The 55,945-nt window shown below is 67.6% G+C and carries 60 protein-coding genes (1 of these 60 cut by a window edge); 32 read left to right on the top strand and 28 right to left on the bottom strand.

Going from position 1 to position 55,945, the window contains the following annotated elements:
* The coding region (locus tag AC1DTF_RS15550) for a hypothetical protein (protein ID WP_477474713.1) at positions 1-822 on the top strand (822 nt) is incomplete at its 5' end.
* 691 nt (positions 823-1,513) lie between these two features.
* The gene (locus AC1DTF_RS15555) at positions 1,514-2,566 is read left to right on the top strand and encodes a hypothetical protein (RefSeq protein WP_477474714.1); all 1,053 of its coding nucleotides are present in this window, start codon (positions 1,514-1,516) and stop codon (positions 2,564-2,566) included.
* A gap of 223 nt (positions 2,567-2,789) precedes the next feature.
* Here the strand turns inward: AC1DTF_RS15555 and AC1DTF_RS15560 are convergent, their stop codons facing one another.
* On the bottom strand, positions 2,790-3,908 hold the full coding sequence (locus tag AC1DTF_RS15560) for a serine/threonine-protein kinase (protein WP_477474715.1): 1,119 nt from the start codon (positions 3,906-3,908) through the stop codon (positions 2,790-2,792).
* A 24-nt stretch (positions 3,909-3,932) separates the two neighbouring features.
* Entirely contained in the window at positions 3,933-4,955 is a 1,023-nt protein-coding gene (locus AC1DTF_RS15565; RefSeq protein WP_477474716.1) for an oxygenase MpaB family protein, read from the bottom strand.
* 70 nt (positions 4,956-5,025) lie between these two features.
* Here AC1DTF_RS15565 and AC1DTF_RS15570 point away from each other — a divergent pair, with 70 nt between their 5' ends.
* The 5 genes from AC1DTF_RS15570 to phoU all read left to right on the top strand — a co-directional run bounded on the left by AC1DTF_RS15570 (position 5,026) and on the right by phoU (position 10,927).
* Positions 5,026-5,610 carry a TetR/AcrR family transcriptional regulator gene (locus tag AC1DTF_RS15570; protein ID WP_477474717.1) on the top strand — a complete coding sequence of 195 codons (585 nt, stop codon included), beginning with the start codon at positions 5,026-5,028 and terminating at the stop codon, positions 5,608-5,610.
* A gap of 131 nt (positions 5,611-5,741) precedes the next feature.
* Positions 5,742-6,746 (top strand): acyl-ACP desaturase, encoded by a 1,005-nt coding sequence (locus AC1DTF_RS15575; RefSeq protein WP_057167954.1) that lies wholly within the window; start codon positions 5,742-5,744, stop codon positions 6,744-6,746.
* Positions 6,731-7,912: a tRNA dihydrouridine synthase DusB gene (dusB, locus tag AC1DTF_RS15580; protein WP_268766305.1), complete on the top strand. Its 1,182-nt coding sequence runs from the start codon at positions 6,731-6,733 to the stop codon at positions 7,910-7,912. Before AC1DTF_RS15575 ends, dusB begins: the two co-directional genes overlap by 16 nt.
* A gap of 214 nt (positions 7,913-8,126) precedes the next feature.
* A complete protein-coding gene (locus tag AC1DTF_RS15585; RefSeq protein WP_477474718.1) occupies positions 8,127-10,172 on the top strand; it encodes an LCP family protein in 2,046 nt (681 codons plus the stop codon).
* Between the two features lie 86 nt (positions 10,173-10,258).
* The gene (phoU, locus tag AC1DTF_RS15590; RefSeq protein ID WP_477474719.1) at positions 10,259-10,927 is read left to right on the top strand and encodes a phosphate signaling complex protein PhoU; all 669 of its coding nucleotides are present in this window, start codon (positions 10,259-10,261) and stop codon (positions 10,925-10,927) included.
* Positions 10,928-10,929: 2 nt separating this feature from the next.
* Here the strand turns inward: phoU and AC1DTF_RS15595 are convergent, their stop codons facing one another.
* Positions 10,930-11,442 (bottom strand): MarR family winged helix-turn-helix transcriptional regulator, encoded by a 513-nt coding sequence (locus tag AC1DTF_RS15595; RefSeq protein ID WP_477474720.1) that lies wholly within the window; start codon positions 11,440-11,442, stop codon positions 10,930-10,932.
* A gap of 83 nt (positions 11,443-11,525) precedes the next feature.
* On the opposite strand from AC1DTF_RS15595, the gene AC1DTF_RS15600 reads away from it, so the two are divergent.
* Positions 11,526-12,500: a quinone oxidoreductase family protein gene (locus tag AC1DTF_RS15600; protein WP_477474721.1), complete on the top strand. Its 975-nt coding sequence runs from the start codon at positions 11,526-11,528 to the stop codon at positions 12,498-12,500.
* Positions 12,501-12,503: 3 nt separating this feature from the next.
* Here the strand turns inward: AC1DTF_RS15600 and pstB are convergent, their stop codons facing one another.
* From pstB to AC1DTF_RS15630, 6 genes are all read right to left on the bottom strand, one after another.
* Positions 12,504-13,280, bottom strand: a complete 777-nt coding sequence (gene pstB, locus AC1DTF_RS15605; protein WP_057167917.1) for a phosphate ABC transporter ATP-binding protein PstB — start codon at positions 13,278-13,280, stop codon at positions 12,504-12,506.
* 18 nt (positions 13,281-13,298) lie between these two features.
* Complete coding sequence (gene pstA, locus AC1DTF_RS15610; RefSeq protein WP_477474722.1) at positions 13,299-14,213, bottom strand: phosphate ABC transporter permease PstA; 915 nt, start codon at positions 14,211-14,213, stop codon at positions 13,299-13,301.
* Positions 14,210-15,283, bottom strand: a complete 1,074-nt coding sequence (pstC, locus tag AC1DTF_RS15615; protein ID WP_477474723.1) for a phosphate ABC transporter permease subunit PstC — start codon at positions 15,281-15,283, stop codon at positions 14,210-14,212. Before pstC ends, pstA begins: the two co-directional genes overlap by 4 nt.
* A gap of 48 nt (positions 15,284-15,331) precedes the next feature.
* Complete coding sequence (gene pstS / locus AC1DTF_RS15620; protein WP_162264233.1) at positions 15,332-16,465, bottom strand: phosphate ABC transporter substrate-binding protein PstS; 1,134 nt, start codon at positions 16,463-16,465, stop codon at positions 15,332-15,334.
* Positions 16,466-16,557: 92 nt separating this feature from the next.
* On the bottom strand, positions 16,558-17,415 hold the full coding sequence (gene mshD, locus AC1DTF_RS15625; protein WP_082614206.1) for a mycothiol synthase: 858 nt from the start codon (positions 17,413-17,415) through the stop codon (positions 16,558-16,560).
* Positions 17,412-18,215: a winged helix-turn-helix transcriptional regulator gene (locus AC1DTF_RS15630; protein ID WP_162264234.1), complete on the bottom strand. Its 804-nt coding sequence runs from the start codon at positions 18,213-18,215 to the stop codon at positions 17,412-17,414. Before AC1DTF_RS15630 ends, mshD begins: the two co-directional genes overlap by 4 nt.
* Before the next feature lie 182 nt (positions 18,216-18,397).
* On the opposite strand from AC1DTF_RS15630, the gene lmeA reads away from it, so the two are divergent.
* The 7 genes from lmeA to AC1DTF_RS15665 all read left to right on the top strand — a co-directional run bounded on the left by lmeA (position 18,398) and on the right by AC1DTF_RS15665 (position 22,281).
* Complete coding sequence (gene lmeA / locus AC1DTF_RS15635; protein ID WP_477474724.1) at positions 18,398-19,195, top strand: mannan chain length control protein LmeA; 798 nt, start codon at positions 18,398-18,400, stop codon at positions 19,193-19,195.
* Positions 19,192-19,614 carry a thioredoxin family protein gene (locus tag AC1DTF_RS15640; RefSeq protein ID WP_477474725.1) on the top strand — a complete coding sequence of 141 codons (423 nt, stop codon included), beginning with the start codon at positions 19,192-19,194 and terminating at the stop codon, positions 19,612-19,614. Before lmeA ends, AC1DTF_RS15640 begins: the two co-directional genes overlap by 4 nt.
* A complete protein-coding gene (locus AC1DTF_RS15645) occupies positions 19,614-19,736 on the top strand; it encodes an Ms5788A family Cys-rich leader peptide (protein WP_370517663.1) in 123 nt (40 codons plus the stop codon). The genes AC1DTF_RS15640 and AC1DTF_RS15645 overlap by 1 nt, the downstream gene beginning before the upstream one ends.
* An 86-nt stretch (positions 19,737-19,822) precedes the next feature.
* Entirely contained in the window at positions 19,823-20,287 is a 465-nt protein-coding gene (locus AC1DTF_RS15650) for a DUF4395 domain-containing protein (RefSeq protein WP_057167911.1), read from the top strand.
* Positions 20,288-20,322: 35 nt separating this feature from the next.
* Positions 20,323-21,156, top strand: a complete 834-nt coding sequence (locus tag AC1DTF_RS15655) for a sulfurtransferase (protein ID WP_057167910.1) — start codon at positions 20,323-20,325, stop codon at positions 21,154-21,156.
* A 1-nt stretch (position 21,157) separates the two neighbouring features.
* Positions 21,158-21,460 carry a DUF1416 domain-containing protein gene (locus AC1DTF_RS15660; RefSeq protein WP_057167909.1) on the top strand — a complete coding sequence of 101 codons (303 nt, stop codon included), beginning with the start codon at positions 21,158-21,160 and terminating at the stop codon, positions 21,458-21,460.
* 164 nt (positions 21,461-21,624) lie between these two features.
* Positions 21,625-22,281 carry a heme-binding beta-barrel domain-containing protein gene (locus AC1DTF_RS15665; RefSeq protein WP_057167908.1) on the top strand — a complete coding sequence of 219 codons (657 nt, stop codon included), beginning with the start codon at positions 21,625-21,627 and terminating at the stop codon, positions 22,279-22,281.
* Positions 22,282-22,578: 297 nt separating this feature from the next.
* Here AC1DTF_RS15665 and AC1DTF_RS15670 read toward each other — a convergent pair whose 3' ends face one another.
* Positions 22,579-23,376, bottom strand: coding sequence for an aminodeoxychorismate lyase (locus AC1DTF_RS15670; RefSeq protein ID WP_477474753.1), 798 nt, complete (start codon positions 23,374-23,376; stop codon positions 22,579-22,581).
* A gap of 36 nt (positions 23,377-23,412) precedes the next feature.
* Between AC1DTF_RS15670 and ygfZ the strand changes: the two genes are divergently transcribed.
* The gene (gene ygfZ, locus AC1DTF_RS15675) at positions 23,413-24,492 is read left to right on the top strand and encodes a CAF17-like 4Fe-4S cluster assembly/insertion protein YgfZ (RefSeq protein WP_477474726.1); all 1,080 of its coding nucleotides are present in this window, start codon (positions 23,413-23,415) and stop codon (positions 24,490-24,492) included.
* Between the two features lie 131 nt (positions 24,493-24,623).
* Positions 24,624-24,818, top strand: a complete 195-nt coding sequence (locus tag AC1DTF_RS15680) for a DUF3073 domain-containing protein (protein WP_057167905.1) — start codon at positions 24,624-24,626, stop codon at positions 24,816-24,818.
* Between the two features lie 28 nt (positions 24,819-24,846).
* Here AC1DTF_RS15680 and purM read toward each other — a convergent pair whose 3' ends face one another.
* On the bottom strand, positions 24,847-25,923 hold the full coding sequence (gene purM, locus AC1DTF_RS15685; protein ID WP_149445007.1) for a phosphoribosylformylglycinamidine cyclo-ligase: 1,077 nt from the start codon (positions 25,921-25,923) through the stop codon (positions 24,847-24,849).
* A gap of 141 nt (positions 25,924-26,064) precedes the next feature.
* Between purM and AC1DTF_RS15690 the strand changes: the two genes are divergently transcribed.
* Together AC1DTF_RS15690 and AC1DTF_RS15695 are read left to right on the top strand one after the other, a co-directional pair.
* On the top strand, positions 26,065-26,502 hold the full coding sequence (locus tag AC1DTF_RS15690) for a cupin domain-containing protein (protein ID WP_477474727.1): 438 nt from the start codon (positions 26,065-26,067) through the stop codon (positions 26,500-26,502).
* Between the two features lie 73 nt (positions 26,503-26,575).
* On the top strand, positions 26,576-27,556 hold the full coding sequence (locus AC1DTF_RS15695; RefSeq protein ID WP_057167903.1) for an NAD(P)H-binding protein: 981 nt from the start codon (positions 26,576-26,578) through the stop codon (positions 27,554-27,556).
* Between the two features lie 26 nt (positions 27,557-27,582).
* Here the strand turns inward: AC1DTF_RS15695 and purF are convergent, their stop codons facing one another.
* The gene (purF, locus tag AC1DTF_RS15700) at positions 27,583-29,133 is read right to left on the bottom strand and encodes an amidophosphoribosyltransferase (protein WP_477474728.1); all 1,551 of its coding nucleotides are present in this window, start codon (positions 29,131-29,133) and stop codon (positions 27,583-27,585) included.
* Positions 29,134-29,280: 147 nt separating this feature from the next.
* On the opposite strand from purF, the gene AC1DTF_RS15705 reads away from it, so the two are divergent.
* Positions 29,281-30,591: a DoxX family protein gene (locus AC1DTF_RS15705; RefSeq protein ID WP_477474729.1), complete on the top strand. Its 1,311-nt coding sequence runs from the start codon at positions 29,281-29,283 to the stop codon at positions 30,589-30,591.
* Here AC1DTF_RS15705 and AC1DTF_RS15710 read toward each other — a convergent pair.
* Complete coding sequence (locus AC1DTF_RS15710) at positions 30,588-30,968, bottom strand: sterol carrier family protein (protein ID WP_057167900.1); 381 nt, start codon at positions 30,966-30,968, stop codon at positions 30,588-30,590. The genes AC1DTF_RS15705 and AC1DTF_RS15710 overlap by 4 nt on opposite strands.
* Before the next feature lie 17 nt (positions 30,969-30,985).
* Between AC1DTF_RS15710 and AC1DTF_RS15715 the strand changes: the two genes are divergently transcribed.
* Positions 30,986-32,200, top strand: coding sequence for an MCE family protein (locus AC1DTF_RS15715; protein ID WP_477474730.1), 1,215 nt, complete (start codon positions 30,986-30,988; stop codon positions 32,198-32,200).
* 41 nt (positions 32,201-32,241) lie between these two features.
* A complete protein-coding gene (locus AC1DTF_RS15720) occupies positions 32,242-32,664 on the top strand; it encodes a PPOX class F420-dependent oxidoreductase (RefSeq protein ID WP_477474731.1) in 423 nt (140 codons plus the stop codon).
* On the opposite strand, the gene AC1DTF_RS15725 is transcribed toward AC1DTF_RS15720, so the two are convergent.
* From AC1DTF_RS15725 to AC1DTF_RS15735, 3 genes are read right to left on the bottom strand one after another with little or no spacing between them, the layout of a single operon-like run.
* Positions 32,661-34,385, bottom strand: coding sequence for an alpha/beta hydrolase (locus AC1DTF_RS15725; RefSeq protein ID WP_477474732.1), 1,725 nt, complete (start codon positions 34,383-34,385; stop codon positions 32,661-32,663). The two genes, AC1DTF_RS15720 and AC1DTF_RS15725, sit on opposite strands and share 4 nt — an antisense overlap.
* A complete protein-coding gene (gene purL, locus AC1DTF_RS15730) occupies positions 34,382-36,679 on the bottom strand; it encodes a phosphoribosylformylglycinamidine synthase subunit PurL (RefSeq protein WP_057167896.1) in 2,298 nt (765 codons plus the stop codon). The genes AC1DTF_RS15725 and purL overlap by 4 nt, the downstream gene beginning before the upstream one ends.
* A 37-nt stretch (positions 36,680-36,716) precedes the next feature.
* Positions 36,717-37,064 carry a VOC family protein gene (locus AC1DTF_RS15735; protein ID WP_057167895.1) on the bottom strand — a complete coding sequence of 116 codons (348 nt, stop codon included), beginning with the start codon at positions 37,062-37,064 and terminating at the stop codon, positions 36,717-36,719.
* 77 nt (positions 37,065-37,141) lie between these two features.
* Between AC1DTF_RS15735 and AC1DTF_RS15740 the strand changes: the two genes are divergently transcribed.
* On the top strand, positions 37,142-37,528 hold the full coding sequence (locus tag AC1DTF_RS15740) for a nuclear transport factor 2 family protein (RefSeq protein ID WP_477474733.1): 387 nt from the start codon (positions 37,142-37,144) through the stop codon (positions 37,526-37,528).
* Between the two features lie 13 nt (positions 37,529-37,541).
* Positions 37,542-38,147, top strand: a complete 606-nt coding sequence (locus AC1DTF_RS15745; RefSeq protein WP_477474734.1) for a hypothetical protein — start codon at positions 37,542-37,544, stop codon at positions 38,145-38,147.
* On the opposite strand, the gene AC1DTF_RS15750 is transcribed toward AC1DTF_RS15745, so the two are convergent.
* The gene (locus AC1DTF_RS15750; RefSeq protein WP_477474735.1) at positions 38,144-39,394 is read right to left on the bottom strand and encodes a M18 family aminopeptidase; all 1,251 of its coding nucleotides are present in this window, start codon (positions 39,392-39,394) and stop codon (positions 38,144-38,146) included. The genes AC1DTF_RS15745 and AC1DTF_RS15750 overlap by 4 nt on opposite strands.
* Before the next feature lie 50 nt (positions 39,395-39,444).
* On the opposite strand from AC1DTF_RS15750, the gene AC1DTF_RS15755 reads away from it, so the two are divergent.
* Together AC1DTF_RS15755 and AC1DTF_RS15760 are read left to right on the top strand one after the other, a co-directional pair.
* Complete coding sequence (locus tag AC1DTF_RS15755; protein WP_477474736.1) at positions 39,445-40,455, top strand: Dyp-type peroxidase; 1,011 nt, start codon at positions 39,445-39,447, stop codon at positions 40,453-40,455.
* Entirely contained in the window at positions 40,452-41,249 is a 798-nt protein-coding gene (locus tag AC1DTF_RS15760; RefSeq protein WP_477474737.1) for a family 1 encapsulin nanocompartment shell protein, read from the top strand. The genes AC1DTF_RS15755 and AC1DTF_RS15760 overlap by 4 nt, the downstream gene beginning before the upstream one ends.
* A 3-nt stretch (positions 41,250-41,252) precedes the next feature.
* Here the strand turns inward: AC1DTF_RS15760 and purQ are convergent, their stop codons facing one another.
* Entirely contained in the window at positions 41,253-41,927 is a 675-nt protein-coding gene (purQ, locus tag AC1DTF_RS15765) for a phosphoribosylformylglycinamidine synthase subunit PurQ (protein ID WP_057167890.1), read from the bottom strand.
* Positions 41,924-42,163: a phosphoribosylformylglycinamidine synthase subunit PurS gene (purS, locus tag AC1DTF_RS15770; protein ID WP_057167889.1), complete on the bottom strand. Its 240-nt coding sequence runs from the start codon at positions 42,161-42,163 to the stop codon at positions 41,924-41,926. The genes purQ and purS overlap by 4 nt, the downstream gene beginning before the upstream one ends.
* Positions 42,164-42,237: 74 nt before the next feature.
* Here purS and AC1DTF_RS15775 point away from each other — a divergent pair, with 74 nt between their 5' ends.
* Together AC1DTF_RS15775 and AC1DTF_RS15780 are read left to right on the top strand one after the other, a co-directional pair.
* On the top strand, positions 42,238-42,891 hold the full coding sequence (locus AC1DTF_RS15775; protein WP_477474738.1) for an MBL fold metallo-hydrolase: 654 nt from the start codon (positions 42,238-42,240) through the stop codon (positions 42,889-42,891).
* 47 nt (positions 42,892-42,938) lie between these two features.
* Entirely contained in the window at positions 42,939-43,520 is a 582-nt protein-coding gene (locus AC1DTF_RS15780) for a phosphatase PAP2 family protein (protein ID WP_057167887.1), read from the top strand.
* On the opposite strand, the gene AC1DTF_RS15785 is transcribed toward AC1DTF_RS15780, so the two are convergent.
* From AC1DTF_RS15785 to AC1DTF_RS15810, 6 genes are read right to left on the bottom strand one after another with little or no spacing between them, the layout of a single operon-like run.
* Positions 43,433-45,076: an FAD-binding dehydrogenase gene (locus tag AC1DTF_RS15785; RefSeq protein ID WP_477474739.1), complete on the bottom strand. Its 1,644-nt coding sequence runs from the start codon at positions 45,074-45,076 to the stop codon at positions 43,433-43,435. The two genes, AC1DTF_RS15780 and AC1DTF_RS15785, sit on opposite strands and share 88 nt — an antisense overlap.
* Positions 45,077-45,091: 15 nt before the next feature.
* A complete protein-coding gene (locus tag AC1DTF_RS15790; RefSeq protein ID WP_477474740.1) occupies positions 45,092-45,796 on the bottom strand; it encodes a DUF2334 domain-containing protein in 705 nt (234 codons plus the stop codon).
* Positions 45,797-45,856: 60 nt separating this feature from the next.
* Entirely contained in the window at positions 45,857-46,345 is a 489-nt protein-coding gene (locus tag AC1DTF_RS15795; protein ID WP_477474741.1) for a glutathione peroxidase, read from the bottom strand.
* Positions 46,346-46,355: 10 nt separating this feature from the next.
* Positions 46,356-46,910, bottom strand: a complete 555-nt coding sequence (locus AC1DTF_RS15800; protein WP_477474742.1) for a TetR/AcrR family transcriptional regulator — start codon at positions 46,908-46,910, stop codon at positions 46,356-46,358.
* Positions 46,911-46,941: 31 nt separating this feature from the next.
* Positions 46,942-49,092 (bottom strand): S9 family peptidase, encoded by a 2,151-nt coding sequence (locus tag AC1DTF_RS15805; RefSeq protein WP_082614210.1) that lies wholly within the window; start codon positions 49,090-49,092, stop codon positions 46,942-46,944.
* A 5-nt stretch (positions 49,093-49,097) separates the two neighbouring features.
* Positions 49,098-49,985, bottom strand: a complete 888-nt coding sequence (locus AC1DTF_RS15810) for a phosphoribosylaminoimidazolesuccinocarboxamide synthase (RefSeq protein WP_477474743.1) — start codon at positions 49,983-49,985, stop codon at positions 49,098-49,100.
* Positions 49,986-50,015: 30 nt separating this feature from the next.
* On the opposite strand from AC1DTF_RS15810, the gene AC1DTF_RS15815 reads away from it, so the two are divergent.
* The 4 genes from AC1DTF_RS15815 to AC1DTF_RS15830 are packed head-to-tail and all read left to right on the top strand — an operon-like array spanning position 50,016 to position 53,587.
* Positions 50,016-50,627, top strand: a complete 612-nt coding sequence (locus AC1DTF_RS15815; protein ID WP_057167881.1) for a hypothetical protein — start codon at positions 50,016-50,018, stop codon at positions 50,625-50,627.
* A gap of 44 nt (positions 50,628-50,671) precedes the next feature.
* On the top strand, positions 50,672-51,709 hold the full coding sequence (locus tag AC1DTF_RS15820) for an iron chelate uptake ABC transporter family permease subunit (RefSeq protein ID WP_057167880.1): 1,038 nt from the start codon (positions 50,672-50,674) through the stop codon (positions 51,707-51,709).
* Positions 51,706-52,755 carry a FecCD family ABC transporter permease gene (locus tag AC1DTF_RS15825; RefSeq protein ID WP_477474744.1) on the top strand — a complete coding sequence of 350 codons (1,050 nt, stop codon included), beginning with the start codon at positions 51,706-51,708 and terminating at the stop codon, positions 52,753-52,755. The genes AC1DTF_RS15820 and AC1DTF_RS15825 overlap by 4 nt, the downstream gene beginning before the upstream one ends.
* A gap of 13 nt (positions 52,756-52,768) precedes the next feature.
* Complete coding sequence (locus AC1DTF_RS15830; protein ID WP_477474745.1) at positions 52,769-53,587, top strand: ABC transporter ATP-binding protein; 819 nt, start codon at positions 52,769-52,771, stop codon at positions 53,585-53,587.
* On the opposite strand, the gene AC1DTF_RS15835 is transcribed toward AC1DTF_RS15830, so the two are convergent.
* The 3 genes from AC1DTF_RS15835 to AC1DTF_RS15845 all read right to left on the bottom strand — a co-directional run.
* Positions 53,584-54,564, bottom strand: coding sequence for an ABC transporter substrate-binding protein (locus AC1DTF_RS15835; RefSeq protein ID WP_477474746.1), 981 nt, complete (start codon positions 54,562-54,564; stop codon positions 53,584-53,586). The genes AC1DTF_RS15830 and AC1DTF_RS15835 overlap by 4 nt on opposite strands.
* A gap of 193 nt (positions 54,565-54,757) precedes the next feature.
* Positions 54,758-55,357, bottom strand: coding sequence for a DUF1707 SHOCT-like domain-containing protein (locus AC1DTF_RS15840; protein WP_057167876.1), 600 nt, complete (start codon positions 55,355-55,357; stop codon positions 54,758-54,760).
* Between the two features lie 17 nt (positions 55,358-55,374).
* On the bottom strand, positions 55,375-55,945 hold the 3' end of the coding sequence (locus tag AC1DTF_RS15845) for a cytochrome P450 (RefSeq protein ID WP_477474747.1). Its footprint extends 635 nt past the window's final position; the window shows 571 of its 1,206 coding nt (coding positions 636-1,206); the start codon falls outside the window, past its right edge; its stop codon occupies positions 55,375-55,377.

Here is a 55,945-nt window from a genome sequence, read left to right on the forward strand (position 1 = left end):
GACTACGACAAAGCTTCGCGTTGGACCCGATTCTTTCTGAGAGACAGCACCGCCGAACAGGTCCGCGCCATCGCCAACTACGCACTGGAAGCCGACAATCGGTTGACTACCGGCACCATTCTTCAGCGCCTCTTCGATCCCACTCAAGGCGAAAATGAATGGGGTCACGCAGTTTTCGGCGCATACAACGGTGACGCTCAGGTACCTCCGGCGTATCTCGGCCGAGAATTTTCGGCACAGCACCAACACTTCCTGGTCAGTGAAGCTGCGGTGGTCGACTCGGGAGACTTTGAGACAGCTGTCCGAAGGGTCACCGAACACGGGTATGGCATGGACGCCGGGTCTCGCCTTCTGGCCCTGATGAACCCCGCACAGGCTGAGGTTGTCAGCCAGTGGAAGGCAGGCGACGAGAACGCCACAGGCGTTGTCGCCAAGCATGATTACATCCCGTCCGCCGGCTCACCGGCCTACCTCCAGCCAGACAACGTCATCGGCCAGATCGCACCGGCAACCTATAACGGCTTGCGAGTCGAAGGAAGCTACGGCCCCACTCTCGTCGTCCAGTCGGACTTCATCCCAGAGAACTACTTCGCGGTGGTGGCTACCTACGGCCCGAACCACAAAGACAACGCCATCGGCTTTCGAGAGCACGTGCAGCCGCAATATCGTGGGTTCAGAACTGTTGGGGGATCGAACGAATACCCCTTGCACGATGCATTTTTCACCCGAGCTTTCGGTGTGGGCGTTCGCCGTCGCGGCCAGGCGTGCGTGGTGCAGATCAAACCTAGCGGCAGCTACGACGTTCCGAACATTCCGAAGTAGGTCGCGGCCAATGAGCAGAACAGGAACTGGCGGCACCGGACTTGGCGACGGCGGGCAGCTGGACCGCAATCTGGAGTTTCTGGACACCGGCAACACCGGCTCCACCGAATTCAGCTGGGGCGAGGGTCTGGAACCGGCAGCCGTTCGCGGACTGCCACCGTCGGAAGGTGGTCGGTATTGCGGACAAACACCGGGCTGTCCCAATCAGGTAGGGGTGTCTCGCCGATAGACCGGCTGCGCGCGACTCCCGGCCTGTAGTCGCCGCGCGCCAACTTGGCCGCCCTGGGTGCTAATCCTCCACCCAGGGCGGCCAAGTGCTATCTGTCCGTAGGCAGGAGCCGGGGGGGGTTATCGAGGTTCTCCCAACATCGCGTCAACCTCGCCACAGAGCCAATTCTCCACGGCCCGATCACAGTCAGGACAGACAGCTAGAAATATCGTGCCGCCGGGGGCATCCTCCCAACTAAGAACGCCCCAATCCACGACGTGGTCGAACGGCTTCGGCGCTAGACACCGGAAACAATGCCCTAGTTCCGATCTCGCCATCATTTCTCGCGCTGCTCGGTAACATTGATGAGTAGCTTCAATGACGAGTTCGTCGGGTATCTCAAGGTTGCTCATCGGCTGACGTTTGGACGGGTTTCCCGCGCGGTGGGCGAGCGATGTCGGTGCCCTCAGTGATACTGGCGGGATGACGGAGGGTCCTCTTGCATTGCAGATTCAGCGCCTGGTGGACGAAGCGCTTGCGGCGTTCGATTCATCGGGAACCACGGTTTCGGCGCTGGTGCGTAAAGCGCAGCGTATTGCGATGTTGAGGGGTGACTACGCAAAGCAAGTCGGACTCATCCTGCAAACAACAGAGTTCGTAGCTGAAATGGTGAACAGTGGGAATGATCCCGACATTCCGGCCTACTACATGGCGTGTCAGAAGCTGGCAACATTGGTTGGGGCCGAGGAGTCGCTGCAGGAGGTCGAGCGGCAGTTTCGAAACTATCTGCGTACGAGACGAATTGGCCAGGAAGGTGTCGACGGCTCAACAATAGTGAGTAGCACGGTGTCCCAACTAGAGGACAATTTGGATCTGTTGGAGCGAGCATACGAAGATGCAAAGTCGCCGGGAGAGCCGAGCACGCAACATGACGTTCTCGTCGCCTTGCAAGACAAATATCAGGTGATGAGCAAAGTGCGCCAGGACGTCTACGACTATCTCGTGTCAGTCGAGATGGACGTGGTTGCAGGCAAGCCCAACAGTGACATTTTTCAACGAGCGCAGGCTTACATCAATGAGTCTCTACGAAGATTCGCTCCGGATGCGCTTGAGAAATTCGTCGCCGCTCAGGATCGCTTGAGCTCAGGATCGAGCGAGGACTATGCGTATGCCCTCACGTCGTGCCGCCGCGTGATCAAAGATCTGGCCGATGCTTTGTACCCAGCTACGGGCGAAGATGTGGAAGGCGTAGACGGTGCAATGCGCAGGATGTCCGACGACAGGTACAAGAACCGACTCACCGAATACGTGCGGCAGAACGTTGGGGCTAAGCGTCACAAGCAGACTGTTGTGCAGGTCGTCACTGACCTGTACAGCCGCCTCAACGCGCTAGACGGCCTCGCGAGCAAAGGTGTACACGACGATGTCACGCAGGCCGAAGCGGAGACGTGTGTCGTCTGGACCTACATGCTGGCGGGCGACATCGTGCGAATCGCCGACGGCACGTCTACCTTCCTGGTCTCCGATGCCACGTGACAGCAGGATGACAGCGGCGCGGCAGCAGCGCGGCTGCCAGCGGTAACTTTGCAGCAGCTGCTGGAATGGCCCAAATGTCAACAGGAAAGCTACGCTGACCTGTTATTTCCCGGGCCTCTCGGATGGTCAGGGACGCATTTCCGGGTGCGCTTCGGCAGTTCACCTAGCGGCTTTTAATCCGCAGGTCCCAGGTTCGAGCCCTGGTGGGGGCACCACGCCTGTCTCATCGGTCATCACCCTTGGGCTTCGGCGCCTTGCCGTTCTCGCCCTTCTTGTTCTCACCGTTGCCGCGGCCCCGCGTCGGTCCGGGCTGTTGCTGTTCGACCGTGGCGGTCGTGGTCGGCGGCGGCGCCGAGGTCGTGGTGGTCGGGGTCGGCGTCGTGGTGGTCGTGGTCGTCACCGGCGTGGGCGTGCCGGAGCGGGACGCGGTGTCCACCACGAAGGCGATGACGAGCACCAGGACCGCCAGCACGGCCCCGGCAATACCGATCAGCGTGCGGCGGCGACTGCGCGGCGTGGGCGCCGGCACGTAGGCCGTGGCGGGATCGGGCAGCGGGGCATCCAGGAACAGCGTCTGCGGTCGCACCGCGCTCAGCGCGGCCCGCATCTGCTCGGCATCGGCGAACCGGGCCCGCGGGTCGGGCGCGATGGCGCGCTGCACGACCGAGGCGAGCGCCGGGCCGGCGTCCGGGCGCAGCACGGCCACGTCCTCATGCGGCGCCGGGACACGTCCCACGAGCGCTTCGAAGGCCAGCACCCCGACCGCGTACAGATCGTCGGCGATCGTCGCGGGACGGCCGGCGATCCGCTCCGGGCTGAGATAGCCGAGCGTGCCGATCACCAGGCCGGTCATGGTGTGGTCGGACTCGGGGCTCTTCGCGATGCCGAAGTCGGCGACCTTGGGCACGCCGGTGTCGGTCAGCAGGATGTTGGCGGGCTTGATGTCGCGGTGCAGGATGCCCGCGGCGTGCGCCGTCGCCAGCGCGGAGAGCACGTCATCGAGCAGTGAGCGGATCTGCGGCAAGGGCATCGGCCCCTGCGCGATGGTGTCCGCGACGGTGCGCCCGCTGAGGCGCTCCATCACGATGTAGGGGGTGCCGTCGTGTTCGCCGCTGTCGTGCACCGCGACGATGTGCGGGTGGCTCAGGCGTGCCGCGGCCCGGGCCTCGACCTCGAAACGCCGGCGGTTCTCGGGTTGCGCGGCCAGTGCCGGGTACATCAGCTTGATCGCGACGGCGCGGCCGAGTCTGGTGTCCCAGCCGTCGTGGACCTCCGCCATGCCCCCGCGGCCGAGCAGACCACGCAGTTCGTAGCGGCCGCCGAGTATTTCGGGCCCCTGCATGGGGCTAACGGTAGACGGTGAGGGTCAGCCGACCTCGGGGCAGTAGAACTGCGGCTGGCCGCGGTACTCGACGGGCGGCAGGTTGCGCGCCGGGGTCTGCACCAGCGGGGAGTCTGCGGGCAGGCGGCCCGACGCCCGGTCCACCGCGGAGCGCTTGCGCGGGTGCATCAGCGAGCGTTTGGGCAGCACCTTGCCCGCGAAGGTGATGACGCTGCAGAGCCTGTCGTGCAGCCGCTGCTGGCGCGGCGTCCACCGGTAGCCCATCAGGTCACGCACCGGCTGGTCGTAGAGGGCCACCGTCATGAACGTCAGGAAACGCTGCATGACCTTGAGGTTCAGCGCCCACAGCGGGTCCGGGATCCACTGCAGTGAGGGATGTTTGGGCATGGTCGACAGATCCATGACCTCGCGCGCGGCGTAGTTGTTCTCCAACACGTTGCTGCACATGTGATCCCAGTACTGCTCGAACTCCTCCCAGGAGTTCGGCACCGGCCGCATGCTCATCCCGTACATCCGGTACCAGGCGACGTGCTCGTCGAACAGCTGGCGCTTGTCGGCCAGCGAGATCCCGCCGCCGAACTTCTCGGCGGCCAGCAGGGTGGACTTGAAGAACGTGGCGTGCGCCCAGTAGAAGACGTCGGGATTGAGCGCGCTGTAGCGGCGTCCCTGCTTGTCCACGCCCTTGATACCGAGGTGATAGTCGCGGACCTCGGCTCCGGTCTTGGGTGCGCGCTCACCGTCGAAGACCACGCCGCCGATCGGATAGATCGAGCGCAGCAGCCGCGGGATGCGCTCGAGGAAGAAGATCGAGTGCTCTTCGACCGCCGCGCCGAGCTGGGGATGCATGTTCTGCATCGACCCGGCCCAGGTGCCCTGGAACAGGCCCGTCCATTGGCCGAAGTATCTCCAGGTCAGCGAGTCCGGCCCGAGCGGCATCGCGGGGGCGTCGTACCCGCCGGTGCTCACCGGGCAGCCTGCCGCCACCTCGGCGGTGGCCTCGGCGGATGCGCTGGTCACCGGGCACGTCTCGGACGTATCTTGAGTCACTGGCCAACTTCCGTCCCAGTCAGAAACGATTCTGACTACACTCGTTGTCACTACGCAGCTTAGGAGTGATGTGCCGTCCGGTCAACGACGTGGTCGATGGTCCGGCGTTCCCCTGCAGGATCGCCAGACACTGCGGCGCGGTGAACTCATCGCCGCCGGGGTGACCCTGCTCGGCGGGGCGGCCGGCCCGGCGCTGACGGTGCGCGCGGTGTGCCGCGAAGCGAGCCTGACCGAGCGGTATTTCTACGAGAGCTTCACCGACCGCGACGAATTCGTGCGCGCCGTCTACGACGACGTGTGCGGCACCGCAATGAAGGCCCTGCTGTCCTCGCAGACACCGCGCGACGCCGTCGAGGCGTTCGTGGCGCTGATGGTCGACGACCCGAGCCGCGGCCGGGTGCTGCTGCTGGCGCCCGAGCGGGAACCGGTGCTCACCAAATCCGGCGCGGAGTGGATGCCCAACTTCATCGCCCTTCTGCAGCACAAACTCACCGAAATCACCGACCCGGCGTTGCAGGCAATGGTCGCGACCGGTCTCGTCGGCGCCCTGACGGCGTTGTTCACCGCCTATCTCAACGGCCGGCTGACCGCCACCCGCGAGCAGTTCGTCGACTACTGCACCGACATGTTGCTGAGCCGCGCCACCGTTCGCTGAGGTTTGCCGGCGCAGCGGCTATCAGATCGATTTGGAACCGTTATCAGACGCACAGGCAGCGTAACTTGATGTCACTGGGGGGCACAGATATATTGAGTGCTACCAACAGGTACAGATAACTGGGAGTGAACGTGTCGCAAGACCTACCCGACGTGCAATTGCTGCGCGAGCTCGAACCTGTCGTCGAGAAGAACATCAACCGGCACCTCGCCATGCGCAAGGACTGGAACCCGCACGACTACATCCCGTGGTCGGACGGCAAGAACTTCTACGCCCTCGGCGGGCAGGACTGGCATCCCGAGCAGTCCAAACTCTCCGAGGTCGCCCAGACCGCGATGGTGCAGAACCTGCTGACCGAGGACAACCTGCCCTCGTACCACCGCGAGATCGCGATGAACTTCACCATGGACGGCCCATGGGGCTGGTGGGTAAATCGTTGGACCGCCGAGGAGAACCGGCACGGGATCGCACTGCGCGACTACCTGCTGGTCACCCGCGCCATCGATCCCGTCGAACTCGAAGAGTTGCGCGTCGAGCAGGTCACCCGTGGCTTCTCCCCCGGCCAGAATCAGCAGGGCGACCTGTTCGCGTCCACCCTGTTCGACTCCGTCATCTACGTGACGTTCCAGGAGCTCGCGACCCGCGTCTCACACCGCAACACCGGCAAGGCCTGCGAAGAGACCATCGCCGACCAGCTGCTGGGCCGGATCTCCGCCGATGAGAACCTGCACATGATCTTCTACCGCGACGTCAGCGCCGCCGGTCTGGACATGGTGCCCAACCAGGCGATGAAGTCGCTGCACCGCGTGCTGCGCAACTTCAAGATGCCCGGATACACGGTGCCCGAGTTCCGTCGCAAGGCCGTCACCATCGCCGTCGGCGGCGTGTACGACCCGCGGATCCACCTCGAGGACGTCGTGATGCCGGTGCTCAAGAAGTGGCGCATCTTCGAACGTGAGGATTTCACCGGCGAGGGCGCCCGACTGCGGGACGATCTCGGCGAGCTCGTCAAGGAGCTCCAGGACACCTGCGTGAAGTTCGAAGTGGCCAAGGAGCGTCGCCTGGAGCGCGAGCGCAAGGTCGCCGAGAAGAAGGCCATGAAGAACCTTTTGGTGACGTCATCGGCAGCCTCCTAGCCCCAGCACACAGCGACACGGCCCGGTCTGGCTTACAGATCGGGCCGCTCGCTTTGCGCAGTCCGGTCGTGCTGGCTCCTATGGCGGGTGTGACAAATGTCGCGTTCCGCACACTGTGCCGTGAACTCGAGGTTGCCCGCGCCGGCACCGTCAGCGGTCTGTACGTCTGCGAGATGGTGACCGCGCGTGCCCTCGTCGAGCGCCACCCGGTGACCATGCACATGACGACCTTCGCACCCGACGAGTCGCCGCGTTCGCTGCAGCTCTACACCGTGGACCCGGACACCACCTACGCGGCGGCCAAGATGATCGTCGACGAGAACATGGCCGACCACATCGACATGAACTTCGGCTGCCCGGTGCCCAAGGTGACCAAGCGCGGCGGCGGGTCCGCGATCCCGTACAAGCGCAAGCTTTTCGGCAAGATCGTCAGGGCTGCAGTCGCCGCGACAGAAGGCACCGACATCCCGGTCACCGTGAAGTTTCGGATCGGGATCGACGACGCCCACCACACCCATCTGGACGCCGGCCGCATCGCCGAGTCCGAGGGTGCGGCGGCGGTGGCGCTGCATGCCCGCACCGCCGCGCAGCGGTATTCGGGGACCGCCGATTGGAGTCAGATCGCGGCGCTCAAGCAGCACGTGACCACCATCCCGGTGCTCGGCAACGGCGATATCTTCGACGCCACCGATGCGCTGGCGATGATGGAGCAGACCGGGTGTGACGGAGTCGTCATCGGACGCGGCTGCCTGGGCCGGCCGTGGCTGTTCGCCGAGCTGTCGGCGGCCTTCAACGGGCGCCCCATCGCGACCCCTCCGACGCTCGGCGAGGTCGCCCACATCGTGCGCCGCCACGGCGAGCTGCTCTCGGCTCACTTCGGTGAGGACAAGGGCATGCGCGACATCCGTAAGCACGTCGCCTGGTACATGCACGGCTTCCCCGCCGGCGCCGACCTGCGCCGGGCGTTGGCACTGGTCAAGACCTTGCGTGAGCTCGATGCGCTGCTCGGCGAACTCGACGGCGACGTCCCGTTCCCGGAGGTGGCCGGCGGCCCGCGTGGACGTCAGGGCTCCCCCGGATCGGTCAGTCTGCCCGCGGGGTGGCTCGACGATCCCGATGATCTGACGGTGCCCGTCGGCGCCGACGTGATGAACTCCGGCGGCTGATCCTCGTCCGAGATGATCCCGAGACCGCTCCGTCACGTCATCGCGCTGTCGGACTCTCAGGTTGTCTCAGTACGATGAAAGGCCACCTGACCGGGCTCCGGTGGCGGAGCCGGGTGCAGTGCTGCTAAAAGAATGAGCAGCAGCTTTTGATTAAGCACCGATGAGAACGTGTGCAACGGCGCGCACGACCCCACGAGCCGAAGGCCGGTAGGACATGAGTGACGGCGATAACGCCACTCCTGACCGGCCCGACCGCGCGCCCGGGGAGGACAACCAATGGCTTACCCGATCTCCGCGATCGGCACCAGGCGCCACGCCGTGGGAACGCGCGCAGGCTGCTGACCCGGCCAAAGGGGCCCCGTCCGACCCACCCGCGGGTAACCACACCGACGGCGTCACCGTCGCCGACCTGATCGCCAAACTGGCGGCCGACCAGCCCAGCGGCGGACGCGGCCGCCGGCACCGCGCCGACCCGGTCGACGAACCCGCCCCGGCACCGGAAAGCCCCGCCGAGATCACCGACCCGGTCGAGCCGATCGAGGCCGCGATCTTCGAGCCGGCCCCCACCGGACGCGCGCCCCGCCGCGACCCCGCCGAGCCCGTCACCGAGGTCATGCACGTGCCCTCGGCGTACGCCGCGGAACTGCCCGACCTGGCTGCCGCCCGTCCGCCGCGCCCCCTGCACACGGTGCGCCCGGCACCGGTGCAGCACCACCGGGCCCGCACCATCGGCCGGGTGGCCGCCGCCCTCATCGCGGTGTGCGCGCTGGCTTTGACCGGCGGCGCCTGGCAATGGCAGTCGATGAAGAACAACAGCCTCAACCAGGTCTCCGCGCTGGACCCCAATTCGCGCGACATCGTGGACCCCAACGCCCAGTTCGGCGACGAGAACTTCCTGATCGTGGGCACCGACACGCGCATCGGCCAGAACAGTGAGGTCGGAGCGGGCACCACCGACGATGCCGCCGGCGCCCGCTCGGACACCATCATGCTGGTCAACATCCCGGCAGACCGCAAACGCGTTGTGGCCGTGTCCTTCCCGCGCGATCTGGCGATCACGCCGATCAAGTGTGAGCCCTGGAACCCGGAGACCGGGGTCTACGGACCGATCACCGACGAAGAATCGCCGATGTACGGCATGGAGGAGGCCTGGACCGAGACCAAGCTGAACTCGGCCTACGCCGTCGGCGGGCCCAAGTGCCTGGTGAAGGTCATCCAGAAACTGTCCGGCCTGTCGGTCAACCGGTTCATGGCCGTCGACTTCACCGGCTTCGCCAAGATGGTCGACGCGCTGGGCGGCGTGGAGGTGTGCAGCACCACCCCGCTGGAGGACTACGAGCTGGGCACCGTGCTGGCCAACCCCGGCCGGCAGATGGTCGACGGCCACACCGCGCTGAACTACGTGCGCGCCCGCCAGGTCACCACCGAGGTCAACGGTGATTACGGCCGCATCAAGCGCCAGCAGCTGTTCCTGTCCTCGCTGCTGCGCTCGCTGATCTCCAGAGAGGTGTTCTTCAGCCTCAGCAAGCTCAACAACGTCGTCAACATGTTCATCGAGGACAGTTTCGTCGACAACATCCGGACCAAGGATCTCGTGGACCTGGGACAGTCCGTCCAGGGCGTGAACGCCGGCCGGATCACCTTCGTCACCGTGCCCACCACCGGCTACGCCGACGACTACGGCAACGAGCAGCCCCGCGTCGACGACATGGCCGCCCTGTTCGAGGCGATCATCGATGACGATCCGCTGCCCGAGGAGCGCAACGCCGACAACACCCCGGTGCCCGAGACCCCCGAATCCGGCAGCGGCACAACCTCACCCGCCGACCCGGACGGCGAGGTGGTCGATGCGGTGGCCACCGAACCCGGCGCGGTCACGGTGCGGGTGTCGAACTCGACCGGCGAATCCGGGCTGGCCAGCAGCGCCGCCGATGTGTTGCAACAACATGGCTTCAACATCGACACCCCCGACGACTATCCCGGCCCGCTGACCTCGACGACGGTGTTCTTCTCACCCGGTAACGAGCAGGCCGCAGCCACCGTGGCGTCGTCGTTCCACAACGCCACCATCGAGCGGGTGACCGGGATGGGCGATGTGGTGCGGGTGGTACTGGGCTCCGATTTCAGCTCGGTGAGCCCGCCCTCTCCGAGCGGATCGTCGGTACAGGTGCACATGGTGCGCGGTACCAGCAGTGAGCAGGCCACCGAACTACCCGAGGATCTGACGGTCACCAACGCAGCGGACACCACCTGCGAATAGTTCGATCCCTCGCGCGCGAAGGGCATTCACCGTTCGTTCACCTGTGACATCGTGACCTTCGGGCCCGGCAACCGTAAGGTAATTACATGCGTACTGCGTATCAAGAACAGCTGTCTTCCTTGACCGTTCAGCTCGGCGAGATGTGTGGCCTGGCGGGCGTGGCAATGGAACGCGCGACCCAGTCCCTGCTGCAGGCCGATCTGGCGCTCGCCGAACAGGTCATCACCGACCATGACCGCATCACCGAGATCAGCGTGCGCGCCGAGGAAGCCGCTTTCATGCTGCTGGCCCTGCAGGGACCGGTTGCCGGAGACCTGCGCGCCATCGTCAGCGGGATCCAGATCGTCGCCGACATCGACCGGATGGGCGCCCTGGCCCTGCACGTCGCCAAGATCGCCCGCCGCCGCCATCCCCAGCACGCGCTGCCCGAGGAAGTCAACGGTTACTTCGCCGAAATGGGCCGCGTGGCAGTCGAATTGAGCCGCAGCGCGCAAGAGGTGCTGGACACCCTCGACCCGGAGAAGGCTGCCCGGATCCGCGAAGAAGACGATGCGATGGACGACCTGCACCGTCACCTGTTCTCGGTGCTGATGGACAAGGACTGGAAGCACGGCGTCACCGCCGCCGTCGACGTGACGTTGCTGAGCCGCTTCTACGAGCGCTTCGCCGACCACGCCGTCGAGGTGGCCCGCCGGGTGATCTTCACCGCCACCGGATCGTTCCCGGAGGACGCGACGTTCGAGGAGCCGCGCTGAGCTCAGCGCTCGCCGGCAACGATCCGCACGCCCTCCTTGCGGGCGGCCAGCAGGTCGCGCAGCACCGTCTCCAGCACCTGCAGATCGGCGTTGCTGTAGCGCTGCAGGAATTCGCACATCCCGCGTTTCATCTCGTCGTGCAGTTCGCGGTGCGCAGCGCTGACCAGCGCGCCGTCGGCGGTGAGCTCCAGCTGGATCTCTTTTCGGTTGCCGGGCACCGGGGTGCGCACCACCAGACCGGCCTCGACCAGGCGCTGCACGTGCTTGGAGACCGTTCCCTTGAGCTGACCGGATTTGCCGGCCAGCCCGACCACGCCCACCGGCCCGTCCGCGATGGCGGCGAGCAGATGCATCGACAGTGTCGGTAGCCCACGCACGGCCTTCTCCAGCCGTTCCGGGCAGCGCTGCACCATGAAATCGCGTTCCGGATCGCCGTCCTCGTCTGCGTCGAACTTGTCGCCGACCGCTCCGATCAACGTGTTGATGGCGTCGATCAGCCCGGACTTGGTTTTCACGGAAACCATATTGCCATCCGCTCGCCGTGGCCGTACATTGTTTCCATAGAAACCATATTCTAGGAAACTATGAGGAGCGCATCATGAAAGCCGCCGTCGTCACCGAATGGGGCCAATCCCCCACCTACACCGACTTCGCCGAGCCGCAAGCCGGGGACGGCACCGTCGCCGCCACCGCCGAAGCCTCGGCACTGACCAACCTGACCAAGGCACTCATCAGCGGAAAGCACTACGCCAGCGGCGAACTCACGCTTCCTGCGATCCCGGGCGTGGACGGTGTGGCCCGACTCGACGACGGGCGCCGGGTCTACACCGGTGCGGTGGCGCCCTACGGCATGATGGCCGAGCGCACCCTGATCAGTGCCCACGGATTGGTCGAGCTACCCGATGGGGTGGATGCCGTCACCGCGGCCGCCGTGCCCAATCCCGGGATATCCGCCTGGGCCGCACTGGAATTCGCCGCCGCCTTGCAGCCGGGCCAGAATGTGCTGGTGCTGGGCGCCACCGGAGTGACCGGATCGATGGCCGTGCAGCTGGCCAAGTCGGTGTTCGGCGCCGGGCGCGTGATCGTCACCGGCCGGAACGAGAGCCGATTGCAGTGGCTGCGCACGGTGGGCGCCGACGAGGCCATCAACCTCGGCGACGCAGACGTCAGCGAGCAGATCAGTGCACTGCACGCCAAGCATCCGTTCGACGCGGTACTGGACTACCTCTGGGGCGATCCGGCCGCCAAAGCCCTTGCCGCACTGGCCGCGAGCCATCCTGCCGCGCACTATCACCGCACCCGGTTCGTCCAGATCGGATCGATGGCCGGAGCCGATATCACGCTGCCGGCCGCGATCCTGCGCGGTACCGGCATCACCATGTCCGGGGTCGGCATCGGCAGCGTGCCGCCCGAGGTGCTGGCGCGGACGCGCAACGAGGCCCTGCCACGGCTGTTCGACATGGTCGCCGCCGGCACCATCGAACTGCGCACGCTCACACGCCCGCTGGCCGAGGTCACCGACGCCTGGACCACCGCGGAGCCGTCCGGCACCCGGGTGGTGCTGACCCCCTAGCGGCTAGCCGAAACGGCCGGAGATGTAATCCTCGGTGGCCTTCTTGGTGGGGTTGGAGAAGATCTTCTCGGTGTCGTCGATCTCGATGAGCTGGCCGGGCTTGCCGGTGGCCTCGAGGTTGAAGAACGCCGTCTGATCGCTGACCCGGGCCGCCTGCTGCATGTTGTGCGTGACKATCACGATGGTGAAGTCCTGCTTCAGCGTCGAGATCAGATCCTCGATCGCCAGCGTGGAGATCGGGTCCAGCGCCGAACACGGCTCATCCATCAGCAGCACATCGGGCTGCACCGCGATCGCGCGGGCGATGCACAGACGCTGCTGCTGACCGCCGGAGAGGCCGCCGCCGGGCTTGTCGAGGCGGTCCTTGACCTCGTTCCACAGGTTGGCACCCTTGAGCGACCGTTCGGTGGTCTCATCGAGGGTCTTCTTGTTGCGGACACCCTGCAGCTTCAGCCCGGCCACCACATTGTCGCGGATCGACATGGTGGGGAACGGGTTCGGCCGCTGGAACACCATGCCGATGGTCTTGCGCACGCCCACCGGGTCGACGCCGGCACCGTAGATGTCGTCACCGTCGAGCAGCACCGAGCCCTTGACGTAGGCGCCCGGGATGACCTCGTGCATGCGGTTCAGGGTGCGCAGCACGGTCGACTTGCCGCAGCCCGAGGGGCCGATGAACGCCGTCACGCTGCGCGGTTCGACCGACAGGGACACGTTCTGCACGGCGTGGAACGCGCCGTAGTAGATGTTGACGTCTTTGAGATCAAGTCGCTTGGCCATGGTTATCTCCTAAACCTGCTAGACCTTTTTCGGGGCAAAGAACTTGGCAATGAATCGCGCACCGACATTGAGCAGCGCGATCAGGACCACCAGGGTGAGCGCAGCGCCCCACAGTCGGTCGGTCGGAACCGGGTTGGCCCCTGCACCCGCCGATGTCTGGTCGAACATCATGCCGGGCAACGAACCCATGAAGCCGCTGAACATGTCGAAGTTCATGGCCTGGGCGTAGCCCACCAGGATCAGCAGCGGTGCGGTCTCACCCATGACACGCGCCAGCGACAGTAGGATGCCGGTGACGATGCCCGACAGCGCGGTCGGCACCACGATGGCCGAGATGGTCTTCCACTTCGGCACGCCGAGTGCATAGCTCGCCTCGCGCAGGTCCATCGGCACGATGCGCAGCATCTCCTCGGTGGCGCGCACGATGACCGGAATCATCAAGAGCACCAAGGCCAGTGACACCGCCAGGCCGGAGCGCTGGAAGCCCAGCGTCGCGACCCACAGCGCGTAGATGAACAGCGCCGCCACGATCGAGGGCACACCGGTGAGGATGTCGACCATGAAGGTGGTCACCTTGCCGAGTCGGGTCCCACCGCCGTATTCCACCAGGTAGATGGCCACGAAGATGCCGATCGGGATGGAGATGATGGCACAGATCAGGGCCTGCAGCAGCGAGCCCACGATGGCGTGATAGGCACCGCCACCGGGTTGAAAGGCCGTCATCCCGGCCTGCGAGTTCGTCCACCAGGTGCTCGACAGCACCACGCCGATGCCCTTGGAGACCACGGTGTAGAGCACCCACACCAGCGGGACGATCGCGACCACCACGGACGCGGTGACCAGGACGGTGGCGAGGCCGTCGGTGAACTTGCGACGTCCGCTGACGCCCTGGAAGGTGGGGGCCTTGATCGGCTGATCCAGCGTTGCGGTCATGATGCGGACCGGTCCTTTCCGGAGACCGCGGCACGGGCCAGCGAGTTCACCACGAACGTGAGGATGAACAGCACCAGGCCGGCGGCGATGTAGGCGCCCGCCTTGTACTGATCGTTGAATTCCGAAGCCGCCGAGGCGATCTTGCTGGCGAAGGTGAAGCCGCCGTCGAACAGCGACCAGCCGAACGCGGTCTGGGTGCCGCGCAAAATGATCAGCAGGGCGATGGTCTCACCGAGTGCACGGCCGAGGCCGAGCATGGCGCCGCTGATGTAGCCGGACATGCCGAACGGCAGCACCGTCGTGCGCACGACCTCCCAGCGGGTGGCGCCCAGCGCCAGCGCGGCCTCGATCTGGCCGCGCGGGGTCTGGACGAACACCTCGCGGGTGACGGCGGTGATGATCGGCAGGATCATCACCGCGAGCACGATGCCTGCTGTGAAGATGGTGCCACCGCCGGCCACCGACGCGTTGCCGGTGGAGAACAGGAACAGCCAGCTCAGGTTCTCGTTGAGCCACACCGCGACCGRCTTGATCGTCGGCGCGAGGACGTACAGGCCCCACACGCCGTAGATGATCGACGGCACCGCAGCCAACAGGTCGACCAGATAGGCCAGCGGGCCCTTGACCCGCTTGTGCGCGTAGTTGGTCAGATAGATCGCGATGCCCAACGCCACCGGCATCGCCAGGACCAGGGCGAAGACCGAGACGAACACCGTGACCTGCAGCAGGTCCAGGATGCCGAAGGACATCGCCGAGGTGTCGGTGGTGATCCAGTTGCCGCCGAAGAGGAAGAAGTTCTGCTCGTTGCGGGTCAGCGCCGGGATCGCCCGCCACAGCAGGAAGATGCCGATCGCGGCGATGATCGCGATGACCAGGACGCCCGATCCGGTGGCGAGCCCGCTGAAGATGCGGTCGCCGGGGCGCACCTTCGAGTTCTTCGACGGGTTCGTCGAGATCGGGGTGGGCTCGGGGAAGGGTGCGGCGAGCGCCTCACCCGACCCCGAGTCTGATGGATTCGGAATAGTCACGGAGCTACCGTCTGAACCCTTCTCGATACCTTTGAATGTCATTCGGTCAGGCACCCATCCTCGCCTCGAATTAGCCGCTACGCCAGTGGACTAGGCAGCCGGCCCGATGGCCTCGATGGAGGTCAGCAGACGCTCCTTGAACTTCTCCGGCAGCGGCACATAGCCGGCCGAGGACAGTCCGGCCTGTCCGTCATTGGCGGCGACGGTCAGGAAGGACTTGACGGCCGCGGCGGTCTCGGCGTCGTAACCGTTCGAGCAGACGACCTCGTAGGTGGCCAGCACCAGCGGGTAGGCGCCTTCTTCGGTGGTGCCGTACAGCGAAGCCAGGTCCAGCGTCAGGTCATTGCCCTCGGCGGCGAACTTGGCGGCGTCGATGGCCTTGCCTGCTGACTCGTCGGTCAGTTCGACCGCGCCCGCACCGGTGTTGATCTGTGCGTAGGACAGGCCGGCCTGATCGGCGAAGCCCTTCTCCACGTAGCCGATGGCACCCGGGGTGGCCTGGACGGCCTGCGCGACACCGGCGGACTTCTGCGCGCCCTCGCCGGCGCCGCCCTGGAACTCGCTGCCGTCGCCCTTGGTCCATGCGCCGGCCGAGGCGGCCTCCAGGTACTTCTGGAAGTTGTCGGTGGTGCCCGAGGAATCCGAGCGGAAGATCGGGGTGATATCGGTGTCGGGCAGGGTCTTGCCCTCGTTCAGTGCGGCGATGGCCGGGTCGTTCCACTTGGCGATCTGGCCCTGGAAGATCTTGGCCAGAGTGTCACCGTTGAGCACCAGTCCGTCGACGCCCTCGACGTTGTAGGCCATCGCGATGGGCCCGAAGACCAGCGGCAGGTTCCACGCCGGGTTGCCACCGCAGCGCTCGGCGGCCTGGGCGGCCTGCTCTTCCTTGATGGCCGAGTCGGAGCCGGCGAAATCGACGTTCTTCGCCACGAACTGCTCGCGGCCCGCACCCGAGCCGGTGGGGTTGTAGGAGAGGTTCTTGCCCTGGCACTTCTGACCCCACACCTGGTTGAACAGGGCGATGGCGTTCTGCTGGGCCGTCGAACCCTCGGCGGTGATGGAGTTCTTGCCGCCGCAGTCCGCGGCGGCCGAGGACGTACCGGAGGCCGAACCGCTCGTGGCGGTGCTGCCGGTGTTGTTGTCGCTGCCGCACGCGGTCAGCGTGAGCGCGGCGACAGCGGTCGCCGACAGGGCCAGGCCGATATTGAGCTTCACGAATCCCACTTTCAGTTGACGGCTTCAGACTCCCCGGCAACGTATGCGGTGGCAGTGGACTGTCAGCGGCCTCAGAATGAACGGGAGGTGAACAGGTACAGCTAGTTCACAGCTGGCGCGGCGTACGCCACATCGGCGCTGTAGACGACAAACCCCAGGCGCCGATAGGTTTTCACCGCGGCGGTGTTGTTGCCCTCGACATACAATGTGACATCGGCCTCAGGCCCCAGCCGCCCGGCGAGATGATGCAGCCCCAGCAAAGTCAATTCGGCGCCGAGACCGCGGCCCTGTGCGTCCGGATCCACGCCGACGACATAGACCTCGCCGAGGCTCCGGGAGTGGACCTTCGTCCAGTGAAAGCCCAACAACGTCGGCCCTTCGAAGGCCAGGAACAGTCCGGCGGGATCGAACCAGGATTCGGCGCGCCGCTCATCGATGTCGGCCCCGGTCCAGCCGCCCTGCTCGGGATGCCAGGAGAAGGCCGCGTTGTTGACGCGCAGCAACTCGGCGTCGTCCTGCGGCCCGGCATAGGTGCGGATCTCGTGGTGCCCCACGATCTCCGGCAGGTCCGACAACGAACGCCGCATCTGGAGTAACTCCCGTACCGGCTGCAGCCCAAGTGCGGAGGCCAATGCCCGGGCGGGCGCCAGATCTCCGTGCGCCCAGATCCGGGTCTGCGGGCCGCCCTCGGCGAGTCCGGTGCGGATCAACTCGGTCCCGATGCCGCGGCGGCGGGCGTCGGGATGAACCACCGCCTCGGCCATCTCGGAACCGAGGTTCAGATAACCGACCACCGTGTCCCCGTCCAGGGCCAGCAGGTGACGGGTGTCGTCGCGGCTCAGCTCACGCAGCACCTGATCGCCGACCGGTGCCACCCCGTCCAGCGCGGTGGCCGCGGTGACGATGTCGGTGATCCGGGCCCGATCATCAGCGGAAAGCCCGGTGCGCCATTCGATCACTGGCTGTGCAGTGGGCCGAACGAGCCTGCGGTCGAACCGAAGTCGGATTCGCCGAGGTCCCCGTCGAGCTCACCGTCGTACTCGTCGTCCTCATCGAGCTCATCGACGGCCGGTGCCGGCGTGCGCCCACGCGCAGGCCGCACGGCCTTGTAGCCGACGTTGCGGACGGTGCCGATCAGCGATTCGTACTCGGGCCCGAGTTTGGCGCGCAGACGTCGCACGTGCACGTCGACGGTGCGGGTGCCGCCGAAGAAGTCGTATCCCCAGACCTCCTGCAGCAGCTGGGCGCGGGTGAACACCCGGCCGGCGTGCTGCGCGAGGTACTTGAGGAGCTCGAACTCCTTGTAGGTCAGGTCAAGCGGGCGGCCACGCAGCCGCGCGGTGTAGGTGCCTTCGTCGATGACGAGCTCGCCGAGCGTCACCTTGCCGACGCTCTCCTGGTCGGCGACCCCGCCGCGGCGACCGATCAGCAGCCGCAGCCGGGCATCGATCTCGGCGGGCCCGGTGCCGGGCAGCAGGATCTCGTCGAGACCCCATTCCACGTTGACGGCGACCAGCCCGCCTTCGTTGACCACGGCCACCACGGGAACCGAGGTCCCGGTGGTGCCCAGCAGGCGGCACAGGCCACGCGCAGCGGCCAGGTCGGTGCGGGCATCGACGATCGCTATATCCGCGGTTCCGGCTTCGAGCAGGGAGGACACTTCGGTCGGTGCCGTCCGTACGTTGTGCGCCAGCAGCGACAGGGAAGGCAGCACGGTGTCCGGGTGCGGGTCAACGGTCAGAAGTAGAAGTTCCAAAATGTCCTCCCGAGTCCTGGATCGTCCCCGGGACATCGGTGTCGGAGGTCATCTTCCAGATTCATGGTTGACACGTGGCCGTTACGACCGACGATCGCATAACAATACCGTGCTACCTGCTGGTTAGCAGACCCGAACCGGCGGGTGTCGGTCCGGCGACCCGGTGGGTGCGACAGAATGACCGGGTGCGCAAGCTGCTGACCGGTGTCCTCGCGACCATTCTCGCGGTGATTCTGGGCGGCGTGGGAACGGATTTCGGTGCGGCCATCTACGCCGAATACCGGTTGGCGCGCAGCGTGCGCACCGCCGCGCAGCTGCATTTCGACCCGTGGGCCAGCATCCTGGGGTTCCCGTTCATCACCCAGGCACGCGCGCACCACTACCGCGAGATCGAGATCCGGGCCAACGGYGTCGAGCACCCGGTGACCGGCAGGGTGTCGCTGGAGGCCACGCTGCACTCGATCGATCTCACGGACTCGACCTGGCTGATCGGCCCGGACGCCAAGCTGCCGGTCGACATCGCCGAGAGCCGGATCATCATCGACTCGACCCACGTCGGGAAGTTCATGGGCATCAAGGACCTGCTGGTCGAGGCGCCGCAGCGGGAGAGCAACGACGCCACCGGCGGCACCACCGAATCCGGTATCTCCAGCGGCAACGGACTGATCTTCACCGGAACCCCGACGGCCGCGGACTTCCACGAGCGGGTGAGCGTGGCGGTGGACCTGACGACCGGCGATGCCGACGGCAGCACGCTGGTCATGACCGCGACCGGGGTGCTGACCGGCCCCGGCACCGCCGACGAGCCGGTGCCCGAGGACAAGACCGCCGCGGTGCTGAAGGCCTTCAGTAACCGCATTCCGGGCCAGCGGCTGCCGTTCGGCCTGACGCCCACGACGGCAGGCGCCCGCGGATCCGACATCATCGTCGAGGGCATCGCCGAGGGACTAACCGTGCGCCTGGACGAGTTCAGACAGTCATGAACACTTCGCTGACGCTCGTCATCGTGATCGTCATCGCGGTGCTCGGCCTCGGGTACCTGGTGGGCAAGCTGATCACGCTGCGCTCGGGGATGATCCGGGCCGCAGCCGAGGCCTCCGATATCGACACCAGCGGACTCGGCCTGTCCAGCACCGGTCCGACCATCCTGCATTTCAGCGCGACGTGGTGCGGACCCTGTGCGGCGGTGCGCCGGGTGGTCGACCAGGTATGCGACGAACTGCCCGCAGTGGCCCATGTGGAGATCGACATGGACGAAAATCCCGAAGCCGCACGGCGGCTTTCGGTGCTGTCGCTGCCGACCACCATCATCTTCGACGGCGACGGGCGTCCGCGGTACCGGACCACCGGCGTCCCGAAAGCCGCTGACCTGCGCTCGGCGCTCGAACCGCTATTGGCTTGATGCCGGTGCCTACGGGTATTGTGTGCGTCGTGACCGCCCGTCTTGAGCTGCTGCTCACCAAACGCCGCGCAGTTGATCTGTGCCGCACCGCGGGTTGTTGCTGTTGTTGTCGTAGCTGCTGATAGCCGCGCCCTCATCTTGGTGCGCCGCTTCCCAGGCGCCTTCGTGGCCTGCCAGTCCAGCCCAGCCAAGCAACAGGAGCATTCACATGTCAGCCAATACCGGGGCCATTGCCCAGGACCAGGTCGACGTCCGCGGACCCCGCTTCGTCGCCTGGATCACCACCGCCGTGCTGATCGTCACCCTGCTGGTCTCGACGGCCAGCGTGCCCGCGGCCGCCGTCATCCTGGGTCTGCAGACGATCGTCTTCGCCGTCGGTGCCGCACTGGGACCGCGCCGGCATCCCTACGGCGCGGTGTTCGCGGCGCTCGTCGCACCGCGGCTGAGCCCCGTCACCGAGCGTGAACCGGTCGCTCCGCTGAAGTTCGCCCAGCTGGTCGGATTCGTCTTCGGCGCCGTCGGGACCGTCGGTTTTGCGCTCGGCGCGCCGCTGGTCGGTCTCATCGCCACCGGCTTCGCACTGTTCGCCGCATTTCTCAACGCCGCCTTCGGCATCTGCCTGGGCTGCCAGATCTACCCGCTCGTCGCGCGGTTCCGCCGCGTTCCCGCCTGACCTTCACGCACCACACAACCGAAAGGAACCACTTCATGGCACGCTCCGACGTCCTGGTCTCCACCGACTGGGCCGAGAGCAATCTCGACGCGCCGAAGACGGTCTTCGTCGAGGTCGACGAGGACACGTCCGCCTACGAGGGCGGCCACATCCAGGGTGCGGTGCGCCTGGACTGGAAGACCGAGCTGCAGGATCAGGTGAAGCGCGACTTCGTCGACCAGCAGCAGTTCTCGAAGCTGTTGTCCGACAAGGGCATCGCCAATGACGACACCGTGATCCTTTACGGCGGCAACAACAACTGGTTCGCCGCCTACGCCTACTGGTACTTCAAGCTCTACGGGCACGAGGACGTCAAGCTGCTCGACGGCGGACGCAAGAAGTGGGAGCTCGACGGCCGCCCCCTGGTCACCGAGGTGCCCGAGCGGGCCGCGACGTCATATTCGGCCAAGGCGCCCAATAACGACATCCGCGCCTTCCGCGACGAGGTCATCGCCGCGATCGGTGAGAAGAACCTGGTCGATGTCCGCTCCCCCGACGAGTTCTCCGGCAAGATCCTGGCCCCGGCGCACCTGCCGCAGGAGCAGAGCCAGCGCGCCGGCCACATCCCCACCGCCATCAGCGTGCCGTGGAGCAAGGCGGCCAACGAGGACGGCACCTTCAAGTCCGACGAGGACCTGGCCAAGCTGTACGCCGAGGCCGGCCTGGACGGCGACAAGCTGACCATCGCCTACTGCCGCATCGGGGAGCGCTCGTCGCACACCTGGTTCGTGCTGCAGGAGCTGCTGGGTCACAAGAACGTCAAGAACTACGACGGTAGTTGGACGGAATACGGTTCCCTGGTGGGAGCCCCGATCGAGTTGGGAAGTTGATATGTGCTCTGCACCCAAGCAAGGACTGACGTTGCCCGCCGGCGTCGACCTGGAGAAGGAAACGGTCATCACCGGCCGTGTCGTGGACGGCTCGGGCCAGACGGTCGGCGGCGCGTTCGTGCGCCTGCTGGACGGCTCCGACGAGTTCACCGCCGAGGTCGTCGCGTCGGCCACCGGTGACTTCCGGTTCTTCGCGGCCCCGGGCAACTGGACGCTGCGGGCGCTGTCCCCCGCCGGCAACGGCGATGCCAGCATCGCCCCGACCGGTGCCGGCATCCACGAGATCGACGTCAAGGTCGCGTAGTCACTCCACCGGTCACCGCGCTCGGGCCTCGACTCGAGCGCGGTGACCTCTGGCGGTTAGGATCATCCCGTGGTTCTGTTCTTCGAATTCCTGCTCGTGGTGGCCGTCGTCGTCATCACCTGGTTTGCGCTGTACGCCGTCTATCGGCTCGTCACCGACGAGGGGTGAGCTCCGACAGCGACGCAGCGGTTCCCGGCTCGGGTGACCGGGCGGTGGCCTCTGCGCTTGAACGGGCCAAGATCACCGCGGCCCGCAACATCCCGGCCTTCGACGATCTGCCGATCGCCGCGGACACCGCGAATCTGCGCGCGGGTGCGGACCTCAACCCCGCGCTGCTGGCCCTGCTGCCGCTCGTCGGCGTGTGGCGCGGTGAGGGCGAGGGCCGCGATGCCGACGGTGACTACCGGTTCGGCCAGCAGATCATCGTCTCCCATGACGGCGGCGACTATTTGAACTGGGATTCGCGGTCCTGGCGGCTGAACGCCGACGGCGAGTTCGCGGCCCCCGACCTCCGCGAGACCGGCTACTGGCGGTTCGTCAACGACCCCGCCGATCTCGACGAGACCCAGGCCATCGAGCTGCTGCTCGCCCACTCCGCCGGCTACGTCGAACTGTTCTACGGCAGTCCGCTCAACCAGGCATCCTGGGAGCTGGCCACCGACGCCCTGGCGCGCAGCAAGTCCGGCGTGCTGGTGGGCGGCGCCAAGCGCCTCTACGGCATCGTTGAGGGCGGCGACCTCGCCTATGTCGAAGAGCGGGTGGACGCCGACGGCGGCCTCGTGCCGCATCTGTCGGCTCGGCTGGTCCGCTTCATCGGCTGACACCCACGCCACGACGGGCACCGAGCTCGCTGACCGACCCCAGACATGGAGCAGCCCCCGAGCCGTTCGTCTTGGTTGGACCAACCAAGGGCTCGGGGGCCGGGTGGCTGCTTGGAATTCGCCAGCGCTCGCAGGATGCACGATGCGCGTGTGCGAAAGAGCCAAGAGACCCATCACACTCCTGGTGCTGCTAGCTAGCAGCCACCTCACTTGTCCGTATGTCACTCAATTTCTCGGACCACCTCCTCTCCTGTGTACGAGCGACCGTACTCCCGGAACCGTGACCCGACAACCGATTTAGCGCGACATCGCGAGGTCCACCAGACGGGCCAGCTCGCCCGCGGCCGGCGCCGGCCGCAACGCCACACCGTCGAGGGTGTGCACCCGCGCACCCAGCGTCACCGCGGAGACCAGCCAAACCCCTTGGGCAGCAAGGAGATCCGCGACGGTCAGCGCGCGGTAGGCGCTGCGCGGCGCGATCGCGAACAGCGCGCCGACGGTGGTGCCCGCCAGGATCGGCAGGCTCGGCGGCGGGCTGAGCAGAATTTCGCTCTGCGCGATCACCACCGATGAGCGCGGTCCTTCCAGCACCGCCCCGTCGTCATCGACGAAGATCGCGTCACCGGCGCCGCGGCGCGACGCCTCCCGCAGGGCGGCGACATTGAGGGCGTAGGACAGCGATTTCGCGCCCGTCAGCGCACCGCGCGGCCCGGGATTCAGCGTGACCGCGGCCAGTCCGTCCCGGCGGGCGGCAACAGCGCGGGCGGGCACCGCGGACACCGCCACGAACGACGCCCCCCGCCCGTACAGCAGCCGCAGCACGCCGTCGGCAATACCGCCCCAGTGCGCCGCCGCGACATCCACCGCCGCACGCCAGCGGGCCGGGTCCGGGCGGGGCAGCCCGGCGATCGCGGCGGAGCGGTCCAGCCGCGCCAGATGGGCGTCCAGCAGGCATGGCCGGCCGTCCCGCAACAGCGTGGTCTCGAAGACACCGTCACCGCGGGTGAGCACCGGGTCGACGGCCCGCACCAGCGGTGTGGACGGGTCGTGCCGGACGCCGTCGAGATCCACCACGACGTCCGCGGATCGGGCCACCATGGGGCAGAGCGTAACCGCCGTAGCATTGGCGGTATGTCCGCAGTTCCCGCACCAGAAACAGGACCAGACGCCGGCGCGGTCTGGCATTTCGGCGACCCGTTCGGCGAGCAACGAGCCGCGGAGGGGGCCGCCGTGGTGGTGGACCGCTCGCACCGCGCGGTCCTGCAACTGACCGGAGCGGGGCGGCGCAGCTGGCTGCACACCATCTCCAGCCAGCACGTCAGCGACCTGCCCGACGGCGTCGTCGTCGAGAATCTGAGCCTGGACGGTCAGGGTCGTGTCGAAGATCACTGGATCCAGACCGAGCTCGACGGGATCACCGTGCTGGACACCGAACCGTGGCGTGGTGAACCGCTGCTGGGCTTCCTGCGCAAGATGATCTTCTGGGCCGACGTCACCGTCGACCCCGCCGACCTCGCGGTGCTCACGCTGCTGGGACCCGGACTGTCCGAACCCCGGGTGCTGACCGCTCTCGGGGTCGAGGCGCTGCCGGCTCCGTGGACCGCGGTGGCGCTGCCCGCGGGCGGATTCCTGCGCGGCACCTACCCCGGTGAATACGACGTGCTGGTGCCGCGGTCCACCAAGGACGGCTGGATCGATGCGCTGATCGCCGCGGGGGTCACCAGGGCCGGCGTGTGGGCCTATGAGGCGCACCGGGTGGCCGCCGCCCGCCCGCGACTCGGCGTCGACACCGATGAGCGCACCATTCCGCACGAGATCGGCTGGATCGGCGGGCCCGGCGTGGGCGCGGTGCACCTGGACAAGGGCTGCTACCGCGGCCAGGAGACCGTCGCGCGCGTACACAACCTCGGAAAACCGCCCCGCATGCTGGTGCTGGTGCACCTGGACGGGTCCGCGGACCGACCGGCGACCGGCGATCCACTGCTGGCCGGGGGACGGGCGGTGGGCCGGCTGGGCTCCGTCGTCGACCACATCGACGACGGTCCGATCGCTCTGGCGCTGGTGAAACGAACCCTGCCGGTCGACACCGAACTGACCACCGGAGGCGAGTCGGCGGTGGCCGCCGTCATCGACGCGGACTCGGTCCCGGACGTCGACGGCGTCGGCGCGGGGCGCCTCGCGGTGGAGCGACTGCGCAGCGGAGGCGGTTAGAACCGCGGCAAGGAAGGGCCTACCAGCGGCCCGCCGCGGGGCACGGTAAAGTGTTGGCAGGACAATTAGACACACACAGATCGGAGCCGCCTGCACGTCGGGCCGCTCCGTTATTGCGCGAGGGGGTCCCAATGGGCCGCGGCCGAGCTAAGGCAAAGCAGACCAAGGTTGCTCGTGACCTGAAATACAACACGCCGGAGACTGACTTCGAGCGGCTTCAGCGCGAGCTGTCCAACAGCAGCGCGGCCGACGACTTCAAGGGCAGCTCCGACGATTTCGCGGGCCCCGCGGACCGTTATGCCGACGAGGACGACTGGCGGCGCTGACCGCCCCGGCGGCGCGCCGCGCGTTCCCTCAGAACCGCGGGTGCTGCCCGACGAGCTGAGCTCGCACCCCATCCTTCGTACCCTTTGCGACGGTTCCGACCGTCCAGCAGGCGAGGTGGCGCGCGGTCAGAATCGCCAACGCGCGGTCGGTGTCCTCCGGCGCGACGATGGCGACCATGCCGACGCCCATGTTGAACGTCTTCTCCATCTCGGCGCGCTCGATGCGTCCGCGCTGGGCGATCATGCCGAACACGGGTGCGGGCGTCCAGGTGCCGCGATCCACCTCGGCCACCAGGCCGGGCGGGATGATGCGTTCCAGGTTGCCGGCGAACCCGCCGCCGGTGACGTGGCAGAAGGTCCGCACATGGGTCTCGGCGGCCAGCGCCAGGCAGTCCTTGGCGTAGATGTAGGTCGGCTCCAGCAGTTCCTCGCCGAGGGTGCGGCCGAACTCCTCGACATGACCTGACAGGTCCATCCGGTCGATCTCCAGCAGCACCTTGCGGGCCAGCGAGTAACCGTTGGAATGCAGACCGGTCGAAGCCATCGCGATGATCACGTCACCGGGCTTGACCCGTTCCGGGCCCAGCACGTCGTCGGCCTCCACGACACCGACGCCGGTGGCCGAGATGTCGTAGTGGTCGGGTTCCATCAGCCCGGGATGCTCGGCGGTCTCGCCGCCCAGCAGGGCGCACCCGGCGAGCACGCACCCGTCGGCGATACCCGACACGATCGCGGCGACCCGCTCCGGCACGGTGCGGCCGACGGCGATGTAGTCCTGCAGGAACAGCGGCTCGGCGCCACACACCACCAGGTCATCGACCACCATGGCGACCAGGTCCAGCCCGACGGTGTCGTGCTTGTCCATCGCCTGGGCGATGGCCAGCTTGGTGCCGACGCCGTCCGTGGAGGACGCCAGCAGCGGCTCGCGGTAGCCGTCGCGCAGCGCGAACAGCCCGGCGAACCCGCCGAGGCCACCACGGACCTCGGGCCGGGTGGCCTTCTTGGCGAGGGGTTTGAACAACTCGACGGCACGATCGCCCGCCTCGATATCCACTCCGGCGGTTGCATACGAGATGCCGTGTTGTTCGGCGCGGCCTTTACCCATGGTCACCGGCTCGCCAGTCGAAACTCGCTCATCGGGCCCAAGGTTACCGGTCGCACACCCCAACCACTGCATGGGCGGTGACCTCATCGCATTCAGCCGACTGCTTCCGCGCATGCCCGCGCTGTGACAGCGTGTCCGGTCATGACACCAATTCGCTCATTGTCGCTGGCTGCCGTCGTGTCCGCGGCGGTGTGCTGCCTGCCCGCCGCCGGGGTCGCGTCCGCCACACCCAGCATCGGGGTCGAGGCGCGGATCCTGTCCCAGTCCACCCTGGACGGGCAGGACTTCATCACCAAGGAACTCACGATCGCCCCTGGCGGGAGCACCGGCTGGCACTGGCATCCGGGCCAGGTGTACGGCGTCATCCGGGCCGGCACGCTCACTCATTACGGCTCGGACTGCGAAGTCGACGGCGTCTACCCCACCGGCGGAACCATCACCGAGCAGAGCGGGACCGGCTACATCCACCTCGGCCGCAACCTCGGGCCCGACCCACTGGTGATGTGGGTCGGCTACATCGATCCGGCCGGTTCCCCGCAGGCCAACCCGGTACCGAACCCGGGCTGCCCGTTTGAGTGAGGCCATCTGCGGTCATCCAGGGACCTGTCGGCTCCGAATACGTCATGAGAGCCCATCATGAATCGGAGGACCCGTGCCGGACACGAACCCACGCTGCTTGGTCACGGGAGCAACGGGATACATCGGCGGGCATCTGGTGCCTGCGCTGCTGGAGCGTGGCTACTCGGTGCGGGCGCTGGCCCGGACCCCAGCGAAACTGGACGACCGTCCCTGGCGTGACCGCATCGAGGTGGCGCGCGGCGATCTCGGTGACCCCGACTCGCTGACCGCGGCGTTCGAGGGCACCGACGTCGTCTACTACCTGGTGCACTCCATGGGCACCTCCAAGGACTTCGTCGCCGAGGAGGAACGCTCGGCACACAACGTGGTGGCGGCCGCCAAGCGCGCCGGTGTGCGCCGCATCGTCTACCTCAGTGGCCTGCACCCCGAGGGCACCGAACTGTCCCGCCACCTCAAGTCCCGCGCACTGGTCGGCCAGATCCTCATCGATTCGGGCATCGAGACGGTGGTGTTGCAGGCGGGCATCGTGATCGGGTCGGGTTCGGCGTCGTTCGAGATGATCCGGCACCTCACCGACCGGTTGCCCGCGATGACGACACCGAAGTGGGTGCACAACAAGATCCAGCCGATCGGGGTCGATGACGCGCTGCACTATCTCGCCGAGGCCGCGACCGCACCGGTTCCGGAGTCGCGGACCTGGGACATCGGTGGGCCCGACGTGATGGAGTACGGCGCGGCCATGCAGGGCTACGCCGATATCGCCGGCCTGCGCCCCCGGGTGATCGTGGTGCTGCCGTTCCTGACGCCCACGATCGCGAGCTGGTGGGTCGGGCTGGTCACGCCGATCCCGTCGGGCCTGGCCCGGCCGCTGGTCGAGTCGCTGGAATGCGATGCGGTGATGCACGAGCACGACATCGACGGGGTGATCGCTCCCCCGGGCGGCGGCCTGACCAGCTACCGGGACGCGGTGCGCGAGGCGCTGGCCCAGGACGGCACGGGCGCCCGCGGCGGCAAGCGCCACCTGCTGCGGTTCAGCTCGGCGGCACCCGAGTAGGCAGGGACGCCACGACGGCGGTGCCGTCAGGGACGCCGTAGCGCGTCGGCGTTGTCGCCGCCGGCCTTGACCGACTCCAGCGGAAGGCCGTTGCGCGCGGCGTTGGCCAGCATGTGCTCGATCACGTTCTTGCCGAGTGCGGTCTCGCCGGGCAGCTCGATCGGGTAATTGCCGTCGAAGCAGGCCGAGCACAGCCGGGTGGCCGGTTGTTCGGTCGCCGCGATCATGCCGTGATGGCTGATGTAGCCGAGGGTGTCGGCGCCGATCGCCCGCCGGACGCCTTCGAGCATCTCGTCCTCATCGGCGGAGTTGCTGGCCGAGTTGGCGATCAGTTCGGCCGGGGTGGCGAAGTCGATGCCGTAGAAGCACGGCCACTTCACCGGCGGGGACGCGATCCGCACGTGTACCTCGAGCGCACCCGCCTCGCGGAGCATCCGGATGAGCGCGCGCTGGGTGTTGCCGCGCACGATCGAATCGTCGACGACGACGAGCCGCTTACCGCGGATGACCTCTTTGAGCGGGTTCAGCTTCAGCCGGATGCCCAGCTGGCGGATGGTCTGTGAGGGCTGGATGAAGGTGCGGCCGACGTAGGCGTTCTTCATCAGGCCCTGGCCGTACGGGATGCCCGAACCCTGCGCGTAGCCGACCGCGGCCGGGATGCCCGATTCCGGCACACCGATCACCAGATCGGCCTCCACCGGATTCTCGGCGGCCAGCCGCCGTCCGATGTCGACGCGGGTGGCGTGCACCGAGCGGCCGCCGATGATGCTGTCCGGGCGGGCCAGGTAGACGTATTCGAAGACGCAGCCCTTGGGGGTGGGGTTGGCGAAGCGGGTGGAACGCACGCCGTCGGCGTCGATGGCCAGCAGCTCACCGGGTTCGATGTCGCGGACGAACGAGGCGCCCACGATGTCCAGGGCGGCGGTCTCGGAGGCGACCACCCAGCCGCGGTCCAGCCGGCCCAGCGACAGCGGACGCACACCGTGCGGGTCACGGGCCGCGTAGAGGGTGTTCTCGTCCATGAACGTCAGGCAGAACGCGCCACGCACGGTGGGCAGCAGTTCCAGTGCGGCCTGCTCCAGCGTGGAGTCGGCGGCGCCGTGTGCCAGCAGCGCGCCCAGGATGTCGGAGTCGGTGGTGGCGGCCGGCGCGCCACGGGTCTCGATCAGACCCGCGTCGCGGGCCCGGGTGGCCAGTTCGGCGGTGTTGACCAGATTGCCGTTGTGGCCCAGAGCCACCCCGGTGCCTGCGGCGGTGTTGCGGAAGACGGGCTGGGCGTTCTCCCAGGTGGTCGATCCGGTGGTGGAATAGCGGCAGTGCCCAACCGCGACGTGGCCGTGCATGGCGGCCAGTGTCTGCTCGTCGAACACCTGACTGACCAGACCGAGATCCTTGAACACCAGCACCTGGGAGCCGTCGGCGACGGCGATGCCGGCCGCCTCCTGGCCACGGTGCTGTAGCGCATAGAGTCCGTAATAGGTGAGCTTGGCCACATCCTCGCCCGGAGCCCAGACGCCGAAGACGCCGCATTCCTCTTTTGGCTCGTTCTCTTCCGGCTCGACAGGCGCGAAGGTCACGATGGCTGCTCCCTGGGGGCTGTGGGTGACGCGGCCCAGTCTACGGTCATCCGACCCCAATAACTCAATCGGACGCCGGTTTTCGTCGTCACATCACCCAACCTCCGCAGCGGGGGTCCGCATTCCCGCCGACTACCGTGGGGCGTCGTGTGGCATCCAGTGACGCGCGTCGCATTCCGGTTCTGCTTCCTGTACTTCGGTTTGTTCTGCCTGTGGTTCGCCCAGATCACCTTCGCATTCGCCGGCATCATCGCGCTCTGGCTGCCCTCCGGGGCGGTCATGTGGCAGATGCTGCTGACCGCGCCGGTCACCGACTGGGTGGGGCGCACGCTGTTCGGGGTCGACGCGGCGCTGCGTCCCGGCTCGGGCAGCGGGGACCAGGCCGCGATCTGGGTGTCCATCGCCTGTCTGCTGCTGATCGCGCTCATCGGTGCCGCGGTGTGGTCGGTGCTGGACCGGCGGCGTACCGAGTACACCCGGCTGGCGGTCTGGTTCACCGTGTTCCTGCGCCTGTGCCTGGGCGGGCAGATGCTGTTCTACGGTTTCGCGAAGCTCATCCCCACCCAGATGCCCGCGCCGCCGCTGGCGGCCCTGCTGCAGCCCTTCGGGCAGTTCAGCCCGATGTCGGTGCTGTGGCTGCAGGTCGGCAGTTCACATCCCTACGAGATGGCGCTGGGCGCGGTCGAGGTCGCCGCGGGACTGCTGCTGTTCTGGCCCCGGACCGCGGTGCTGGGTGCGCTGCTCAGCCTGCTGAGCATGGGCCAGGTGTTCCTGATGAACATGGCCTTCGACGTGCCGGTGAAGATCTTGTCGTCCCACCTGCTGCTGATCAGCCTGGTCCTGCTCGCGCCGCATCTACGTCGGATAGCCGATACTCTTGTGCTGCAACGTCATTCGGAACCGCTGCACACACCGCGACTGTTCACCGGGCAGCGCGCCAATCGAATCGCGACAGCCGCGCAGGTGGGTCTGGGCATCTGGGTCAGCATCGGTCTCGCGGTCGTGGGCTGGCAATCCTGGCATGAATACGGCGACGGCCGGCCCAAGCCGCAGCTGTACGGCATCTGGGCGGTCACCGAGTTCAGCGTCGAGGGGCGGGTGTCGCCCCCGCTGACCACCGATCGGTTCCGATGGAGTCACCTGGTCGTCGACCGGCCCGGGTTGATCACCTTCCAGCTCATGGACGGCACCCTGCGGGATGCGCCCGCCCAGATCGACGCCGGCCACGTCACGATCACCGCGCCGTTGCCGCTGCCCGACGGGAAGACCGCTGCGGTACCGGACCCGACGCCGTTCGCCGATTTCAGCGTCGAACAGCCCGCACCGGACCGCCTCGAGTTGACCGGGCGCCTGGAGGGCCGCTCCGTCGACATCACGCTGCACGAGGTCGACCTGTCGAGTTTCACCCTGCGCAACCGCGGGTTCCACTGGGTGCAGGAGTACCCGTACTTCCGCTAGGAATCCAGGTCCACCAACGGCAACCAGTGCGAAATCTCGGCGGCACGCGATCCGGACAGATGCAGCGCCGGGGCGTCGATCCCGATCAGCCCGGTGACCAGCAGCAGCCAGGTGCGCGGATCGGTTTCCACGACATTGGGCGGAGTGCCCCGGGTATGGCGGGGGCCTTCGATGCACTGCACCGCCACGAAGGGCGGCACCCGCACCTCGACGCTCGCACCCGGCGCCATCGCGGCCAGCGTGCGCGCGGTGAGGCGCACCGCGGCGGCCAGTTCATCGCGCGCCGGTTCCGCGGTGGAATCGTCGCGCAGCCACTCCCCCACCGCGAGCACCGCGGCGCGTGTCTCTGCCGGATCCGCAGTACGACGGGCCATCATCGGTTTAGTGTCGCAAAGTGGCTGTCGTCGACCGTCCGGCACCGCCGTACAAGACGGTCGGCGCCATCGCTCTGATCGTGCTGACGATCGGCGCCGCGCTGATCTGGGGGCAGTTCCGAGGCGATTTCCGCTCGCGCACAGATCTCACCCTGATATCGCCGCGGGCCGGGCTGGTCGTCGATCCGGGATCCAAGGTGACGCTCAACGGTGTGGAGATCGGCCGGGTCGGCGAGATCGCGGCGACCAGCATCGCGGGCACTCCGCATGCGCGGCTGACGCTGCAGGTCGAACCGAGGTATCTGCACCTCATCCCGGCCAACGTCGGCGCCGACATCAACGCCAGCACCGTGTTCGGCAACAAGTACATCGCGCTGCGATCACCGGAAAACCCTTCCCCACAGCGCATATCAGCCGGCAGCGAGATCACCGCCAGCTGGGTGAGCACGGAGTTCAACACGCTTTTCGAGACGATCATGGCCATCTCGGAGCGGGTGGACCCGGTGCAGCTGAACCAGACCCTGACCGCCGCGGCGCAGGCGCTCGGCGGGATGGGCACCGCGTTCGGTGAGTCACTGACCGACGCCAACGCCATCCTGGAACGCTTCAACGCTCAGATGCCGCAGTTCCGCCGCGATGTGCGGGGCCTGGCCGAACTCGCCGACATCTACGCCGACGCCGCACCCGGCCTCTTCGACGGACTCGCGGCAGCGGCGTTGACCGCAGGCACGCTGCACGATGAGCGCGGCGCGGTCGACGATGCACTCTTGTCGGCCATCGGATTCAGTGGCACCGCCGGCGAGATCCTGGACCGCGGCGGGCCGTATCTGGGCCGTGCTGCCCAGGATCTGGTGCCCACCTCGAAACTCTTCGACTACTACAGCCCGCAACTGCTGTGCACCATCCGCAACTACTACGACGCCGCCCCGTTGATGGCCGAGGTGTTCGGCGGTGACAACGGGTACTCGCTGGCGTCGGCGGGCACGATCTTCGGCGCGGGCGTGCCCAATACCTATGTGTTCCCGGACAATTTGCCGCGGGTGAATGCCCGCGGCGGGCCGGGCGGACGGCCGGGTTGCTGGCAGAAGATCACCCGGGAACTGTGGCCTGCGCCGTATCTGGTGATGGACACCGGGTTGTCGATCGCGCCCTACAACCACTTCGAGCTGGGTCAGCCGATCTTCACCGATTATGTGTGGGGCCGCCAGGTCGGCGCGCCCACCATCAATCCCTGAGGCCTTGACCTCAACGACCATTGAGGTCCTACCGTGACCCTATGGCCATGAAACCGCACGAAATCGCCTTCCTGAACCAGGCCGACCTCGGCCGCCTCGCCACCGTTCAGCGCAACGGCACACCCCAGAACAGCCCGGTCGGTTTCAGCTACAACGCCGATCTGGGCACCATCGACATCGCCGGGTTCCACATGTCCGACAGTCAGAAGTGGCGCAACATCGCACACCATCCGAAGGTGGCGTTCGTGGTGGACGACATCGCCTCCCGTGATCCGTGGCGGGTGCGCTGCCTGGAGATTCGGGGCACTGCCGAGCAGGCCTGGGTAGCAGCGGCCGTGGGCAAGTCCGGCGACGAACTCGACACCGGCATCATCAGGATCACGCCCACCCGCATCATCAGCTTCGGCATCGACGACCTGGACACCGACCCGCACGAGCTGGTGCCCGATATCCGGGACGTCTAGGTCTCGGGGCCGTCGACGCCGGCCTTGCTGTCCAGGTCGTCGCGGATCCGATCGGTGTCGGCCGGTGTCCAACCGTCCGGGGCGGCGACGGCCACCAGACCGTCGAGCACGGTGTCGGAGTAGTTGTGCCCGTGCCCTTCCGGCACTCCGGCCGCATTGGTCATATCGGCACCCACCTGCCAGAAGGTGACGATCGGGTACCAGCGCATGGATGCGGTCCGGTCGGTTCCCGGTGGTTCGCGCAGCCAATCGGGCCGGGAGAACAACAGATTCGGTGACCACCAGACGATGGGGTCCGACGCGTGCTGCAGGAACAGCACCCGGGTACCGTCCCAGGGCGGGGCGGCGACCCGCTGCACATCGGCCGGATCGGCGGCCTGCGAGAAGCGCACCGTGCTGCCGTTGTCGTAGCGCGGCTCGACCTCCGGCGTGCCCGGGTCGCGGCGCAGCACCAGCCCGCTCCACAACGAACTCTCGTGCGGCGGACCGACCCACAGCACCCCGGAGAAGTCCATCTCCGCGATATCGGGCAGCCAGCCGAACGCGCCCTGGCCGGCGTAGGAGCCCAGACTCTCGCCGTACAGCACCAGTTTCGGCCGGTCGTTCTCGGGCAACTCCGACCATCGCTGATGGATACCGTCGATCATCATCCGTGCCGATTCGATCGACTTCTGCCGGTCACCGAGGAACGAAATCCAGCTCGGCAGATAGGAATACTGCATGCCGACCAGCGCGGTGTCCCCGTTGTACATGGACTCCACGGCCCTCGCGGCCACCGGATTCACCCAGCCGGTGCCCGTCGTGGGGATGATGACGAGCAGTTCGCGGTCGAACGCCCCGGTGCGTTCCAGTTCGCTGAGCAGCACCGCCATTCGGCTCTCGTCGGTGTCGGCGGTCTGCAGCCCGGCGTACACCCGGATCGGCTCCAACGCGGGCGCACCGTTGAGCCGGGTCAGATCGGCGGCGTGCGGTCCGCCCGCCACGAAGTTGCGGCCCTGATAGCCCAGGGAATCCCATGACGCGAAAGAGGTTGGACTACCCGATCTCTCGGGCTCCAGCGGCTGAACCACACCGGCCATGCTGGTAGCATTCTGCGGCTGGAAGATCTGGCTGGCGCCGAGCAGGAATCCGCGGTAGAGCACGCCGTTGACCATCATGACGAACAGCACCGCGATGACGGCCGTGCCGATGAAGAAGGCGACCTCGCTGTGCAGATGCCACCGGCGAATCAGCATGCGCGCGATGAGTTTGACCAGATCGACCAGCACGCGCCACACCGCGATACAGGCGGCACCGACCAGCACGGCCAGCAGCAGTGTCCGCATGTACGTCAGCGTCGTCGGCCCCTCGATGCCCATCAGCGCGGATACCTGGCGCTGCCAGCGGGCCGCCGGTATCACGGTGAGCACCGGCACGGTCAACGCGCCCGCCACCGCGGCAATCTTCGCGATGCGCAAGGTCGACGTGCTCGGCGGCCACCAGGATCGGTGCCGTAATACGAAGCGGTGCGTGATTTTTCGGATCAGCACCCCGATCCCGTAACCGATGGCGCCGTTGATGCCGCCGATCAGCCCAGCGAACAGCCAGTCCCTCGGCAATAACGACGGGGTCAGCGACAGGCAGAAGAACAACGCCCCGACGGGGATGCCGACGAAATCGAGCCGGACCAGACTCCAGACCCAAACCAGTAACGGGTGCCGGAGTGTGGTCCGGTCAATCACCCGAACAGCCCGGGCAGCACGCCCTCGGAGGTGGCCCGCAGCTCAGCGAGCGTCACGGTGAACTGCCCTTGCACCTCGATCGATTCGCTGCCCTCATCGGACACCCCGATCCGGGTGACCGGCAGGCCACGCGCCTCGCACATGGCCCGGAACCGGCTCTCCTCGGTGCGTGGCACCGCCACCAGGACGCGGCCTGCCGACTCGGAGAACAGGTAGACGAAGGGGTCCACGCCTTCCGGCAGGACGACCCGACTGCCGGTCTCGCCTGCCAGCGATGCCTCGATGACGGCCTGGATGAGTCCGCCCTCGCTCAGATCATGTGCGGCCGAGACCAATCCGTCCCGTGAGGCGGCGGTCAGCACCTCGGCCAGCAGTTTCTCGCGCGCCAGGTCGACCTGCGGTGGGACACCGCCGAGGTGGTCGCCGGTCACCTGTGCCCAGATCGATCCGTCGAACTCGTCGCGGGTGTCACCGAGCAGAAGCAGCGTCTCGCCGGGTTCGTTGCCCAGGCCGGTCGGGATGCGGCGGGTCACATCGTCGATGACGCCCAGCACGCCCACCACGGGGGTGGGCAGGATCGGCGTGCTGCCGGTCTGATTGTAGAAGCTGACGTTGCCGCCGGTGACCGGAATCCCCAGCGTCGCACAGCCATCGGCGAGTCCGCGGACCGCCTGGGAGAACTGCCACATGACACCCGGATCCTCCGGTGAGCCGAAGTTCAGGCAGTTGGTGACCGCGACGGGGGTGGCCCCGGTGACGGCCACGTTGCGGTACGCCTCGGCCAGCGCCAACTGTGCACCGGTGTACGGGTCGAGCTGGGTGTAGCGCCCGGATGCATCGGTGGAGATCGCGACGCCGCGGCCGGTGGTCTCGTCGATACGCAGCACGCCACCGTCGGCATGCTCGGCGAGCACGGTGTTACCGCGCACGTAGCGGTCGTACTGTTCGGTGATGAACGCCCGGCTGCACAGGTGCGGGCTGCCCAGCAGCGCAAGCACAGTCGCCTTGAGCTCATCGCCCGTAGCCGGGCGGGGCAGCTTGGCCGAGGTGTCGGCGATCAGCGCGTCCTGGGTGTCGGGCCGGGCCACCGGTCGCTTGTACACCGGGCCCTCGTGGGCCACGGTGCGCGGCGGCACGTCCACGACTGTCTCGCCGTGCCAGGTGATCTCGAGGCGGTCACCGTCGGTGACCTCACCGATGACGCTGGCCAGCACATCCCATTTACGGCAGACGGCCATGAACTTGTCCACGTTCTCCGGTGTCACCACCGCGCACATGCGTTCCTGAGATTCCGAGGACAGGATCTCGGCCGGGGTCATATCGGCGGCGCGCTGGGGTACCGCTTCCAGCTCCACCCGCATGCCACCGTCACCGGCGGACGCGAGTTCCGAGGTGGCACAAGACAGTCCGGCGCCGCCGAGGTCCTGGATGCCGACCACCAGGTCGGCGGCGTAGAGCTCCAGGCAGCACTCGATGAGCACCTTCTCCATGAACGGGTCGCCGACCTGCACCGCGGGCAGCTTCTTGCGTCCGGGGCCGGATCCCTCGTCACCGCCGAAGGTTTCGCTCGCCAGCACGCTCACGCCACCGATGCCGTCCAGGCCGGTGCGGGCGCCGAACAGGATGATCTTGTTGCCGGTGCCGGACGCGAAGGCCAGGTGCAGGTCCTCCTTGCGCAGCACGCCGACGCACAGCGCGTTCACCAGCGGGTTGCCCGCGTAGGAGGGGTCGAAGACGGTCTCACCGCCGATGTTGGGCAGGCCCAGTGAGTTGCCGTAGCCGCCGATGCCGCGGACCACGCCGTCGAGCACGCGGCGGGTGTCGGGGGCATCCGCGGCGCCGAAGCGCAGCTGGTCCATCACCGCGACCGGGCGGGCGCCCATGGCCATGATGTCGCGCACGATGCCGCCGACACCGGTCGCCGCACCCTGGTAGGGCTCCACGTAGGACGGGTGGTTGTGCGATTCCACCTTGAAGGTGACCGCCCAGCCGTCGCCGATATCCACGACGCCGGCGTTCTCGCCGATGCCGGCGAGCATCCCGGCCCGCATCTCGTCGGTCGTCGTCTCACCGAAGTAGCGCAGGTGCACCTTGGAGGACTTGTAGGAGCAGTGCTCGCTCCACATCACCGAGTACATCGCCAGTTCGGCGTCGGTGGGGCGGCGCCCCAGGATCTCACGGATGCGCTGGTACTCGTCATCCTTGAGGCCCAGCTCACGGAAGGGCTGAGGTTGGTCGGGGGTGGCGGCTGCCCGCTCGACGGTATCGGTCTGTGCAGTGGGCTCCAGCGTCACGTGATCATTCTAGTGATGCGGGCAAACCGACTCGACGCTAGCCGCCGGCGACGCAGAAGGCGTTGCCCTCCGGGTCGGCCAGTGTCACCCACTGGAACTCGTCGCCGAAGCTGTTCCGCCCGGTCTCGGTGGCGCCCAGCGCGACCAGACGGGCCACCTCGGCTTCCTTGTCCGCGGAGTGGAAGTCCAGGTGCACCTTGTTCTTCCCCGGGGTCGGGTCGGGTACCCGCTGAAAGCCCAGCGCGGGACGCCCCTCGCTGGTGACCATGACGAATTCGCCTGGTGCCACGGCGTTCACGTCACCGCCCGCGGCCTTGGACCACCAGTCGGCGAGGCCGTCGGGATCCACACAATCGAACGTGATCATCTCAACACTCAGTGCCATGGTCCAACCCTAGGACAGGGCACCGACTACCTCGGAGGTAATTGAGGACCCGGCGTCACCACCGCAGGCTGTCGGGTATGACACAGACACCCACCGCACCGAAGTTCACCGCCGACATCTGGGCGGCATTCTGGGCCGCGCCCGATCCGTCCCGGGTGGYCGGCCTGCTGGCCGAGGACATCGTCGGGCACTGGCAGGGCGACCCGACGCCGGTCCGTGGGCGCACCGCCTATGTCGGCAAGATCGCCGAACTGGTGGCCGCCGTCCCCGACCTGCGTCTGACCCTGGTGGACAGCGCCACCGCCCCGGGCCGCGCCGAGGGTGAGGAACTGGTGTTCCTGCACTACACCGGCACCGGCACGACCCCGTCCGGCCCGATCACGATCCGCGGGATGGACCGGGTGCGCACCCGGGACGGCATCGTGGTGGAGAACGTCATCCGCTACGGCGACTCGGAGATCTAGGCACAATCGACGTGTGCGGACACGACTCGTTTTCAGCGGCCACATCGCCGGCTTCGGCACCGGCGCCGGCATCCGGATGGTGGTCGGCGTGTGGCAGTCCTCACCGTTCGGCGCCTTCGCCGATGTGATGGTCCAGACCGCCGACCAACAGCGGCTGCTACTGGCACCGACCGCGGAGGTCGCCGAGTTCGTCTCGGCCACTTACGCATTCGATGACGTCCGGGTCGGCACGGTCACCGCCGAACTGAGCGCCGACCGGCTGACCGTCACCACGGCCGACCTCGACGTCACCGCGGAGCTGGGCGGCCCGGCGCGGTTCGACCGGCTGCTGCGGCTGGTACCCAGGCCACTGGCGAGCGCACCGTGGTGGCTGCGGGTCATCAATCCGGTCGCCGGGCTGCTGGTGCCCGGGGTGCACACCGCCGGAACCGCGGGCGGCGAGCGCCGCGAGTACTACGGGGTGCGCCGCTCGCGGCGCATCGACGCCCTGTCCGGGCAGTTCGGCGCGGTCCCGCTGGGCGGGCTGGCCGAGCTGGATCCCCCGGTGCAGTTCGGCTTCTCCTCGGCGCCCACCGACCCGCAACTGGTGGCCGTGACCACCACGATCGACATTCCCTAGGCCGGAGCGAGGAACGCCTGCAGCGCCGCGGCGTAGGCCGCGACATCGTGGGCACCCATGACTTCGCGCGCCGAATGCATGGCCAGCTGGGCGGCGCCGATATCGACGGTCGGGATGCCGGTGCCCGCCGCGGTCATCGGGCCGATGGTGGACCCGCACGGCAGATCGGCGCGGTGCTCGTAGCGCTGCAGCGGCACCCCGGCCTGCCTGCAGGCCAGCGCGAACGCCGCCGCCGTCCGGCCGTCGGTGGCGTAGCGCAGATTCGGCTGCACCTTGAGCACCGGGCCCCCGTTCACCGCGATCTGATGGCCGGGCTCGTGCCGCTCGGGATAGTTGGGGTGGGTGGCGTGCGCCATGTCCCCGGAGGCCACCATGGATTCGGAGAGCCTGCGCAGGAAGTCCTCCCGGCCACCGCCGCCGGCCAGGGTGATGCGCTCCAGCACGGTCAGCAGCAGATCCGACTGGGCTCCGTGATCGGACTGCGAGCCCACCTCCTCGTGATCGAACAGGGCCAGCACGGGCACGTAGGCCGTGGCGGGGGCGGCCAGCAGGGCTTCCAGCCCGGCATAGCAGGTGGCCTGGTTGTCCAGCCGGGGTGCGCTGACGAGATCGCCGTCGGCCCCGGTGATCGCCGAGGGGGTGAGATCGTGGGTCATCAGGTCGAAGCCGAGTACCTCGGACTCGTCGACCCCGGCTCGTTCGGCGACATAACCCAGGAAGGATCGGCGGTCCCCGACGCCCCACACCGCATTGACGTGGCGCTGCGGGTCCAGGCTGACGCCCTTGCGGTCCTCGGACAGATGGATGGCCAGTTGTGGGACCCGCAGGATCGGATCATCGATGCGGACCAGCCGATGCTCGACAGCATTGCCTGCCACGACCGAGAGCCGTCCGCTGATCCCGAGATCGCGGTCCAGCCAGGAATTCAGCCACGCTCCGCCATAGGGCTGCAGCGCCACCACCTGCCAGCCGGCGATCACCCGGTCCGGGTGCTGCTTGACCCGCAGGTTCGGGCTGTCGGTGTGCGCGCCGACGATCCGGAACGGCACCGCCGGGGTGGAGGAGTCCCAGGCGACCAGCGAACCCGCACGGATGGTGAAGAACTTGCCCGCGGCGGGCCAGGCGTCGGCCTCGGACAGCTCGCGGTACCCCGCGGCCGTCAGACGGCGGGCCGCGGTGGCGCACACGTGGTACGGCGACGGCGACGCGTCGATGAACTCACACAGACTCTGGGGGCTAGCTGCCATCTTTGTATCTTGACCCGCGCAGTGCAGGTCCGTGGCGCTAGGGTCGCTTTGTGCCAGACCCGCTGCCGCAGCAGATAGTCGATCCGTTGACGTCGGCGGCCATCTTTCTGGTCGCCACCATCGACGACGGCGGCGAGCAGACCGTCCACGACGCGCTGCCCGATATCGCGGGGATGGTCAGCGCCATCGGGTTCCGCGACCCCACCAAGAAACTGTCCGTGGTGACATCCATCGGCTCGCAGGCCTGGGACCGGTTGTTCGCCGGACCCCGCCCGGCCGATCTGCATCCGTTCATCGCGCTGGACGGGCCGCGCCATCACGCCCCGGCCACCGCCGGGGATCTGTTGTGGCACATCCGCGCCGAGACGATGGACGTCTGCTTCGAACTCGCCGGGCGGCTGGTGGAGGCGATGGCCGACGCGGTGACCGTGGTCGACGAGGTGCACGGCTTCAACTATTTCGACAACCGCGATCTGCTCGGTTTCGTGGACGGCACCGAGAACCCGACCGGGGCGAAGGCCGACAACGCCACCGTGATCGGCGCCGAGGATCCCGATTTCGCGGGCGGCTGCTACGTGCACATCCAGCGCTACGTCCACGACATGTCGGCCTGGCGGGCGTTGTCGGTCGACGAGCAGCAGAACGTGATCGGGCGCACCAAGGCCGACGACATCGAGATGGACGACGATGTGAAGCCGGCCAATTCGCATATCGCGCTGAACGTCATCACCGACGAGGACGGCAACGAGCTGAAGATCGTGCGCCGCAACATGCCCTACGGCACCGTCGGCAACGGTGAGTTCGGCACCTACTTCATCGGCTACTCGCGCACGCCCGCGGTCACCGAGCGGATGCTGACCAACATGTTCATCGGCGACCCGCCGGGCAACACCGACCGGATCCTGGATTTCTCGACCGCCGTCACCGGCGGAATGTTCTTCGTGCCCACCATCGATTTCCTCGATGATCCACCGCCACTTCCGATCCCGGATGCCCCGGCCGAGGCGGTGCGGGCCGACTACTCACTTGCGATCGGCAGCCTGAAAGGAACCCCGCAATGAACAACCTGTACCGCGAACTCGCCCCCATCACCGAGGCCGCCTGGACCGAGATCGAGCAGGAGGCCACCCGGACCTTCAAGCGCCACATCGCCGGCCGCCGGGTGGTCGACGTCAGCGATCCCGGCGGCGCGGTGACCGCCGCCGTCAGCACCGGGCATCTGCGCGATGTCGTGCCGCCCGGTGACGGTGTGATCGCGCAGCTGCGCGAGTCCAAGCCGCTGGTGCGGCTGCGGGTGCCGTTCACGGTGGCCCGCCGCGATGTCGACGATGTGGAACGCGGCTCGCAGGACTCGGACTGGGATCCGGTCAAGGACGCCGCCAAGAAGCTGGCGTTCGCCGAGGACCGCGCGATCTTCGAGGGTTACGAGGCGGYCGCGATCGAGGGCATCCGCAAGTCGAGCTCGTGCCCCAAGCTGGCGCTGCCCGCCGATCCGCGGGAGATGCCCGACATCATCAGCCAGGCGCTCTCCGAGCTGCGGCTGGCCGGTGTCGACGGCCCGTACAGCGTGCTGCTGTCCGCCGATGTCTACACGCAGGTGAGCGAGACCACGGTCAACGGCTATCCGATCCGCGAGCACCTCAACCGGCTGGTGGACGGCGAGATCATCTGGGCGCCGGCCATCGACGGCGCGTTCGTGTTGTCCACCCGCGGAGGCGATTTCGATCTGCAGCTGGGTACCGACGTGTCGATCGGTTACCTGTCCCACGACGCCGAGAGCGTTCAGCTGTACCTGCAGGAGACGTTCACGTTCCTGGCGTACACCGCGGAGGCCTCGGTCTCGCTGAGCCGCTGAGGGCTACGCGGTGAGCACCGCATCCAGCGCGGAGTAGAACAACCCGAGCCCGTCATCGGACGGGCCGGTGAGCGGCTCGGTGGCGTGCTCGGGGTGCGGCATCAGCCCGACCACGCGGCCGTTGGCCGAGCTCACGCCGGCAATACCGCGCATGGAACCGTTGAGGTTCTCCCGGTAGCGGAAAACGACCCGGCCTTCACCCTCGAGCTCGTCGAGCACGGACTCGGCGGCCACGTAGCGGCCCTCCCCGGACTTCAGCGGCACCAGCAGATCGGCACCGGCTTCGTAACGCGTCGTCCACGCGGTCGAATTCGAGGCCACCTCCAGCCAGGTGTCCCGGCAGATGAAGTGCAGTCCGGCGTTGCGGGTCAGCGCGCCCGGCAGCAGCCCGGCCTCGCAGAGCACCTGAAAACCGTTGCAGATCCCCAACACCGGCAGACCACGGCCCGCGGCTTCCACGACCGAGCCCATCACGGGGGCGAATTTGGCGATCGCACCGCAGCGCAGATAGTCGCCGTAGGAGAACCCGCCGGGCACCACCACCGCGTCGACGCCCTTGAGGTCGGCGTCGCCGTGCCACAAGCTGACGGCCTCACCGCCGGCCAGGCGCACCGCCCGGGCGGCGTCGACGTCGTCGAGCGTGCCGGGGAAGGTGATGACTCCTATCTTGCCGCTCACGAATTCTCCCGACTCACCGAGAACTCCTCGATCACGGTGTTGGCCAGCAGCGATTCGGCGATCTCGTTGAGTGCCTCATCGGACACCGAATCGTCGACCTCGAGCTCGAACCGCTTGCCCTGACGGACATCCGCGACACCACCATGGCCGAGACGGCCCAGGGCGCCGACGATCGCCTGCCCCTGCGGGTCGAGGATCTCAGCCTTGGGCATCACGTGCACTACGACGCGGGCCACGGGGACTCCTTCATTTAGGACCGGTCTTGATCGGTGCCAACTCTACCGGCGACGTCTCGGGCCACAATGGAGCCATGCAACTGACGCACTTCGGCCACTCATGCCTGCTGGCAGGCTTCGCCAACGGTGAAGGCGCCCAGACCACGGTGCTGTTCGATCCGGGCACCTTTTCGCACGGCTTCGAGGGCATCACCGGCCTGGACGCCATCCTGATCACCCACCAACATCCCGATCACGCCGACACCGCGCGGCTGCCCGCCCTGTTGGAGGCCAATCCGCAGGCCAAGCTGTATGCCGACCCGCAGACCGCCGCCCAGCTCGGCGAGCCGTGGCAGGCCGTGCACGCCGGCGACGCGTTCACCATCGGGCACCTCGCGGTGCGCGGCGTGGGGGGCACCCACGCCGTGATCCACCCCGAGATCCCGGTGATCGACAACACGTCCTACCTGATCGGCGACGGCGATCACCCCGCCCGGCTGATGCATCCCGGGGACGCCCTCTTCGTGCCCGATGAGGCGGTCGACGTGCTGGCCACCCCGGCGGCGGCGCCGTGGATGAAGGTCTCCGAGGCCATCGAATACCTGCGGGCGGTGGCGCCGGCCCGCGCCGTCCCGATCCACCAGGGCATCATCGAGCCGTCCGCCCGGGGCATCTACTACGGCCGGCTCTCGGAGATGACCGACACCGACTTCCAGGTGCTCGATCCGGAGAACGGAACCGCGTTCTGAGGCCGCGCAATCTGCTGCTGTGGTGGCCGCCGATCGGTATCGCCGCGATGGTGGTGCTGGGGCTGGTGGTCGGCCACGGTGACACCGCGTTCGACGACTGGTCGCTGCGGGTGATGCAGCGCGTGTTGGGACCCGATCCGGTGTGGATGCTCTATTTCAGCTGGGCGCTGCCGATGATGGTGATCCTCGCCGTCGCGGTGCTGATCGCGCTGGTGCGCAGGCGGTGGCGGCTGGCGGTGGTGGTGGCGCTGTGCCCGCTGCTCTCGGTGATCGCGACCCGGCTGCTCAAGCCGCTGTTCGGCCGCTACAAGGGCGACGCACTGGCCTACCCGAGCGGGCACACCACCGTCGTCATCACCGTGATGGCCATGCTGGTGCTGGCCGTCGGGGTGTCGCTGTGGCTGCTGCTGGTCGCCGGCCTGGTCACCGTGATCGGCGCGCTGAGCATGGCGGCCACCGACCTGCACTATCTGACCGACAACATCGGTTCGGTGTTCCTGGCGTCGGCGACGGTGTGCCTGGCCGTGCTGGCGGCGGGCCCTCAGGCGGTCTCGCGGGCGGCGGCCCGGCCGGCCGCTCTGCCCGAGAACACACAACCGCCCAGGAACGTGCCTTCCAAGGACCGGTAGCCGTGCACGCCGCCGCCGCCGAAACCGGCGGCCTCACCGGCGGCGTACAGACCGGCGAACACCGTTCCGTCGCCCTTGACCACCCGCGAATCCAGGTCGGTTTCCAGCCCGCCCAACGACTTCCGGGTCAGGATGTGCAGCTTCACCGCGATCAGCGGTCCGGCCTTCGGGTCGGTGAGGCGGTGCGGTGCGACCACCCGCGCGATGCGGTCGGGCAGGTACTCCCGGGCGGCCCGGATCGCGGTGATCTGGCTGTCCTTGGTGAATTTGTTGAGCACCTCGCGGTCGCGCCCGGTGACCTCGGCCTCCACGGTGGCGTAGTCCAGCGGCTCGACGCCGGGAACCGCGTTCATCGCGGTGACCAACTCCCGCAGTGAGTTGCCGGTGACGAAGTCCACACCCTTGTCGACGAAGGCGCGCACCGGCATCGGACCACCGTCGCGTCCGCGGGCCAGCACCGCCTTGACGCTGCGGCCGGTCAGGTCGGGGTTCTGCTCCTGCCCGGACAGCCCGAATTCCTTGGCGATGATGCGGGCGTTGAGCACGAACCAGGTGTAGTCCTGGCCGGTGGTGGTGATGTGTTCCAGCGTGCCCAGGGTGTCGAATCCCGGATACAGCGGCACCGGCAGCCGTTTACCGGTGGCGTCCAGCCACAGCGAGGACGGGCCCGGCAGGATCCGGATGCCGTGGCGGGGCCACACCGGGTCATAGTTGGTGATGCCCTCGGTGTAGTGCCACATGCGGTCGCTGTTGATGACGCGGGCGCCGGCGGTCTCGCTGATGCCGATCATCCGGCCGTCGACGTGTGCGGGCACGCCGGAAAGCAGTTGTTTGGGAACGCGGCCCATCCTCGGCGGCCAGTTCTTGCGCACCAGGTCGTGGTTGCCGCCGATACCGCCACTGGCGACGATCACCGCCTGGGCACGGAACTCGAACTCCCCCACTGATTCCCGGGATGACGCCACGCCGCGGGCGGCATCGCTGGGTTCGAGCACGGTGCCGCGGACGCCGGTCACCGCGCCGTCCTCGACGATCAGCTCGTCGACGCGGTGCCGGTGGACGAACGTGGCCCGGGGTTGACCGAGCAGCCGCCGGGCGAACACGTCGACCAGCGCCGGCCCGGTGCCCCAGGTGATGTGGAAGCGGGGCACCGAGTTGCCGTGCCCGAGTGCGCCGTAACCGCCGCGTTCGGCCCAGCCGACCATGGCGAAGGTCTGCAGTCCGCGCTCCCGCAGCCAGCTGCGCTTCTCACCGGCGGCGAAGTCGACGTAGGCGTGCGCCCACTGCCGCGGCCAGTGGTCCTCCTCGCGGTCGAAACCGGCGCTACCCAGCCAGTCCTGCAGGGCGAGCTCGTGGCTGTCCTTGATGCCGAGGCGGCGCTGCTCGGGGCTGTCCACCAGGAAGAGCCCGCCGAACGACCAGAATGCCTGGCCGCCGAGGTTGGCGGCATTCTCCTGGTCGACGATCAGGACGCGGCGGCCCCGCTCGATCAGTTCTGCGGCGGCGACCAGTCCGGCCAGCCCCGCACCCACCACGATCACATCGGCATCGGCCATGCCGCCAACTTAGTCTCAGGCGGCGTCGGTGAGGGCGCGATCCGCCTCCCAGCGGTAGGTCTCCGGGACGCAGCCATGCAGGAGCGCCAGGTCGATGGCGTCGAAGACGGCTTGCCGCGGGCCGGTGTGTCGCAGCTGACGCGCCGAGACCGCCAGCCGTACCGTGCCGCCCCGGCGCGCGGTGCGCTCAGCCGAGAGCACCAGGGTGCGGCACCACCAGGTTTCGGTGAGGAATCCGGCGCCGATGCCGAGCACCCGGGCCGGAGTGGTGGTGTCACGCACCAGGTCGGTGACCCCGGCCAATCCGGCGAGCAGCCGGAATCCGTTGCGCGGCAATGCCCTCACGGTTCCCTCGGACACCGTCCAACCAGGAGCGGCGAACAGCCGGGTACGCAGACCGAGGTGTTCCATGGTCCGGTCGGCGCCCAGCAGTCGCAGGTTCGCCTCGTGTGCCTGCAGCGTGGCGAATTCGCTGCGGCGCTGCTTGGTGGCCGCCTCGTCGTAGCCGTGCAGCACGACGGCGTCACCGGCGGCACGCCGCTCGGCCAGCCAGAACAACGTCGCCGGGTCGCGCGCCAGTCGGTAGTCACCCTTGAGTCGGGGAGCGACCAGCAAGGACACCGGCACGCCGCGGGCGTCGAGTTCCTCGCAGAAGGTGTCGACGTCGGACAGCGTGCGGTCCCTGATCCCGGAAATCGAGACGATCAGCTCTGCGGTCACGCACGTCAGTGTCGCAACATCAGATGTCACGACGGTTGCGAACACCCGGACGCGACATTGCTATTTGGAGATGACCGCTTCGATGGCGGCGATCACCTCGGCTGCGTCCGGTTCGGTGCGCGGACGGAACCGCTTGACCACCAAACCGCCCGGGGCCACCAGGAACTTCTCGAAGTTCCACTGGATGTCACCGGCCTGCCCCTCGTCGTCGACGGCCTTGGCCAGTTCGGCATAGAGCGGATGGCGGTCCGCACCGTTGACATCGGTTTTGGCCAGCAGCGGGAACGTGACGCCGTAGGTGGTGGAACAGAAGGTCTGGATCTCTTCGGCGGTGCCCGGCTCCTGGCCCATGAACTGGTTGCACGGGACGCCGACGACGGTCAGTCCGCGGTCGGCGTAGTCCTCGGCGATCTTCTCCAGGGCGGTGTACTGCGGGGTCAGGCCGCATTTGGAGGCGACGTTCACCACCAGCGTTGCGCCGTCCGACAATTCGCCGAGCGTGGTGTCCTTGCCGTCAAGGGTGGTCAGCGGAATCTGGTTGAGGCTCACCGGATCGACGCTAGCCGTCGAACAGGATCCCCGCCAGCCTCTCGACCGTCGCGATCGGATCTCCCGTGGTGTCGACCGCCTCGTTGAGCCAGAGCTGGGCGTAGCCGTGCACCATCGACCAGGCCGCCAGCGCGGCGCCCTCGGGATCGGCCCCGGCGTGCGGATCGGCGAGTGTGCCGACACCGCGGCTCAGTTCGAGGTACGCCGCCGTGGACGCCTCCCGCACCTGAGCGTCGGCTGCGTCGTAGAGCGATTTGTCGAACATGACCTCGAAGTGGCCGGGATGCGCCAAGGCAAACCGCACATAGGCCTTGGCCGCGTCGATGAACTCGGGCCTGGCATCGGTCAATTCGGCCGTCAGGATCTGAAATCCCTGCGCCGCCAACGCGGTGAAGAGTCCGCGACGGTCCCCGAAGTGGTGTGCCGGCGCCGCGTGCGACACCCCTGCGGCGCGGGCGAGTTCGCGCAACGACACACCGTCGGCGCCACGTGCGGCGACCAGGTTGGCCGCCTCGGCCAGGATCACCGCCCGCAGGTCGCCGTGGTGGTAGCTCGGCTTGCTCACCAGGCCATCATAGCCGCGATCTTGACAGCGTCTAGATGCGTGGACCGCCGAAAAGGCTGTCCGCCTGACCCTCACCGTGGTTCTCGGGATCCGCCGTCGCCAGCAGCCAGGCGTACTGGAAGGCTGCTTCCTTCCACCGCTCGTAGCGCCCGCTGATACCGCCGTGGCCGGCCACCATCTCGGTCTTCAACAGCACCTTGCCGGCATCGGCCACCGGGTCGAGCTGCGCGTGCCGGAGAGCCGCAACCCATTTCGCGGGCTCGACGTAGAACACCCGGGTGTCGTTGAGTGAGGTCATGGCCAGCACCGCCGGATAGACGTACTGCCCGATGTTCTCGTACGGCGAGTACGACTTCATGTACTCGTAGACCTCGCTGTCCTCCAACGGGTTTCCCCACTCGTCCCATTCGGTGACGGTGAGCGGCAGAGACGGATCCAGGATCGTGGTCAGCGGATCGACGAACGGAACCTGCGCCAGTACCCCGGCGAACAGGTGCGGGGCCAGGTTGAGCACCGCACCGACCAGCAAACCGCCGGCGCTGCCGCCGAGTGCCACCAGGTGGTTCGGCCGGGTCAGGTCGGTGACCACCAGATGCTCTGCCACCGCGATGAAATCGGTGAAGGTGTTGCGCTTGTGCAGCAGCTTGCCGTCCTCATACCACGGCCGCCCCAATTCGCCACCGCCGCGCACATGGGCGACGGCGAACGCCATCCCCCGGTCCAGCAGCGACAATCGGGCGATCGAGAACCGCGGATCCTCACACGATTCGTAGGCGCCGTAGCCGTACAGCAGCGTCGGGGCCGGGAACGCCAGGCCGGCGCGGTGCACGATGGAGATCGGGACCCTCGCACCGTCGGGGGCCACCGCCCAGTCCCGGCGCTCGACATACTCCTCGGGCCGGTAGTCGCCGAGAACCGGCTGCTCGCGCAGCAGGGTCCGTTCGCCCGTTACCAGGTCCAGGTCATAGATCCGCACCGGGATCACCCAGGACACCGCGCCCACCCGCAGCTTCGGCGAGGACCAGTTCGGGTTACCGCTCAGACCCGCCGACATCAGCTCGGATTCGAAGGCGATCTCCTGCGGTGCCCCGTAACTGCCGTCGGCGCCGATGGGCCACAACTGAATTCGGGGCAGCGCCTCGCGACGGTAGCTAACCACCAGGTGACTCTCGAACGCGTCGACGCCGTCGAGGCGGACGTCCTCGCGGTGCTCGATGAGCGTGCGGAACGCGCTCGGGTCGCTCACCGGCGCCTCGACGAGGGTGAAGTTCACCGCGCCGTCGTTGTGCAGGATCAGGAAGCGGTCCTCGCCGCCCACCACCGCATGCTCGACGGAATACTCCACCTGATCGCGCCGCGGCAGCACCACGGTGAACTCGGCGTCCGGGTCGGCAGCGTCCGCGTAGCGCACCTCGGAGGTGACCGCGCTGCCCGCGGCGATGATGACGTACTTGTCGCTGCGGGTACGCCCGACTCCCAGCCAATACCGTTCGTCGGCTTCGTGATACACCTTCTGGGCGGGCAGCCCGGAGCCCAGGCGATGGCGCCACACGGTGTCGGGCCGCCACGCCTCGTCGAGGGTGGTGTAGTACACCGAGTGGTTGTCGGCACCCCAGGTCGCGCCGGCGCCGATCCCGGTGATGGTGTCCTCGTAGAGTTCACCGGTCCGTAGATCCTTGAACCGCAACGTGTACCGCTCGTCGCCCTTGAGGTCCACCGAGAAGGCCAGGATGTTGCCGTCGACGCTGACGCTGATGGCACCGAGGGAGAAGAACTCGTGGCCTTCGGCCTCGACGTTCTCGTCGAGCAGGATCTGCTCGCCTGCAACCGCGGTGTTCTCGTCGAGTTCCGGCGGGATCCAGTCATCCGCGTGGCTGATCGGGCAGCGGGCATGCACCCCGTACTGCTGTCCCTCGAAGCTGCGGGCGTAGTACCACCACTGACCGCGGCGGGTCGGGACCGACAGGTCGGTCTCCTTGGTGCGCGCCTTGATCTCGTCGAAGATCTTCTGCCGCAACGGCGCCAGACCGGCGGTGGCCGCCTCGGTGTGCGCGTTCTCGGCTTCCAGGTGCGCGATGACCTCGGGGCTGGACTTGTCGCGCAGCCACTCGTACGGGTCGATGAAGACATCGCCGTGATGCTCGCGGCGGTGCTCGACCCGCTTGGCGACGGGCGGCTGCACCGAGGTCACGATCCGATCCAATCGGAGAAGCTCAAACCGGAAATCCTCTCGTAGGCCTCGATATACCGCGCGCGGGTGGCCGCGGCGATCTCGGCGGGCAGGGGTGGCGGCGGGGTCTCACCGTGGCGGTCCCAGCCCGAATCGGGACCGGTCAGCCAATTACGCACGAACTGTTTGTCATAGCTGGGCTGCACCTCGCCGGGCTGGTAGCTGTCGGCCGGCCAGTAGCGCGACGAGTCCGGGGTGAGCACCTCATCGGCCAGCACCAGCTGACCGTCGGCATCCACCCCGAATTCGAACTTGGTGTCGGCGACGATGATGCCCTTGCTCAGCGCATGCTCGGCGGCCTTCAGATAGATCTGCAGCGTCGCCTCGCGGAGCTCAGCGGCCCGCTGCGCGCCGACCAGCGCGACCACCGCGTCGAAGGACACGTTCTCGTCGTGCTCACCGAGTTCGGCCTTGGTGGCCGGGGTGAACAGCGGCTCGTCGAACTTGCTGGCCTCACCGAGCCCGGCGGGCAGCGCGATCCCGCACACCGACCCGGACTGTTGGTAGTCGATCAGCCCGGAACCGGTCAGATAGCCGCGCGCCACACATTCGACCGGCAGCATCTCCAGCGCACGGACGACGAGGGCACGGCCCAGGACCTCTTCGGGGATGCGTTCGTCGTCGGGCGGCCCCGCCAGGTGGTTGGCGACACCGAGGTGATCGAAGAAGAACACGCTCATCGCGGTCAGGATCCGGCCCTTGTCCGGGATCTCGGTGTCCAGGATGTGGTCGTATGCCGAGATGCGGTCGCTGGCCACGAACAGCAGGTGATCGTCGTCGATGCGGTACAGCTCGCGAACTTTGCCGCTGGCCAGATGCCGGTAGTCGGTCAGAGCGGGGCGCATTGACTCACCCTATGTGCTGGGATCGATGCCATGAGATTGCGGTACCTGCCCTATGCCACCCGGCCCGGTCGCTTGCTGGCCCAGCTCGTCAGCGACGTCGCCGTCCTCATCTGGACGTCTGTGTGGGTGATGGTGGGCAGCGCGGTGTACACGGCCGTGGCGACCGTCGCCGAGGTGGGCCGTCAGGTGCAGGACGGCGCCGACGGGGTGTCGGGCAGCCTGAATACCGCCGGGGACCGCGCCGACAACTTCCCGCTGATCGGTGATGCGCTCAGCGGGCCGCTACGCGCCGCCAGCGATGCTGCCGGGGAGATCGCCGGTGCAGGTCAGAGCCTGGACAGCACCGCGACCTGGCTGGCGTGGGTGCTGGCGCTCGCGGTCGCGGCCACCCCGATCCTGGCCGTCGCCATGCCCTGGCTGTTTCTGCGGCTGCGGTTCTTCCGGCGCAAGCTGACGGTGCTGACGCTGGCATCCACGCACGCGGGACAGGAACTGCTGGCGATGCGTGCGCTGGCCAACCGGCCGCTGGGCAAGCTCACCGCGATCGACCCCGACCCGATCGGGGCCTGGCGCCGCGACGACCGCCCCGCCATCCGCGGGCTGGCGCTGCTGGAGATCCATGCCGCCGGTGTGAAGCTCTGAGGGCTGCCAGCCGACCGCCAGCTCCTTAGGTTAGCCTGCACAACATGCCGCTCGAACTCGCCGACGGCAGCAGGACCGACGTCATCACCCGGGACCGTCGCCTGCCCGGCCTGGCACTCTGCGCGGCACTGCTACTGGTGGTGTCGATACTCAGCCTGGCGATCGGTACCCAGAGCGTCGACCTGTCGACGGTGTGGCACGCGGTCACCGACTACACCGACACCGGCGATGAGTGGATCGTGCACGACCTGCGGATCCCACGCACCCTGCTGGGCATCGTGGTCGGCATCGCGCTGGGGCTGTCCGGCGCCCTCATCCAGGGCATCACCCGCAACCCGCTTGCCGACAGCCAGATCCTCGGCATCGAGGCCGTCGCCGGTCTCTTCGTCGTCATCGCCATCGCGTTCCTGGGCCTGCACACCACGCTGTCCTACATCTGGTTCGCGTTCCTCGGGGCGTTCGTCGCCATGCTGCTGGTGTATTTCATCGGGGCCACCGGGCGCACCCTCATGACGCCGGTACGCATGCTGCTGGCCGGTGTCGCGGTCGGCGCAGTGGCCGACGGCATCTCCTTCGCGATCCGGCTGCACTACCCGCGGGCCTTCGACTCGATGCGATTCTGGGACGCCGGAGCGCTCGACGGGCGCTCACTGGAGGTGTTCTGGGTGGTCGCGCCGTTCATCGCCGTCGGGGCCGGGTTGTGCCTCTACGTCAGCCGCGGGCTGAACGCCATCGCCCTCGGCGACGATCTCGCGGTCGCGATGGGCGGCAACGTGGTTCGCACCCGGATCCTCGGGCTCATCGCGGTGACCGTGCTCGCCGGGGCGGCCACCGCCGCGGCAGGCCCGATCGGGTTCGTGGGCCTGATGGTGCCGCACGTCGTGCGCTGGTTCACCGGCCCCGACTGGCGATGGATCTGCGCCTACAGCCTTTTCGCCGCACCCGCCCTGCTGCTCGCCGCCGACATCGTCGGCCGCGTCGTGGTCCCCCCGGGTGAGCTGCCCGCGGGCATCGTCACCGCGTTCATCGGGGCGCCGGTCCTGATCTGGCTGGTCCGCCGCTCGAAGGCGAGCGGCCTGTGACAGGAATCGATTTCGGGCGTCCGCAGCTGGTGCTGCGCCGCGAACCCACCCTGGCGCTGCGCGCCTCCTGGCGCAGTATCGGTGTGCTGTCCGCACTCGGGCTGGGTGCGGTGGTGCTGGCCGTGCTGGCGCTGGGGGTCGGCGAGTATCCGGTCTCCCCCGCCGAGGTGGTGGCCGTCCTCACCGGCAGCGACCAGAGCTTCACCAGCGTCGTGGTGCTCGACTGGCGGATGCCGCGCATCGTGCTAGCCCTGGTGATCGGTGCGGCGCTGGGCATTTCGGGCGCGATCTTCCAGGCGATCACCCGCAACCCGTTGGGCAGTCCGGATGTCATCGGCTTCGGGTTCGGCTCCTACACCGGCGCGCTCGTGGCGATCGCCCTGTTCGGTGGCGGCTACTACCTGATGGCCGCCAGCGCGGTGGTGGGCGGACTGCTGACCGCGGTGGCGGTCTATCTGCTTGCCTACCGCAACGGGCTGGCCGGCTTCCGGCTGATCATCGTCGGGATCGCGGTGAGCGCGATGCTGAGCTCGCTCAACCAGTGGATCATCCTGAAGATCAAGCTGAATCAGGCGATCACCGCAGCCATCTGGCAGCAGGGCACCCTCAACGGGCTGCACTGGGAGCAGGCGGTCCCGGTGCTGGCGTGCGTGCTCCCCGCACTGGTCTGGCTGGCATACCTCGGGCCACAGCTGCCGATCCTGCAGATCGGCGACGACGCCGCCGGCGCGCTCGGGGTCCGCCCGGAGCGAGTGCGGCTGGCCTACTTCGCGATCGGCGTGCTGCTCATCGCCATCGCCACCGCAGCCGCCGGACCCATCTCGTTCGTCGCGCTCGCCGCCCCGCAACTGGCGCGCCGGCTCACCAGCTCCCCCGGCGTCGGGCTGGTCTCCTCGGCGTTCATGGGCGCATTCCTGTTGCTGGCCAGTGATCTGGTGGCGCTGCGGATCTTCGCGCCCGCCGAACTCCCGGTCGGCGCGGTCACTGTCGTGGCCGGCGGGGCGTACCTCATCTGGCTTCTCGTCGCGCAGGCACGGAAGCAGTAGGGAAGGAAACGGTATGGCAACGCTGCGGGCGCAGGACCTGTCGCTGGGTTACGGCGCCACGCTGATCGTGGACGGATTGTCGGTGGACATCGTCGACGGCGCCGTCACCGCGATCGTCGGCCCGAATGCCTGCGGCAAGTCCACGCTGTTGCGTGGCTTGGCCCGCCTGCTCAAACCGGTCGGCGGGCAGGTGATCCTCGACGGGGCCGACATCACCGGTCTGCGCACCAAGGACGTGGCCCGCAAGCTGGGGCTGTTGCCGCAGTCCTCGATCGCGCCGGAGGGCATCACGGTCGCCGATCTCGTTGCCCGCGGCCGCTTTCCCCACCAGCGGGTGCTGCGCCAGTACGCCCGCGAGGACGAGCAGGCGGTCGCCGATGCGATGGCGGCCACCGGCGTGACGGCGATCGCCGGCCGGCCCGTCGACGAGTTGTCCGGTGGTCAACGCCAACGGGTCTGGGTGTCGATGGTGCTGGCCCAGCAGACCCCGCTCATCCTGCTCGATGAACCGACGACGTTCCTGGACATCGCCCATCAGATCGAACTGCTGGATCTGTTCGCCGAACTGAACTCCGAGCAGGGCCGCACCATCGTCGCCGTGCTGCACGACCTGAACCATGCCTGCCGGTTCGCCGATCACATCATCGCGATGAAGTCCGGGCACATCGTGGCCCAGGGCGCCCCGTCGACGGTGGTCACCGCCGAACTCGTCGAGCAGGTGTACGGGCTGAGGTGCCAGATCATCGAGGATCCCGAAACGGGCACCCCGCTGGTGATCCCGCGCGCCTCGGCGCGGGACCGGGCCCGCGCACGGGCCCGCTCGCGCGACTAGGAGTTCGACAGGTCCGCGACCGGACGGCCCTGCAGCGCGTTGCTCAGCTGCGGGGTCAGCACGTCCAGTGCGTACAGCAGGGCGTTGGGCCCGCTGTAGGTCAGCGCGCCGCTGAGCGTGGAATCCGAACCGGCATAGAGCGTGCGGTCCTCGCGCACCACGTTGAGTCGCTGGAAGGCCGGCGAATCCGCCAGCTGCTCCTTGGTCACGCCGTTGACGAACAACAGGTCACCCTCCAGCAGCGACAACCGCTCCTGCGAGACGTCGCCGACGGTCTCCTGGGCACCGAAGCCCAGCGCGTCGAACAGCGTGCGGCGCGGATCGCCCGCCCCGATCAGGTAGGGCGCGTCGACCTCGGAGCTGAAATCCGCCACCAGCGTCTTGCCGGCGAATTCGGGGTGCTCCTGCTTGGCCGCGTCGATCCTGGCGTTGACCTCATCAACGAGTCCCTGTGCCTGCTGCTGCTTGCCGAGCGCCTCGCCGGTGGTCAGAAGCTGGACGTCCCAGGGGGTTTCCTCATCGGGGTACTTGTCCGACTGGATGACGGTCGGGGCGATCTGGGACAGCTGGTCATAGGTCTTCTGGTCGATGGCCTCGTAGATGGCGAAGATGACATCGGGCTTGGCCTTGGCGATCGCCTCGAAGTTGATGGTGTCACCTTCGATCACCGGCACCCCCTTGCCGTCGGTGGCCTCCTTGACCCACGGGAAGTCGTTGTAGTTCTCGAACCAACTGCGGGTGCCCACCGGCACCACGCCCAGAGCCAGCACGAAGTCCTGGTCGTTCCACCCGACGGTGACCACCCGCTCGGGGTTCGCCGGGATGGTGGTCTCGCCGAATTTGTGATCGATAGTGACCGACTCGGCCGTTGGCTCTTGGCTTGCCGAGGGGCTGTCGGATCCGCCGCAGCCCGCGAGCAGACCCATACCGAGCAGCACCGCGGCCACCAACACCAATACACGCGACTTCTTGAGCATTAGGTCACCCTAACCCACGCAACTCCTCGCGATTTGCGCACATCTAGTGACGGTGAGCGTTACTAGATGTGCGCGAACCGCGGCGGGTGGAACCGTTCCGTCGGGCATCCCGTCCAAATAGACATGCTGGAACAGCTTCTGCGCGATCACGACGGGGTCATCACCCGGGTGATCGCCGAGATCGAGTTCGCCCTCAGCCGCCGTGCAGACGCCGCAGCCAACTCCCGAACGGATGCCGCACGCTGACCGACCCCATCCTGACCTTGCCGCGCACGATCACGTGCAGCTGATCGGGCTGCGGGAGGTTGCGCACCTTGACGGTCGCGCTGCCGGCGATGGCGTCGACACCGTTGAGATCGGCGGTGGCCCCGGCCGGCACGATGAGCTCTGTCGAACTGAGGTAGTCGTCGATGTTCACCTCGACGACCGGCCCGGGCAGGACCGCGGAGGTGAAGTCGAGGGTTGTGCTGCACATCCGGGTGTTCAGGTTGATCACCGGCGCCACCGTCCACGGCCCACGCCGGACGATCGAGGTCATCCAGCCACCCAGCGCTTCGGGCTGCGCACTGCTGCGGGCGACCGGCGCGTGCGCGGCATGCAGGTCCATATCGGGCAGGTCGACGAGCACGGCGCGCAGTTCACCGCGGGTGCGGGCGGCCAGCGCGGCATCGGTGCGGTCGGCGAACTCGTCGAGGGTGATCATGCCGTCGGCCACCGCGCGCTCAAGTAATCCGCTCACGTGCGCGCGGTCCGCATTGGAGACTCGGAGGTGGTCGTTCTGGCCGAAGTCCATGCCTTCGAGAGTAGCGATCAGCCGAATTCGACGAACATGTGCCGGATACCGGTGTGCCGGTTGCTGCGGGTCCACTCGACCGGTGCGACCAGCCGCGCGGTGCGGAACCGGGGCAACAGTTCCTCGAACAGCACCCGCAGTTCCAGGCGTGCCAGATTGGCACCCAGGCAGTAGTGCACGCCCTGGCCGAATCCCAAGTGCGCATTGGGCTTCCGCGCGACATCGAAGACGTCCGCATCCTGGAACACCGCCGGGTCCCGGTTGGCCGAACCCTCCCAGACCTGCACCTTGTCGCCGGGCGCGATATCGCAGCCGCCCAGCGTCACCGGGCGGGTCGCGGTGCGGCGCTTGGACGGGGACGGCGTGGTCCAGCGCACCATCTCCTCGATCGCCGACGGGAGCAGCTCCGGCTCCTGTTGCAGGCGCCGCATCTGCTCGGGGTGCTCGATGAGTGCCAGCAGTCCCCCGGCCACCGAGTTGCGGGTGGTCTCGGCCCCGGCACTGAACAGCAGGCTGAAGAACAGATAGAGCTCCAGGTCCGACAGGTCGGCGTCCGAGGCGTTGGCCACCACCGACAACATGTCGTCG

The sequence above is a fragment of the Mycobacterium sp. P4_H6 genome (genome assembly GCF_056400845.1).

Bases quoted from the DNA above. Each gene is read 5' to 3' on its own strand.
- AC1DTF_RS15555 (WP_477474714.1), top strand. From the start codon at position 1,514: ATGACGGAGGGTCCTCTTGCATTGCAGATTCAGCGCCTGGTGGACGAA.
- AC1DTF_RS15560 (WP_477474715.1), bottom strand. From the start codon at position 3,908: ATGCAGGGGCCCGAAATACTCGGCGGCCGCTACGAACTGCGTGGTCTG.
- AC1DTF_RS15585 (WP_477474718.1), top strand. From the start codon at position 8,127: ATGAGTGACGGCGATAACGCCACTCCTGACCGGCCCGACCGCGCGCCC.
- phoU (WP_477474719.1), top strand. From the start codon at position 10,259: ATGCGTACTGCGTATCAAGAACAGCTGTCTTCCTTGACCGTTCAGCTC.
- AC1DTF_RS15600 (WP_477474721.1), top strand. From the start codon at position 11,526: ATGAAAGCCGCCGTCGTCACCGAATGGGGCCAATCCCCCACCTACACC.
- pstA (WP_477474722.1), bottom strand. From the start codon at position 14,213: ATGACCGCAACGCTGGATCAGCCGATCAAGGCCCCCACCTTCCAGGGC.
- AC1DTF_RS15640 (WP_477474725.1), top strand. From the start codon at position 19,192: ATGAACACTTCGCTGACGCTCGTCATCGTGATCGTCATCGCGGTGCTC.
- AC1DTF_RS15645 (WP_370517663.1), top strand. From the start codon at position 19,614: ATGCCGGTGCCTACGGGTATTGTGTGCGTCGTGACCGCCCGTCTTGAG.
- AC1DTF_RS15650 (WP_057167911.1), top strand. From the start codon at position 19,823: ATGTCAGCCAATACCGGGGCCATTGCCCAGGACCAGGTCGACGTCCGC.
- AC1DTF_RS15655 (WP_057167910.1), top strand. From the start codon at position 20,323: ATGGCACGCTCCGACGTCCTGGTCTCCACCGACTGGGCCGAGAGCAAT.
- AC1DTF_RS15660 (WP_057167909.1), top strand. From the start codon at position 21,158: ATGTGCTCTGCACCCAAGCAAGGACTGACGTTGCCCGCCGGCGTCGAC.
- ygfZ (WP_477474726.1), top strand. From the start codon at position 23,413: ATGTCCGCAGTTCCCGCACCAGAAACAGGACCAGACGCCGGCGCGGTC.
- AC1DTF_RS15680 (WP_057167905.1), top strand. From the start codon at position 24,624: ATGGGCCGCGGCCGAGCTAAGGCAAAGCAGACCAAGGTTGCTCGTGAC.
- purM (WP_149445007.1), bottom strand. From the start codon at position 25,923: ATGGGTAAAGGCCGCGCCGAACAACACGGCATCTCGTATGCAACCGCC.
- AC1DTF_RS15690 (WP_477474727.1), top strand. From the start codon at position 26,065: ATGACACCAATTCGCTCATTGTCGCTGGCTGCCGTCGTGTCCGCGGCG.
- AC1DTF_RS15710 (WP_057167900.1), bottom strand. From the start codon at position 30,968: ATGATGGCCCGTCGTACTGCGGATCCGGCAGAGACACGCGCCGCGGTG.
- AC1DTF_RS15720 (WP_477474731.1), top strand. From the start codon at position 32,242: ATGGCCATGAAACCGCACGAAATCGCCTTCCTGAACCAGGCCGACCTC.
- AC1DTF_RS15735 (WP_057167895.1), bottom strand. From the start codon at position 37,064: ATGGCACTGAGTGTTGAGATGATCACGTTCGATTGTGTGGATCCCGAC.
- AC1DTF_RS15750 (WP_477474735.1), bottom strand. From the start codon at position 39,394: ATGGCAGCTAGCCCCCAGAGTCTGTGTGAGTTCATCGACGCGTCGCCG.
- AC1DTF_RS15775 (WP_477474738.1), top strand. From the start codon at position 42,238: ATGCAACTGACGCACTTCGGCCACTCATGCCTGCTGGCAGGCTTCGCC.
- AC1DTF_RS15780 (WP_057167887.1), top strand. From the start codon at position 42,939: ATGGTGGTGCTGGGGCTGGTGGTCGGCCACGGTGACACCGCGTTCGAC.
- AC1DTF_RS15785 (WP_477474739.1), bottom strand. From the start codon at position 45,076: ATGGCCGATGCCGATGTGATCGTGGTGGGTGCGGGGCTGGCCGGACTG.
- AC1DTF_RS15810 (WP_477474743.1), bottom strand. From the start codon at position 49,985: ATGCGCCCCGCTCTGACCGACTACCGGCATCTGGCCAGCGGCAAAGTT.
- AC1DTF_RS15815 (WP_057167881.1), top strand. From the start codon at position 50,016: ATGAGATTGCGGTACCTGCCCTATGCCACCCGGCCCGGTCGCTTGCTG.
- AC1DTF_RS15820 (WP_057167880.1), top strand. From the start codon at position 50,672: ATGCCGCTCGAACTCGCCGACGGCAGCAGGACCGACGTCATCACCCGG.
- AC1DTF_RS15830 (WP_477474745.1), top strand. From the start codon at position 52,769: ATGGCAACGCTGCGGGCGCAGGACCTGTCGCTGGGTTACGGCGCCACG.
- AC1DTF_RS15835 (WP_477474746.1), bottom strand. From the start codon at position 54,564: ATGCTCAAGAAGTCGCGTGTATTGGTGTTGGTGGCCGCGGTGCTGCTC.
- AC1DTF_RS15840 (WP_057167876.1), bottom strand. From the start codon at position 55,357: ATGGACTTCGGCCAGAACGACCACCTCCGAGTCTCCAATGCGGACCGC.